We start from the raw sequence: 57,671 nt of genomic DNA, 5'->3' as shown, positions 1-57,671 counted from the left end.
CCGCGCAGGACGCCGAGGACACCGCCGAGCAGGAGGAAGAGGACGCCGAGGACGCCGCCCAGGGCGACGAGGCCGGCGGGTCGACCTCCAGCAGCCGTCGGCGCCGTCGTCGCCGTCGTCGTGCCGGTGACTCCGCAGCCGACAGCGAGCCCGGTGAGGGCGACCCCGAGCGGACCGTCGTCAAGGTGCGCGAGCCGCGCCCGAAGGCCGAGCCGTCCGACGAGGTGCAGTCCATCAAGGGCTCGACGCGTCTGGAGGCCAAGAAGCAGCGCCGCCGCGAGGGCCGCGAGCAGGGCCGCCGACGCGTTCCGATCATCACCGAGGCCGAGTTCCTGGCCCGGCGCGAGGCCGTCGAGCGGGTGATGGTCGTGCGTCAGCACGGCGACCGCACGCAGATCGGCGTCCTTGAGGACAACGTGCTCGTCGAGCACTACGTCAACAAGGAGCAGTCGACCTCGTACGTCGGCAACGTCTACCTGGGCAAGGTCCAGAACGTGCTGCCGTCGATGGAGGCCGCCTTCATCGACATCGGCAAGGGGCGCAACGCCGTCCTGTACGCCGGTGAGGTCAACTTCGAGGCGCTGGGCATGGCCAACGGGCCGCGCCGTATCGAGTCCGCGCTGAAGTCGGGCCAGTCCGTGCTGGTGCAGGTCACCAAGGACCCGATCGGCCACAAGGGCGCCCGACTGACCAGCCAGGTGTCGCTGCCCGGCCGCTACCTGGTCTACGTGCCCGAGGGCTCGATGACCGGCATCAGCCGCAAGCTGCCCGACACCGAGCGCGCGCGTCTGAAGACGATCCTCAAGAAGATCGTCCCCGAGGACGCGGGCGTCATCGTGCGCACCGCCGCCGAGGGCGCCAGCGAGGACGAGCTGCGCCGTGACGTCGAGCGGCTCCAGGCGCAGTGGGAGGACATCCAGAAGAAGGCGAAGAGCGGCAACGCTCCGACCCTGCTGTACGGCGAGCCGGACATGACCGTCCGGGTCGTCCGCGACATCTTCAACGAGGACTTCTCCCAGGTCGTCGTCAGTGGTGACGAGGCGTGGTCGACCATCCACGGGTACGTCTCGCACGTCGCGCCGGACCTCGCCGAGCGGCTGCAGAGGTGGACCAGTGAGGTCGACGTCTTCGCCACCTACCGGATCGACGAGCAGCTGGCCAAGGCGCTGGACCGCAAGGTCTGGCTGCCCAGCGGCGGTTCGCTGGTGATCGACCGGACCGAGGCGATGGTCGTCGTCGACGTCAACACCGGCAAGTTCACCGGCCAGGGCGGCAACCTGGAGGAGACGGTCACCAGGAACAACCTGGAGGCGGCCGAGGAGATCGTGCGCCAGCTCCGGCTGCGCGACCTCGGCGGCATCATCGTGATCGACTTCATCGACATGGTGCTGGAGTCCAACCGGGACCTGGTGCTGCGCCGCCTGCTGGAGTGCCTGGGCCGCGACCGTACGAAGCACCAGGTCGCCGAGGTCACCTCGCTGGGGCTCGTGCAGATGACCCGTAAGCGGGTCGGCCAGGGCCTGCTGGAGTCGTTCTCCGAGACCTGCGTCCACTGCAACGGCCGCGGTGTCATCGTGCACATGGAGCAGCCGACCTCCGCCGGAGGCGGCGGCAAGCGCAAGAAGCGCGGGCGCGGCGGCGACGTGCACGTGCACGAGCACGAGGCCGCGGTGACCGCCGTGGAGACCGCCGAGCCGGTCGAGCCGGAGGTGCGCGAGGCCGAGACGCCCGCCGAGGTCGCGGCCGAGGTCGCCGAGCCGGTGGCGCTGCCCGCGCCCGAGTTCGCGCCGGACGAGGAGCTGTACAGCAGCATCGCCGAGGCGGAGGCCGCGGCCGGACGAGGCCGTTCGCGGCGCCGGGCGAGCCGGCGTGCGTCTGCTCCGGCGGGTGCGCCGAGGCGGGAGAAGGCCGAGAGGGCCGAGAAGGTTCCTACGGCTCAGGACGTGACGGTCCAGCAGGAGATCGAGCGTCCGGTGCAGCCGGAGTCGGCGGCCGTGGCGCACGCCGAGCCCGCCGCCGTGGAGGACGTGGTCGTCGAGGCCCCGCCCGCCCTGCCCGTCGAGGAGGCCGCGCCCAAGGGACGTACGCGTCGGCGTGCGACCCGTAAGGCGACGGCGCCCGCTGGTTCGCCCGCGGGGGCCGAGGCCGCCGTGGTGACCGTGAGCAGTGAGGCGGAGGTCGAGAAGGCGGCCGCTCCCGCTGAGCCGGTCGTCGCCGAGCCGGTCGCCGAGCCGGTCGCCGAGAGCGCCGCTCCGGCCCGTCCGCGTCGCCGTGCGGTGCGCAAGGCCACCGCGCCCACCGCGTCCGAGGAGACGGCCGTCGTGGTCGTCCCGTCGGCCACGGAGACGTCGGCCACGGAGACGCCGGTCACGGAGGCGCCGGCCGAGCAGGCTCCCGCGGTCGAGGCGGCCGAGGTTGCCGAGACGGCCGCTCCGGCCAAGAAGGCGGCGGCCCGCAAGACGGCCAAGAAGGCCACGGCGAAGAAGGCCGCCACCAAGAAGACGACGGCCACCAAGACGGCCGCCAAGAAGACGACGGCCAAGAAGGCGGCGAAGACCGCCAAGACGGCCGCCAAGAAGTCGACGTCGAAGAAGACCGCGGCGGCGGCGCAGCAGACGCTGCCCTCCGTCTCGGCCTCCACCGACGAGGGCTGACGCAACACCGGGGCGTGCGGCCGGTCCGACGTGATCGGCCGCACACCCCAGGGGCCCGGCCCGGTTTGACCCGTTCGGCCGCAGCCCCGTAACCTTGACCGTCGGCATGTCCACTGACATGCCACATCCCCGTAAACCTTTCTTCCTTCCGGGCACGGAGTGGCCGGGAGAGGCTGTTCGCTCGTGTGCGGGCGGCTGGACTGCGGGGGTGCCGTTCCCGAGCGAGAGAGTGAGATCCGCGTGTACGCCATCGTGCGCAGCGGTGGTCGCCAGCACAAGGTTGCTGTCGGCGACATCGTTGAGGTTGACAAGATTTCCACTGCCAAGGTTGGCGACACGGTCGAGCTCTCGACCCTGCTCGTTGTCGACGGCGACGCTGTGACCAGCGACCCGTGGGTGCTGGCCGGCATCAAGGTCCAGGCCGAGGTCGTGGACCACCACAAGGGCCAGAAGATCGACATTCTGCGCTACAAGAACAAGACCGGCTACCGCCGTCGTCAGGGCCACCGCCAGCAGTACACGGCGATCAAGGTCACTGAGATCCCCGCGGCTGCGAAGTAAGGGACTGAGGAGAGATGGCACACAAGAAGGGCGCATCGTCCACCCGTAACGGTCGTGACTCCAACGCTCAGCGCCTCGGCGTGAAGCGCTTCGGTGGTCAGGTCGTCAACGCGGGCGAGATCCTGGTCCGCCAGCGCGGCACCCACTTCCACCCGGGTGCGGGCGTCGGCCGCGGCGGCGACGACACGCTGTTCGCGCTGAACGCCGGTGCGGTGCAGTTCGGCACCCACCGTGGCCGCAAGGTCGTGAACATCGTTCCGGTCGCCTGACACAAGGCTTAGACCGAACGCTTCGCGAGGCGGACCTCACTTCCCTGACGGGAAGGCGGGTCCGCCTTTCGCGTGTTAACCAAGAGACATACGCGTACGTAACTGGAGGCACATCCCATGACCACCTTCGTGGACCGCGTCGAACTGCACGTCGCCGCGGGTAGCGGAGGTCACGGCTGTGCCTCCGTCCACCGTGAGAAGTTCAAGCCGCTCGGCGGCCCGGACGGCGGCAACGGCGGACGCGGCGGCGACGTCATCCTGACCGTCGACCAGTCCGTGACCACGCTGCTCGACTACCACCACTCCCCGCACCGCAAGGCCACCAACGGCAAGCCCGGCGAGGGCGGCAACCGCTCCGGCAAGGACGGCCAGGACCTGATCCTGCCGGTGCCGGACGGCACCGTGGTGCTGGACAAGGCGGGCAACGTCCTCGCCGACCTGGTCGGCCACGGCACCTCCTACGTCGCCGCACAGGGCGGCCGCGGCGGCCTCGGCAACGCGGCGCTGGCCTCGGCCCGGCGCAAGGCGCCCGGCTTCGCGCTGCTCGGTGTGCCCGGCGACCTCCAGGACATCGTCCTGGAGCTGAAGACCGTCGCCGATGTGGCACTGGTGGGCTACCCGAGCGCGGGCAAGTCCTCGCTGATCTCCGTGCTCTCCGCGGCCAAGCCGAAGATCGCCGACTACCCCTTCACCACGCTCGTCCCGAACCTGGGCGTCGTGACGGCCGGCGCGACCGTGTACACCATCGCCGATGTGCCGGGCCTGATCCCGGGCGCCAGCCAGGGCCGCGGCCTGGGTCTTGAGTTCCTGCGGCACGTGGAGCGGTGCAGTGTGCTCGTGCACGTACTGGACACGGCGACGCTGGAGTCGGACCGCGACCCGGTCTCCGATCTCGATGTCATCGAGGCGGAGCTCAGGGAGTACGGCGGCCTCGACAACCGGCCGCGGATCGTCGTCCTGAACAAGATCGACGTACCGGACGGCAAGGACCTCGCCGAGATGGTGCGGCCGGACCTGGAGGCGCGGGGCTACCGCGTCTTCGAGGTGTCCGCGGTCGCGCACCAGGGGCTGAAGGAACTGTCGTTCGCGCTCGCCGACCTGGTCGCCCGGGCGCGGGCCGCGAAGCCGAAGGAGGAGGCGACGCGGATCGTCATCCGGCCCAAGGCCGTGGACGACGCGGGCTTCACCGTCGTGCAGGAGGAGGACGGGCTGTTCCGGGTGCGCGGCGAGAAGCCGGAGCGCTGGGTGCGGCAGACCGACTTCAACAACGACGAGGCCGTCGGCTACCTCGCCGACCGGCTCAACCGCCTCGGTGTCGAGGAGGAGTTGATGAAGGCGGGCGCCCGGGCCGGCGACGGTGTCGCCATCGGACCCGAGGACAACGCGGTCGTCTTCGACTGGGAGCCGACGATGATGTCCGGGGCCGAGATGCTCGGACGCCGTGGTGAGGACCACCGGTTCGAGGCGCCGCGGCCCGCGGCCCAGCGCCGCAGGGACCGGCAGGCCGAACGGGACGAGGTCCAGCAGGAGTTCGACGACTTCGAGCCGTTCGAGGGTTAACTCTCGGAAGACTCCGGTATACGGCAGGACAACCAACCGTCACTCCGGTGAGTCGTACTGGGCACGTGGATGAGGATCTTGGTCCTTCCCGCGGTCAACTGCCCAGCCGATTCCCGGAGTCGACGTGCCCGAGCCCGTTTCGCGCAGAATGCGGCGGACCGTTGTGGTCGCCATCGCCCTGCTGGCGGGGGGCGTGACCGCGCTGCCGGTCGCCAACGCCACCACCACGACGCCGAGCGTGCGGCAGGACTTCAACGGGGACGGGTACGAGGACCTGGCCACGGGTGTTCCGTGGGGCCGGGTGAACGGCCTGAGGTCGGCCGGGTACGTCGCCGTCGTCTACGGCTCCGCGAACGGTCTCACCTCCGGCACCAAGAAGGTGTACACGCAGGAGTCCCCCGGCATCCCGGGCACCGTCGAGGCACACGACATGTTCGGCGCCCACCTCACCGTGGGCGACCTCGACGCGGACGGGTACGCCGATCTGGTCGTCGAGACCGACAACGAGCAGTGGGTGCACGACGGCATCGCCCGGGACGGGAACCGGATCGTGCTGTGGGGCGGCAAGGGCGGGCTCACCTCCGGCACGGTGCTGCCGGTGCTCTCGACCGCTCCGGGGCAGGGCGGCACGTCCCTCACCGGGGACTTCAACGGCGACGGGCACCTGGACCTGGCCCGGCGCGACGACGTGCGGTTCGGGCCCTTCGGGCGGGACGGCGCCGCCGCCTCCGTCCAGAAGGGTGTCCGGTTCGCCGAGAGCGGCCAGGTGACGGCTCTCGCGGCCGGCGACACGGACGGCGACGGGATCTCCGACATCGTTTCGGTGGCGTTCTCCGGCTCGGACTCCGAGTACCGCCTGATTCACCACATGAGCGTCCTGCGGGGCAGCCGCGACGGCCTGCTCCCGCCGGCCACCCTGGAGGGCGGCGAGTCCCGCTCGAAGCAGTGGAACCAGTCCCTGGCGATCGGCGACCTCGACGGCGACGGCCGCGCGGAGGTCGTCAGCAGCAGCGGCAACGCCCTGCGGATCTTCCGCGGCACCGAAGGCGGCCCCGCCACCACCCCGCAGGTCATCACCCAGGACACTCCCGGAGTCCCGGGCGCCCACGAGGAAGAGGACAGCTTCGGCTACAACGTCTCGGTGGGCGACGTCGACGGCGACGGCTACGGCGACATCCTGGCGGGCAACTGGACCGAGAGCTTCGGCGGGCTGACGTACGCAGGCAACTTCGCTGTCGTTCCGGGCGGACCGGCCGGGCCGACCGGGGCCGGCACAAAGGTGTTCAGCCAGGCCAGTGCCTCAGTGCCCGGCACCGCCGAGGCGCGCGACCACTTCGGCGGCGACACCCACCTCCTCGACTCCGACGGCGACGGCCGCGCCGAGCCGATCGTGGCCGCGCCCGGGGAGAACAACTGGAACGGCGGCCTCTGGGCCTTCCGCTCCACCTCCGCCGGGGCCACGGCCAAGGGCTCCGTCTCCTTCGGAGCCCGGTCCTTCGGCATGACCGTGAACGGCGACCGGTTCGGCGACCACCTCCCGGACTGACCTGATCTCTCCCACCACCCGCTCTACGTCAGGACTCCCATGCCTTCTCGCTCTCTCAGCCGGTTCGCCGTCGCGACCGCCGTCGCTCTGGCCGCCGTCTCCCTGCCCACCGCCGAGGCCTTCGCCGAGACCCCGCCGACGAAGATCCAGGACGACTTCAACGGCGACGGATACGAGGACCTCGCCGTCGCCGCGCCGCTGGCGACCGTCGGGGACAAGACCCAGGCCGGTTACGTCGCCGTGCTGTACGGCACGGCGAGCGGGCTGAACACTGCGGCCAGGCAGGTGTACACGCAGGCCTCGCCCGGTGTGCCCGGGGCCCCCGAGAAGTACGACTACTTCGGGTCCGGCCTGGACTCCGCCGACCTGGACGGGGACGGATTCACCGACCTGCTGGTGACGGCCTCCGGTGAGGACTGGAAGCGTGACGACAAGGAGTACCGGTTCAGGGTGACCGTGCTGTGGGGCGGCCGGGATGGCTTCGCCTCCGGGGTGGCCCTGTCGGCCGTGGGGAACGGCGTGGACCAGGACAGCGACCTGGCCTCCGGTGACTTCAACGGTGACGGGCACCAGGATCTGATCCGCAGGGACCGGGTGGAGTTCGGCCCCCTCGGGCGGGACGGCAGCCCCGCGTCCGTCCAGGAGCCCGGGCTGGTCGGCGCGGAGAACGAGACCGCGCACGAGATCGTGGCCGGTGACGTCGACGGTGACGGCATCACCGACGTCGTCGAGCGCCACATCGTGTCCCACTTGGACGACACGGCCCCGCAGTACTCCCTGCGCTACTTCCGCGGCAGCAAGGGGGGTCTGGAGCCGCACACGGTCCTGAAGGACGCGCAGGGCGAGCCCGTGGACGCCCAGGGCTTCGATCTGGCGCTCGGTGATCTCAACGGCGACGGCCGGGCCGACCTCGTCAACGGCGACTACACGGTCGAGATCTCCTTCGGCACCGAGAACGGCCCGGACACCACCAGGACCCGGGTGATCGACCAGGACACCCCCGGCGTGCCCGGCACCCAGGAGCCGGAGGACAGCTTCGGCAACGAGCTGACCGTCGGGGACGTGGACGGCGACGGCTACGGCGACATCCTGGTGGGCAACCCGTTCGAGCGGGTCGGCACGGTGAGCGAGGCGGGCTCCGTCGCCGTCGTCCCCGGCGGGGCGGACGGGCCGACGGGCGCCGGCACCCGGGTCCTGAGCCAGCAGACCGCCGGCGTACCGGGTGTCGCCGAGGCGGGGGACCGGTTCGGCTGGGCCTTCGACCTCGTGGACGGCGACGGTGACGGCCGGGCGGAACCGGTCGTGGGGGCCTTCCGCGAGAACGGCGGGAGGGGTGCCGTGTGGGTGTTCCCCACGACGTCGTCCGGCGTCACGGCCGAGGGGTCCTTCGTCTTCGGCGCGGGCACGCTCGGCACGGTCGACAGCAAGGGACGGCTCGGCAAGGTCTTCCCCAACTGACCCCAGGCGACTGAGCGGTCCCCAGGACCCGTTGCGGCAAGAACGCGTTCGTCGTGTTGTTCCCGTGCCGCAACGGGTCTCCTGTTGTCTGCCTGCTTGTCATGCACGCGAACCCTGGGGTTCAGCGCGCGGACCCGCCGGAAGCGTGAGCTTCCAGGTGTCCAAAGGGCCCGCGACGTAAGGGAGTTCGCCAGATGACCGGTGCAGGATCGCCCGACCGACGCCGCTTTCTGACCGCCGGTGCCGCCGTGCTCGGCGCCGCCGCCTCCGCCCAGCTGTGGCTGCCCGCCTCCGCGCGGGCCGCCGAGAACACCCTGCCCGAGGGCGTGTTCAGCCTCGGCGTGGCCTCCGGCGACCCGCTGCCGGACGGCATCGTGCTGTGGACCCGGCTCGCCCCCGACCCCCTGGGCGGCGGTGGCATGCCCGACAGCGTCGTGCCGGTGCAGTGGGAACTCGCGGAGGACGAGCGCTTCCGCAGGGTCGTGCGCCGGGGCACCGCGCAGGCCCGCCCCGAGTTCGGGCACAGCGTCCACGTCGATGTGCGGGGGCTGGGTCCGGGCCGTACGTACTGGTACCGCTTCCGGGCCGGCGGCCGTATCTCGCCGGTCGGCCGCACCCGTACCGCGCCCCATCCGCTCAAGTCCGACGGCGACCTGCGCATCGCGCTCGCCTCCTGCCAGAACTGGCAGCACGGCTACTTCACGCCCTACGCCGACATGCTGGCCCAGGACCCCGACGTCGTGCTGTTTGTCGGCGACTACATCTACGAGTCGGTGCCCTCGGCGACGGCGCTGCGCCGGCACGAGGGGACGGGGGAGCCGTACAGCCTGGTGCAGTACCGCAACCGGTACGCCCAGTACCGCACCGATCCCGACCTCGCCGCGATGCACGCGAACGCGCCCTTCGTGGTCACCTTCGACGACCACGAGATCGACAACGACTTCGCGGGTGAGATCCCGCAGGACCCGGACAAGCAGTCGCACGACGCGTTCGTGGCCCGGCTGACCGCCGCCTACCAGGCGTACTACGAGTACATGCCGGTGCGTGCGAGCGCCGTACCGAACGGGCCGCACATCCGGATGCACCGCCGTCTGGAGTTCGGCCGGCTCGCCCGTCTCAACGTCCTCGACACCCGGCAGTACCGCAGCGACCAGGCGACCAGCCAGGCCGGCGCCCAGGACCCCTCGCTCACCATGCTCGGCGCCGAGCAGAAGCAGTGGCTGCTGGACGGCCTGCGCGACTCCCCGGCCCGCTGGAACCTGATCGCCTCGCAGATCATGATGGCCGAGACGGACCTGCTGGTCGGCGAGGGCAAGCAGTGGTTCTACGACGCCTGGGACGGCTACCAGGTCGAACGCAACGCGTTCCTGCGGGAGTTCAGGAACGTGCGCAACCCGGTCGTGCTCACCGGCGACCGGCACCTGACGATGATCAGCGATCTGAAGGAGGACTTCGCCGACCCGGGCTCCGCCGTCGTCGGCGCCGAGTTCGTCGGCACCTCCATCTCCAGCAACGGCGACCAGGACCAGGCCGCCTTCCACGCCCAGTGGGATCCGCGGCTGCCCGACAACCCGCACTGGAAGCTGATCGACGCCCACCGCGGCTACCACCTCCTCGACATCCGCGGCGACGGCATCGACGCCTCCGTCAGGATCGTGGACACGGTCCGGCAGCCGGTCGCGACGCCGAGCACGCTGGCGCGACTGCGGGTGGAGGACGGCCGGCCGGGGGTGGAACTCGTGTGACGGATGTGGCGCTCGTCACTGTCGCGACCCGCTCTTAGGTCTCCCTCAGGAACAGGTCTTACCGTCCCATGACTATGGAGACGGACTGTACGAGAGATGAAGTCCCGGCCAACGGCGGCGTCACCCCGCTGCCGGCCGGGACCCGCCTGTTGCACATCGGCCCGCACAAAACCGGGACCACCTCGATTCAGGGTGCGCTGTTCGGCGCCAAGGAGGCGATGACCGAGCACGGTGTCGCGTTCCCGGCCACCAGCAGGCACCCCATGCAGGCCGCCCTGGCGGTCTGCACCCGCCCCGGGATGATCGGCAACCAGAAGCCCAAGGAGCAGCACTGGGCGACGCTGGTCAAGCAGGTCGCCGCCACCGGTGAGCGCACCTCCGTGGTCAGCAGCGAGTTCTTCGCCGACGCCCCCGACGACGAGACGATCGAGCGGATCGTCCGAGAGCTCGGCGGGGACCGGGTGCACATTCTGGTCACCCTGCGCCCGCTGGCGAAGATCATGCCCTCGCAGTGGCAGCAGTACGTGCAGAACGGCCTGCGCATGGACTACGAGAGCTGGCTGAAGCACAAGCTCAAGAAGGCGCCGTACGAGAAGCCCAACCCCAGTTTCTGGCGGCGGCACCGGCACGACCGGCTCGTCGAGCGCTGGGTCCGGGTCGTGGGCGCGGACCGGGTCACCGTCGTCGTGGTCGACGACCGGGACCGGGGCGGGCTGATGCGCACCTTCGAGGGGCTGCTCGGGCTGCCCGAGAATCTCCTTCAGCCCGTTCCGGACACGGCGAACCGGTCTCTCACCCTCGCCGAGACCGAAATGCTGCGAAACCTTAATACGGAATTCCGCGGGAATGAGCTGCCGGACGAGCTCTATTCGAAGCTCATCCGGTACGGCGCCGTCATCCATATGAAGAATGCGTGCGCGCCGGGTCCGGACGACGTGAAGATCAGCACCCCGCAGTGGGCCGTCGAGGCCGCCGCCGAGATCGGCGCCGAGATGACGGAGCGGATCGTCGCGATGGGCGTACGGGTGCTCGGCGACCCGGCGCTGCTGTCCGCCGTGCCGAAGGCCAAGGGGCAGGCCGCGACCAAGCCGCGCATGGATCCGGAGGTGGCCGCCCAGGCCCTGTACGGAGCCCTCGCCGCGGTCGCCGCCGAAACGGTGCCGAACGTCGCGCCGCCCGTGCAGCCGCGGACCGTTCACCAGACGTCTTCCAAGGAACTCGTGAAGGTGCTCGGCCATCGCGCGCTGAAGAAGCTGCGACGCCGCTGAACCTGTGCGGTTACTCACAGCAATTGAAACGGCGTCCCCGGAACCGCTCCGCCTATCACCAGGAGTGCAAGGTGAATGACAGGTTGCGCGCACATATGCGGTGGAGGTCGCTCACCTTGCACTGCGGTAACCGGAAGTGGGACCATTTCCAAGTTCCCTGTCGCCCCAAGGTAGGTCACCTGTGTCACAGCACATAGCCAAGCCCCGTACCACCGCAGTGATCCTGGCCGGTGGCACCGGCCAGCGCGTGGGTCTGTCGATCCCCAAGCAGCTGCTGAAGATCGCCGGCAAGGCAGTCATCGAGCACACCCTGACCACCTTCGAGAACGCCGACTCGATCGACGACGTCATCGTGCTGATGGCTCCGGGCTATGTCCCCGACATCGAGAAGATCGTCGCCAAGGCCGGGTTCACGAAGGTCAAGAAGATCATCGAGGGCGGCTCCACCCGGAACGAGACCACCGAGCGCGCCATCGAGGCGCTCGGCGAGGGCCTGGCCGAGGGCGAGGACCTCAACGTCCTCTTCCACGACGCCGTACGCCCGCTGCTGTCACAGCGTGTGATCGACGACTGTGTCGTGGCGCTGGAGCGCTTCCAGGCCGTCGACGTCGCCATCCCGTCCGCGGACACCATCATCGTGACCCGCACGCACGGCGAGGACGGCGAGTTCATCACCGAGATCCCGGACCGCTCCCGCCTGCGCCGCGGCCAGACCCCGCAGGCCTTCAAGCTGTCCACGATTCGGCGGGCCTACGAGGTCGCCGCCAGTGACCCCAACTTCCAGGCCACGGACGACTGCTCCGTCGTGCTCAAGTACCTGCCGGACGTGCCGATCCACGTCGTCGCGGGCGACGAGTACAACATGAAGGTCACTCAGCCGGTCGACGTCTTCATCGCCGACAAGCTCTTCCAGCTGGCCTCCACCGCCGCGCCCGAGCAGGTCTCCGAGGAGGCCTACCGCGAGCTGCTGACCGGCAAGACCGTCGTCGTCTTCGGCGGTTCGTACGGCATCGGCAAGGACATCGCCGAACTCGCCGAGTCCTACGGCTCCAAGGTGTACGCGCTGGGCCGCTCCACCACCGGCACCCACGTGGAGAACCCGGAGGAGGTCGACGACGCGCTGTCCAAGGCGTACGCCGAGACCGGGCGCATCGACTACGTCGTGAACACCGCCGGCGTGCTGCGCATCGGCAAGCTCGCCGAGACCGACAACGCCACCATCGAGGAGGCGCTGAAGGTCAACTACCTGGCCCCGGTGCAGATCGCCCGCTCGTCCTACAAGTACCTGGCCGAGTCCAAGGGCCAGCTGCTGCTGTACACCTCCAGCAGCTACACCCGCGGCCGCGCCGAGTACAGCCTGTACTCCTCGACCAAGGCCGCCATGGTGAACCTGACCCAGGCGCTGTCCGACGAGTGGGCCGGCGACGGCATCCGGGTGAACTGCATCAACCCGGAGCGCACCGCCACGCCGATGCGCACCAAGGCCTTCGGCCAGGAGCCTGCGGGCAGCCTGCTCTCCTCCGAGGCCGTCGCGCGTACCTCGCTGGACGTGCTGCTGTCCGAGCTGACGGGCCATGTCATCGACGTCCGCCAGCAGGACCCGACGGCCGGTGCGGCAAAGGCCTCCGGATTCGAGGCGGCGCTGGCCACGGTGCTCGACCGCCAGGACGGCGTGTAATAATCAAGCGTATATAGCTTTGAGGAATTCAGGCCTCTGTGGGTGCCCGTTAAAGGAGCGTTCGCAGAGGCCTGAATCCGTACCGACCATAAATTCAGAACAAAACCGGCACTCCCCCTCCAAGAGCAGGTTTCTCCGTGATTTCCACCGCTATACGCGTCGCCCGGGTGGGCAGCGCGGCCGAGCTGGCCGCGGCGGTCCTCATGATGCTGGGCTTCCCCTGCCTCATGGTGGCCGCGCTCGTCCCGAGCGTTCCCGCCTTCGCGGCCGCGGCCGCCGTGACGTACCTGGCGGACCACTATCTGCACCGCAAGGGCAGCTACCTGATCAACCGCCTGAGCAAGGTGCGGGCAGGCCTGTCGATCCGCTTCCTGATCCGGCAGCTGCTCCTGGTCCTCCTGCTGGCCCGGCTGGACCTCTCGGACAACCTGGTCTTCTACGCCGCGGTCGCCGGTTTCATCGCCTTCTACGGCCTCCAGGCCCCGCACGGCGCGCTGGTCACCCTGATCCGCAACCGCCGCCGTATGCCGGTCGCCACCCGCAATGTCGACCTGGCCTCGCGTATCCGCATCCCGGACGCCCCGCCGCGCGGGCTGCTGAACCGCTCCGCCGAGAAGATGCTCCACCTCGACGTGATCGCCGTCGTCGGCATACTCGTCTCGGCGCTCACGGACGAGCCCGTGGCCGGGTTCGTCGGCATCGGCGTCACGCTGTTCCTGGGCTGCCTGTACGTCCTCGCGCTCATGCCGTACGTCCGGGGCCGCAAGACCCCGCCGAACGCGGACACCGTGCTGGCCGCCGTCGACGACTGGCTGGCCGAGTACCGCCCCGAGACGGTGCTGTACTTCTCCGGCTCCAAGGACTCCGCCTACCAGGTCAACATGTGGCTGGAGACGATGGAGCAGCTCGACTCCAAGCCGCTGATCCTGCTGCGTGAGCGCGTCATCCTGAACAACCTGGCGCCCACCACGGTCCCCGTCATCTGCGTGCCCGGAGGGGTGCACCTGATGAACATGGACCTGTCCACGGTGCGCGTCGCGCTGTACGCCGCGAACGTCGGCAAGAACATCCACATGCTGCGCGTGCCCACCATGAAGCACGTCTTCATCGGCCACGGCGACAGCGACAAGCTGGCCAGCGTCAACCCGTTCAGCAAGGTGTACGACGAGGTGTGGACCGCCGGACGCGCGGGCCGCGACCGGTACGCCATAGCGGACGTCGGCGTCCGTGACGACGACATCGTCGAGGTCGGCCGCCCGCAGCTGGCGCCCATCCAGAGTTGGCAGGGTGTGCCGGACGGCCGTGTCCCGACGGTCCTCTACGCCCCCACCTGGGAGGGCTGGGACGGCAACCCCGGCAACACCTCGATCGTGCTGGCCGGCGAGAACATCGTGAACCAGCTGGTCAAGGCCGACCCGCCGGTCCGCGTCCTGTACAAGCCGCACCCGTTCACCGGCACCGTCAGCGCCGAGGCCAAGACCGCCCACCAGCGGATCACCGCCCTGGTGGAGAAGGCCGCGGTGGAGCGTGCCACCGACGCCCGCTTCACCGCCGACGAAGCCGCCCGGACGGCTGCCAAGGCCGAGCTGGCCCGGATCGAGGCCCGCCTTGCCGAGCTGTCCGGCAACGGCAAGGAGCGCGGCGACGAGGCCGAGGCCACCCGCGACGGCCTGGTGGACGTCGCCCGGCACGAGGAGATCGCCCGGCTGCGCGCCGAGTGGAACGACGCGTACTGGCGTTCCTTCGGCAGCCACGAGCACCGGGTGATCACGGGCGCCGAGCCGCGCCTGTACGACTGCTTCAACGTCTCCGACGCGATGGTCTCCGACATCTCCAGCGTGGTCTCCGACTTCATCGCCAGCGGCAAGCCGTACGCGGTCACCGACTCCGGCGAGCTGGGCGTGGAGGAGTTCAAGCGGCAGAACACCGCGGTGCGCGCCGCGACGATCCTGTCCAACAGCGCGGCCGAGCTGGGCGGTCTGCTGGACGCCGTCCGCGCCCCCGCCGCCGACCCGCTGGCCGAGGACCGCGGCGAGCTGAAGCGGTATCTGCTGGGCCCGGACGAGCCGGCGTCCATCGACCAGTTCAACACCGCGGTGGCGAACCTGTCGCTGAAGGCCGAGACCCGCAACCTCGGCCAGGAGTCACGGATCGCGACCACGGAGGAGGCGGAACTGGCGGGCTGACCCGCCGGTCCACCGACCGGGTTTTCCCTTCGGCCCCCGAGGAGTTCGGCTCCTCGGGGGCCGAACCCTTTTCACACCTCGTACGTACTGTGACGTGAGTCACCAAACGGCTGGGCCGGGGCAACCGCTTCCTGCGGCGAACCGTCTAGTAGGTAGCGAAAAGAGAAACGGGGGACAATCTTCCGTTTATTGGGGGGAAACGTGACCGTGACGCAACCTGATGTCAGTGTGATCATCGGGGCGTACGAAGCGATGCCGTACCTGGTCGAATGCCTGGCGTCCGTCCAGGCGCAGACCCTGGACCCGGCGCGCATCGAGGTCATCGCCGTGGACGACGGCTCGACCGACGGCACGGGGGAGTACCTGGAGGAGTTCGCGGCCCGCGCCCCCATGCCGGTCACGGTGATCCGGCAGGAGAACTCCGGCGGCCCCAGCGGCCCGCGCAACGTCGGCCTCGACAAGGCCACCGGGCGCTACGTCTTCTTCCTGGACGCCGACGACCGGCTCGGCCCCGAGGCCCTTCAGCGGATGGTCGCCATGGCCGACCGGCACGGCACGGACGTCGTCCTCGGCAAGGTCGAGGGCGTCAACCGCAAGCCCCCGCAGTCGATGTGGGGCCGTACCCTGAACCGCACCGACGTCTGGTCCTCCAACATCAAGTTCACCCTCAGCGCGCAGAAGCTGTTCCGCCGCGCGCTGCTGGACCGGCACGGCATGCGGTTCGACGAGTCCCTGTGGACCGGCGAGGACGCCCTGTTCACGATGGAGGCCTATCTGCGGGCCGACGGGGTCTCCGTGATCGCCGACTACACCTGCTACTACCTGGTGGGCCGCGAGGACGGCAAGCATGTGACGAAGAGCGGCAGTTACACCCTGCGCTTCGACTCCGCGCGCGCCCTGATGAACCTGATCGCGGACATGGTCCCGCCGGGCCCCAAACGCGATGTGCTCATGGTCCGCCCCTTCCTCGTCACCCTGCTGCCGCAGTTCGGCCCCAAGTACCTCAAGGACGGCCAGAAGATCCGGCGGCACAAGTTCGAACTGGCGGCGCCGCTGATGGCCGCGTACTGGAACGAGGACGTCGCCCGCCGCCTCCGGGTCGACGAGCGGCTGCGCCTGCACCTGGTGGCCGGCCGGCAGCCCGAACGGCTGCTGGAGGTCCTGAAGTTCACCAAGGCCAAGAAGCAGCCGGCGGCCCTCCTGGAGAAGAAGGGCCGCCGTCTGTACCTCGCCTACCCGTACTTCCGCGACGCCGAGGCGGGCATACCCGACTCCGTCTACCTCGCCGAACCCCGCGAGGCCCGCGGCTTCGAGGGCTACCGGGAGGGCGGCGTCGACACCTTCGTGCGGCGGGCGCTGGGCAAGGCGCGCCGGATGGCTCGCTCGGGGGTCCGTCACTGAGGGGTGCGGATGTCCTCCCGGCGCTGCCCCGGGATCTCCGCGGCCAGCCGCTCGGCCATCCGCACCCGGTGCTCCCGCGCGGCCGAACCCAGCTCCCGCACGGCCGTGTTGAAACGCTCCTGGGACGTCGGCTCGGCCGGGCCCAGCAGATGGCACTTCAACTCGGCCCGCGCGGCTGCCAGTTCGTCCTTCTCCGGGTCCCGGACCGCCGCCAGCAGCGCCGGCACCCCGGCCGCGTCCGGCGTCAGCACGGTCGCCGCCCGCACGGTCGGGAAGGCCTTGCGGAACACGTCCTCCGCGAGCCCGCTGGTGTTGGCCACCGCGTAGGGCTTCTCGCTCGCCAGGAAGTCGCTGATGACGCTCGACACATCGCTGATCAGCAGGTCGGCCCGGTCGAAGCAGGAGAACAGCGTGGGCCGGGCCTCCGTGACGACCTGGTGCTCCCCCTCCGGCAGAGCGGCCCAGTAGGCCTCCTCCCAGGCGGCCGTGGCCCGCGCCACCGCCTCCGCGCGCCCCGCCTCGGGCGCCGACTGTGCCAGCATCCGCTCGATCTGGTCGGCACCGGCCCGGAAGTCGGACGTGGTCAGCCGGTCCAACTCCCGGGTCAGCCCGGCAAGTTCACCGTCGTCCGCGGGCCGCGCCGCCGACCGCTCCCGGTTCGCCGCCCGGACCATCTCCCGGATCCGCAGATCGGCCGCCCCGGCCCGCGGATCGACCGAGCCGGTCAGCGGATGCGGCTTGTACAGCAGCCGTACCCCCGGATCCGCCAGCAGCGCCCGCACCAGGTTCTCGCCGGCCTCGACCACCGAGGTGTTGCCCGGGTTCCCGTCCCAGCCCTCCCAGGTCGGCGCGTACAGCACGGTCGTGTACGGCCCCGTCGGCGGGCCCGCGTACGGCCGTACCGCGTCCAGCTGCGGGCGGCCGATCTCCACCACGTCCTTGTCCTCGACACCGACCTCGGCCAGCGCATACCGCTCACGCGCCGCGGGCCCGGCCACCCACACCTCGTCGTAGGCCTTCGCGTACGGGTTGCAGGAGGACAGCTTGTCGCTCTCGCCGTGGTTGACGAAGGTGTGCTTGATCGTCGGGATGCGCAGCATCTGGGAGGTCTTGCCGGAGTTCGACGGGTGGATGAGGACCTGGAGCGTGGACTGCTCCAGGTGCATCAGCGTGGAGACCTTGGGCAGACAGACGATCGGGATGTCGGTCGGCGCGATCTTCTGCACCATGAAGCGCTCGCGCAGCACGATCAGCGGACGCCCGTCCAGCTTCGCGAGCGGCTCCAGCCACATGTTCGCCTGGTACGCCGAGGACGTCCCGCCGGAGAAGTACAGAGCGGCCGTCGGCCGGTACACCGCCAGCCACGCGTCCAGCCACTCCAGCACCTCCTGCTCGCCCGCCGGACGGCGGCTCGGCAGCAGCCTCAGCAGCAGGCCGGAAAGGCCCACCACGGACAGTCCCAGGGACAGCGCGATACCGAGGGCCGCCCAGCGCGGTTCGGCGGTGGCCGCCGTGGCCAGCAGACCGGCCGTCGAGGGCAGGCCGTAGGCCAGCAGACGGTGGCCGGGGCGGCGCAGCAGGACCGGCGGGGCGGGGGACAGGCGCAGGGCGGAGGCGTCGATGTTCCGGGTCACCACCGGCAGGGTGCGGCTGCGCCGGACCAGGACGGAGAGGGCCTGGATCGCGCAGTGCAGCGCGTAGCAGGCCAGCAGGCCGGCGACGAGCGGCGCGTACGCCGTCTCCCGCTCCTGCCCGCCCAGCCGCAGCAGGCCCACCACCAGCAGCAGATCCCGCAGTACATGCCGCACGGTGACGTCCGCGTGCGACTTGGCGAACACCGACAGCATGCCGCGCTGCCACCGGTACAGGACGCCCTCGACGGCGAGCGCCAGGGCGGTGGCCGCGAGCAGCAGCGGAAGGTGTGGAAGCAGCGCGGCCACGGCCTGGGCGCAGAAGGCGGCACCCAGGCCGGCCGCCACCAGCGGTCTCACCGGGAGCCGGGGACGGAGCGGGCGGAGGAGGGATAGAGGCACGGCGATCACTCCAAGGTCGGCGCAGAACGTGCGTCCGGGTTAACGCGCGCCTGCCTCCGGACGACACGCGGGTGTCCGGAGGCCTTGGAGTGACGCCTGAGTGTTAACGCCCCGTCTGGAGCGCCTTGCCCATCGCGCGCCGCGCCCGCCGGTAGACGGACGACGGCTGGGCCGGGATGGTGACCGTGGCGGGCTTCTGCGCCAGCTGCTTCTTCAGCTTGGCGTTGTCCGAGGACAGCTGGCCGATGCGCTTCTGCAGCCAGCCGAACCGGGCGGCGAGCGCGGCGGGGTCGTTGTCGATCCAGGGGCCGATACCGGCCGGGAAGGACAGCGCACGCATCCGCTTCTCGAACGCCGCACCGCCGTCGCCGTGCGTGAACGTGTTGCGCAGGCCGTTGCGGTCCAGGAAGCCGGTGAACCGCTCGAAGCGCTCGTGGTGGCCGCCGACCAGCGAGGTGAAGTCGGCCTCCTCGTACAGCCGCGCCGGGTCGACGTCCTCGCCCGGGGCCAGCTGGTCCATCCGGCGGTGCGGGATGCCGAAGTAGCGGCACAGCTCCAGCGTGCGCGAGTCGCTGCACAGCACGGTCGCGGGCGTGCCCGCCAGCAGCGCCGCGATGTTGCCGTGGATGCGGGAGCCGAACGAGTAGTCGAACTCGCGCAGGTCGTCGATCCAGGTGATCGGGTCGATGTAGACGCGCGCCTTGTCCTCCCGGTACATCGGGTGGTCCGGGTGCGTCGGCATCGCCGTGATCCTGCCGTTGGGGTGGGACAGGTCCCGCCAGTGCAGCTGCTGGGCGTCACTGAGGTTCTGGCCGATGTACCGCAGGTGCGGGTAGCGCTCGTGCGCGGCCGCGATGACCCGGTCCAGGCCCTGCGACTGCACCGCGCTGTGCGAGCCGTTGATGGCGACCCGGGACTCGGCGGTGAGCGTGGGCGCGTCCTTCTGTACGGCGAGGTCCTTGCCGTACATGAACAGCGACGGGCAGCCGATGACCTCGACGTCCCGGAAACCCATGTCCTTGAGGTACTGCTCGGTGAACTCGCCGCGCACGCCGATGGAGGCGCTGCGGTCGAGCACCGCCGAGACGAACGCGCGTACCGCCGGCTCCATGGGCTTCAGGCGCGCCGGGTCGTAGTTGAGGCCGGTCTGGGCGCCGACGCCGACCACGACCACCGGAATCCGCAGCTTGCTGATGAGCTGCGTCATCCGCCTGAGGGACGGCTCGAAGGACGGCCGGAAGGCGTTGGCGAGCGGTACGACGAAGGCGTCGTACTGGTCGTTGATCCTTCCCGCGGCGTTGACATCTGACTTGATGCCGTTCGAGACGACCTCGGTGCCGGGCGTCTCAAGAATCTTGTGAGTGGCGTCGCTGAAGATCAGGTTGCCGGAGTTGGTGGCGATCACGTCACGGTGGAGGGCTTCCTCCACAGGGACGACGTCGTAAGGGCTCTTCCCCGATCGGAGGAGGATGCGCTGCGCGGGGGGAACATTCGATGACACAAAGTCCAGATTAAGTTTGACCAGTCTTTCATTTCTATATGCAACCCGTACAACCTTTTTGCCGTATGCAATACGTGAGCAAACGATTACTCGCGGCCTGTCCGGGAGCTGGACCGATGCGCGCACCCCGGCCCCCTTCGCGTAGATTGCGTGGCAGTCGAGCTGTGAGGGGACGGAACCGCAGGTGGAAGGCGCAAGGCAGGCTGTGACCGAGGCCCGCAGGATCGTCGTCAAGGTGGGTTCCTCCTCGCTGACCACCGCCTCCGGCGGGCTCGACGCGGACCGTGTCGACGCCCTTGTCGACGTCCTCGCGAAGAGCCGAAGCGGGGGAGAACGTGAGATTGTTCTCGTTTCCTCCGGCGCCATCGCGGCCGGTCTCGCCCCGCTGGGGCTGCGCCGGCGGCCCAAGGACCTCGCCCGCCAGCAGGCCGCGGCCAGCGTCGGCCAGGGCCTGCTCGTCGCCCGCTACACCGCCTCCTTCGCCCGCTACGGCGTCCGCGTCGGCCAGGTGCTGCTCACCTCCGACGACATGAGCCGCCGCGCCCACCACCGCAACGCCTCCCGCACCCTCGACAAGCTGCTTGCGATGGGCGCCCTCCCGGTCGTCAACGAGAACGACACCGTCGCCACCGACGAGATCCGCTTCGGCGACAACGACCGGCTCGCCGCGCTCGTGGCCCACCTGGCGCGGGCCGACCTGCTGGTCCTCCTGTCCGACGTGGACGGCGTGTACGACGGCGACCCCAGTAGGCCGGGAACCTCGCGGATAGCTCAGGTACGGGGGCCCGAGGACCTCGCGCACGTGGAGATCGGCAGCGCCGGGAAGGCCGGCGTCGGCACCGGTGGCATGGTCACCAAGGTCGAGGCCGCCCGGATCGCGGCCGCCGCCGGCATCCCCGTGGTGCTGACCAGCGCGGTCCACGCCGCCGACGCGCTCTCCGGCGGCGACACCGGCACCTACTTCCACGCCACCGGCAAGCGGTCCGCCGACCGGCTGCTGTGGCTCCAGCACGCCTCCACCCCGCAGGGCTCGCTCACCCTGGACGACGGGGCCGTGCGCGCGGTCGTCGAGCGGCGCAAGTCGCTGCTGCCGGCCGGGATCGCGGCCGTGGAGGGCGACTTCAGCGCGGGTGACCCGGTCGAGCTGCGCGACAGCACCGGACGCGCCGTCGCACGCGGGCTGGTCAGCTTCGACGCCAAGGAGATCCCCCAGCTGATCGGCCGTTCCACCCGGGAACTGGCGCGCGAGCTGGGACCGGCGTACGAACGCGAGGTCGTCCACCGGGACGACCTGGTTGTCCTGCACCCCTGACGGGCGTCATCCGTCCGAAAACAGGGTGAACGCCCCGGCGAAGCGGTCGCCCTGAGGTGGACGTTCCGAAAAAGCGCCACAGAACGGCTTGCGGCCTGCTCAACTTTGTCTCAGGGACACATTCCGCACGAGCGCTGCTCGACCGTTGGACGAAGGAGGCCGTCGTGAGACGAGTGCGCCCTGGGGCGGCGGCCTCCGGCGGTGGAATCGGCGGGTCCCCGAACCGTGCGGCCCCGGAGGAGCGCGCCCTGACGAGCGTCGCGACCGGCGAACGGGCCGCCGCCGGCCAACCCGAGGACCTGCCCCGGCTGTGGCACGTCACCCTCAGCGTCTCCGGCGCCGAGGCCCCGCTGAAGGAGGTGCGGCGCGCCCTCGAACAGCTCGCCCACGACCACCCCTTCCTGCTGACCAGCAGATACGCGAACGACCACGCGGAGATCCGGTACTGGGAGGAGGCCCGCGACCTGCACGACGCGGCCGCCGTCGCCCTGCGCCTGTGGGGCGAGCACCGCCAGACCGCCGGGCTTCCGCCCTGGGAGATCGTCGGCCTTGAGGTCATCGACCGCGAGACCTACCACCAGCGCATCGCGGAGGGATACGGGCCGCCGCCGGCCAGCCCGGTGGGCGTGCACCCGTACTGAGCCCGTCGGGAAGAGCTTGAGGATCCCTTTTGCGTGACCTTCGCCGGGCTTGTCTCGCGGTGTGGAACAGCCGGTGAACCGGCCCGTCCGGCGCACTACCCTTCCCTCATGACCACGCTCTCGCCGTACGACTCGATGCCCCCGGTCACCCAGGCCGCCTACCGCGCCAAGGCCGCCGCGGCCGACCTCGCCCCGCTCCCGCGGGCCGTCAAGGACGACGCGCTGCTCGCCATCGCGGACGCGCTGGAGGTCCGTACGAGCGAAATCGTCGAGGCCAACGCCAAGGACATCGCCGCCGCCCGCGAGGCCGGGACCGCCGAGTCGATCATCGACCGGCTGACCCTGACCCCGGAGCGCGTGCGCGCCATCGCCTCCGACGTACGGGACGTCGTCGCGCTGCCCGACCCGGTCGGCGAGGTCGTCCGCGGCTCGACCCTGCCCAACGGCATCGACCTGCGCCAGGTCCGTGTTCCCCTCGGCGTCGTCGGCATCATCTACGAGGCCCGCCCGAACGTCACCGTGGACGCCGCCGCCCTCTGCCTGAAGTCCGGCAACGCCGTCCTGCTGCGCGGCTCCGCCTCCGCCTACGAGTCCAACACCGCTCTCGTCCGGGTGATCCGGGACGCCGTCGGCGGCGCCGGGCTGCCCGCCGACGCCGTGCAGCTCGTGCCCGGCCAGAGCCGGGAGAGCGTGCGCGAGCTGATGCGCGCCCGCGGCCTGGTCGACGTACTGATCCCGCGCGGCGGCGCCTCCCTGATCCGGACGGTCGTCAGCGAGTCCACGGTCCCGGTGATCGAGACCGGCACGGGCAACGTGCATGTCTACGTCGACGCCCAGGCCGACCTCGACATGGCCGTCGAGATCCTGATCAACTCCAAGGCCCACCGGGTGAGCGTCTGCAACGCCGCCGAGACCCTGCTGGTCCACCAGGACATCGCCCCCGAGTTCCTGCCCCGCGCCCTGGACGCGCTCGCCGAGGCCGGCGTCACCGTCCACGCCGACGAGCGGGTGATGGCCTACGCCAAGGACTCCCGGGCGACGGTCGTGGAGGCCACCCCGGAGGACTGGGAGACGGAGTACCTCTCCTACGACATCGCCGCCGCCGTCGTCGACTCGCTCGACAAGGCCGTCGAGCACATCCGGCTGTGGACCTCCGGCCACACCGAGGCCATCGTGACCACCTCCCAGCAGGCCGCCCGCCGCTTCACCCAGCTGGTCGACTCCACCACGGTCGCGGTCAACGCCTCGACCCGCTTCACGGACGGCGGCCAGTTCGGCTTCGGCGCGGAGATCGGCATCTCCACGCAGAAGCTGCACGCCCGCGGCCCGATGGGCCTGCCGGAGCTGACCAGCACGAAGTACATCGTGACCGGCGACGGGCACGTACGGCGCTGACCGCCGGGCGGCGCATATGCGCGCGGCAGGCGCCCCCGCCGCGCCCGTGCGCCGCTCGAAAGCCGCATGAGCGGCGTCTCACCGGGCGGATGAATTTCCATACCGTCTGCCCAAATTGACCCCCCAGGACTACTCTGGATCCGTGCCGGAGGACGTGGGGGGTACGCCGTTCCCTGACGGCTGGGAGCCCGACGACGACCACGACCGCGGGGTGTCGGACGAAGAGTTCGCCTCCGTGGTCTTCGACGAGGCCTTCGTACGGGCGGCCACGTTCCACGAGCCGACCGCCGTCGAGCGCCTGCTGGCCGCCGCCCAGGCGAGAGCGGAGGCCTCCGAGGCGGAGGCCCGCCGGGCACACGGCCGGGGCGAGCGGTACGAGGACGGATACGGCCCCGACGGCCGCGGTGGTTTCGGCCATGATCCGGACTTCGACGACCTGGACGACACCGACGTCCTCGACAGCCGCTACGGCGCCCCGGGCACCTACGGCAAACAGGTCCGCTGGCACCGTCCCGTCGCCTGGATGCTCGCCCTGGTGATGGGCATCGGCATGGTCGCCCTGGCCTTCACGGCCGTCTACCGGGGCGCGTCCTCGGGCAACCGGGAACAGGTTCCGCCGCCCCCGGCCTCCACGGGCCTGGAACAGGGCGGCGCGGTGGTGCCCTCCGCCTCCGCCGACTACTCCCAGCCGGCTGCCTCGGCGATCCCCCGCACCCCCTGAACCCACCCGGCCGGAACCGGCGCTTTCTGGTGAGAACCTGTCAGAACTTGTCGCGTAGCAGGGCGTTTACCGGGGCCCCGCGAGACCTACTCTGAAGGTATGGGAGGGCCTGGAGACCCACCTGAGGGGACACCCGAGGGCGGCCCCGGAGGTGGCGAGGAGGAGTACCGATCCGTCGTCTTCGACGAGTCGTTCGTCCGTGCTGCCCGGCTCCAGGAGTTCTCCGCCCAGGAGCGCCTGACCGACCACGCGCCCGCCGTCCGCCGCCGCCCGCCCATGCGCCGCGGCCTGTCCCGGCAGGCGCTGATCCTCGTCCTGCTGATCGCCGTAGCCTTCGGCACCGCGATCTACATGGGCGTCCGGCACCCCTACCAGACCCCGGCCGCCCAGCAGCCCGTCGAACCCCTGCGGATGACCGTCATACCGCTGGCCCCCCAGGGCAAGGTGCCCGGCTCCACCGACATCGACGCGCTGTACGCACAGAGCCCCGCCGCCCAGTACCGGATCGGCGCCGAGGGCGTCCCGCTGCCCGCCTCCCGGCGCACCGCGCACTTCTCGGACAGCCAGGTCGTGGGCGCCCTGACCGTGGTCAAGGACTACATCGTCCGGTCGGCGCTCCACCCCGAAGTGGTCGTCGGGGACCAGATCCGGCCGGTGCGCGTCCTCCTCGACCCGGACCAACTCGACCAGTTCGACCAGAGTTTCGACCACCCGACTGCCGACGGCCGGCACGCGCCCACCGGCTGGCTGGTTCGGTTCGATCCGGACCAGGTCGAGCTCGCCGACCGCAAGATCCGGGTCCAGGGCAGTCTCCAGGCCGCCGAGGTCGACTCCTCCACGCTGGAGGTCACCGCCGACCACACCTTCGTGTACGCGCTGCGGCCGGCCGGCGGCGGCGAGCAGGCCGAGGCGTCCCTGTTCACCGTGCGGCGCGAGCTGCACTTCCGCTTCGACCGCGACGACCTGCGCATGCGCCAGGCCCAGCTGATCGTCTCCTACGTCCAGGCGGGCCCGCTGTCCTGCGCCGACGACTCCGCGAACCGGCTGCACCCGCTGCTCGCCGGCCAGACCGCCAAGGCGGGCGGCCCGGCCGGCACCGACCCGTACGCGACGGGCAGCGCGACGGCCCTGTGCGGCTCACTGGCCCAGAGCGCACAGCCCAGGGTGTGAGCCCCGGTCGCTGAAGAGCCGCTCAGTCCTCGTCCCGCGGCGGCGTGTCCGTGGGCGGCTGGTCCTGCGGCGCGGAACCGGCCGAACCACTGGCCGAGCCGCCGCCGCTCGCGAAGCCCCCGAAGCCCCGCCGCACCCGGCCGCCCAGGTCGCCGGCCCCGCCCGCGATGTCGGTGACCAGCTTCATCAGCGGGTCCTTGGACGACTTCACATGCGTGGCGTAGTGGGCCGCCGACTCACGGAACGAGTCCGTCACCGACGTGTCCTTGTCCTCCGAGCGCCGCGGGTAGTGACCGTCCATGATCCGCTGGTAGTCCCGCGACTCCGCCCACTTCTTCAGCTCGGCGGCCCGCACCGTGGTGAAGGGGTGGGAACGCGGCAGCACGTTGAGGATCTTCAGCACGGAGTCGCGCAGGTCGCCGCCGGCCTCGTACTCCTCGGCCTGCGCGAGAAACGCGTCCACGTTCATCTCGTGCAGATGGTTGCCGCCGGCGATCTTCATCAGGCCGCGCATGGAGGCCGTCAGGTCCTGCCCGACCAGCAGGCCCGCACGGTCCGCGGACAGCTCCGACTTGCGGAACCACTCGCGCAGCGCGGTCACGATCGCCATGATCGCGACATTGCCCAGCGGGATCCAGGCGACCCGGATGGCGAGGTTGGTCAGGAACAGCAGGATGGTCCGGTAGACGGAGTGCCCGGACAGGGCGTGACCCACCTCGTGCCCGACGACCGCCCGCATCTCCTCCTCGTCGAGCAGCTCGACGAGCCCCGTGGTGACGACGATGATCGGCTCGTCCAGCCCGATGCACATCGCGTTCGGCTGCGGGTCCTGATTGACGTACATCGGCGGGACCTTCTCCAGGTCCAGGATGTAACAGGCGTCCCGCAGCATGTCGTTGAGATGCGAGAACTGCTGGTCCGAGACCCGCACCGAGTCGGACAGGAACAGCAGCCTGAGGCTCCGCTCCGGCAGCAGACCGCTCAGGGCCTTGAAGACGGTGTCGAAACCGCTCAGCTTCCGCAGCGCCACCAGGGCGGAGCGGTCGGCCGGATGCTCGTACGCACGCGAGGAGATTCCGGGAAAGCGCCTGCGCTGCCTGCTCGGCACGTTCTCGTGCCCGTTGTGCTGGTGGCCGTCGTCGGACATGTGGTCCCCCATGTGCGTCTGTGTGGCCGTGTACGGCCCTTCGGGCCCCCTGGGCAGTCCAGCGTAGGCGGAGTTCCGGTGGACGGGCAGTAGGGAAGGAGCTGCCGCGGGGTACACGCGGAAGGACGACTGGGACTCGGGGAAAGTTGCCTCGGCGGCGGCGCAAGGAGGCGAGCCCCCTCCCCAACGGCGGAGTCGGCGTGATCGGCGCGGAGCCGCCCGCTTACGATGGGCCGACATCTTTATCCCGCCCACACCCGATAGGTTCTGCCGAAGATGAGCTTCCACAGCACCGCTGCCCAGTTGGTCACCCTCGCCTCTGAGGGCGGAGAGCACGGCGGCAACCACGAGAGCCTCAACCCGCTGGTGACCGGCGGCGGCGCATTCGTCATCCTCATGCTGCTGCTGTGGGTCACCACCCGCTTCAACCGCGACCGCTGATCCCCGGCCGAGCCCGTCCGGGGACGTCCCCGAGGGGTCTGGCGACCGTGGCCCACGGGTCGGGCCGGTAGGGTCTGCACGCATGGGAGAGCAGGACATGCCTACCGGCCCGGGCAACGGCCCGACGAACCGCGGCAAGCGCCGCCTCGGCGTCATGGGCGGAACGTTCGACCCGATCCACCACGGGCACCTCGTGGCGGCCAGTGAGGTCGCCGCGCAGTTCCACCTGGACGAGGTGGTGTTCGTCCCGACCGGGCAGCCATGGCAGAAGACCCACCGCGATGTCTCCCCGGCCGAGGACCGCTATCTGATGACGGTCATCGCGACCGCGGAGAACCCACAGTTCTCGGTGAGCCGTATCGACATCGACCGCGGCGGACCGACCTACACGGTGGACACCCTGCGTGACCTGCGCGCGCTCAACCCCGACACCGACCTGTTCTTCATCACCGGCGCCGACGCTCTCGACCAGATCCTGACCTGGCGGGACACGGAAGAGCTGTTCTCCCTCGCGCACTTCATCGGAGTCACCCGGCCGGGTCACCACCTGGCCAACCCGGGGCTCCCGGAGGGCGGAGTCTCGCTCGTCGAGGTTCCCGCCCTCGCCATCTCCTCCACAGACTGCCGTGCGAGAGTCGCCAACGGCGACCCCGTCTGGTATCTGGTGCCGGACGGGGTCGTGCGCTACATCGACAAGCGCGAGCTGTACCGCGGCGAGTGAGCCGAGAGGGGCACCACCGGTGAACGACCGATACGACGCGGGACACGGGGCCGACCAGTACGAACTCGTCGGCTACGACGAGTACGGGCAGCCTGTGTACCGACAGGTCCCGCCGCAGCAGCCCCCTCAGCAGCCGTACGACCCTTACGCTCAGCAGGGTTACGGTTACGACCCGTACGCGACGGGCCAGCAGCAGCCGGTCCCGCCGTACGACCCCTACGACACCGGTCGCCAGGACCCCGTCCCCACCTACGACACCGGCCGGCAGCCGCCCGTCCCCACCTACGACCCCTACGGCGCCGGCGGGCAGCCCGGTGGCGGTGCCGCGACCTCGTACGACCCCTACGGCCGGGCCGCGGCCAGTGGGCAGCAGCCGCGGGTGGCCGAGCAGACCGCCTACATCCCGCAGCAGGCCGGCCCGGCGGAGGACACCGAGGAGCCGGACGCCCGCGGCCAACGGGACTACCGCACCGAGCAGTTCGCCTTCGTCGAGGAGCCCGACGGTGACTCCGAGGACGTCATCGACTGGCTGAAGTTCACCGAGAACCGCACCGAACGCCGCGAGGAGGCCCGGCGCCGCGCCCGCAGCCGGATCGTCGCCCTCGTCGTCGTCCTGGCGCTGTGCGCGGTCGGCGGCGTCGGCTACCTCTGGTACGCCGGGAAGCTGCCCGGCCTGTCCTCCTCCGACGACAAGACCGGCGGCACCACGGCCGTCGGCGCCCAGAACCGCGACGTGGTCGTCGTCCACCTGCACGACACCAAGAGCGGCGACACCGCCACGGCCCTGCTCGTCGACAACACCACCACCGGGCAGGGCACCACCGTGCTGCTGCCCAACTCCCTCGCCCTCGCCGACGACAGCGGCAGCACGACCACGCTCGCCAAGTCGGTCGAGGACGACGGCTCCTCCGGGACGCGCGAGGCGATCGACACGGTCCTCGGCACCGAGATCCAGGGCACCTGGCGGCTGGACACCCCCTACCTGCAGAACCTTGTCGACCTCGTCGGCAACATCGACGTCGACACCAACACCGACGTGCCCGACCCGAACGCCAAGTCCAAGGGCGCTGCCCCCCTCGTGAACAAGGGCAAGCAGCAGACCCTCAGCGGCAAGATGGCCGTCGCCTATGCCACCTACCGCGCCTCCGGCGAGGCCCAGAACGCGCAGCTGGAGCGGTTCGGGCAGGTCATGCAGGGCGTCCTGCGCAAACTGTCCTCCGACGCGCAGGCCGCGACGGTCACCGTGCAGACGCTCCAGCAGATCCTCGACCCCTCGATGACGGACAAGGACCTCGGCACCTTCCTCGCCAAGCTCGCCGACCTCGCCAAGGGCGGCGACTACAAGACGGCCCTGCTGCCGGTGCAGTCCGACGGCACGCTGACCGCCGCGGCCAGCGACAGCGTGGTCAAGGACGTCCTCGGCGGCACCGCGAAGAGCCCCGACAAGGACGCCGCGGTCCGCGTGTCCGTCCAGAACGCCAGCGGTACGAAGGACAACACCGAGAAGGCCCGCGTGGTGCTCCTCAACGGCGGCTTCACCTTCCTGGAGGGCGGCACCGCGTCCGCCGCCCAGGCCGCGTCGAAGGTGGTCTACACCGACGCCGCCGACAAGGAGAACGCCACCGAGGTCGCCAAGACCCTGGGCCTGCCCACCGGCTCCGTCACCAAGGGCAAGACCTCCTCCAACGCGAACGTCTCGGTGATCCTTGGCCAGGACTACACACCCTCGTCGTCCTAGGGCCCGGGACGGGCGGCACCCCTGGTGAGCCGACAATCACGTGGGGTGCCGTCACCGGTCGTGAGACCCTTGAGGTCAAGTGACCGCCGACGGAAAGCCTTGTAGTGACCGCCACCGACCGATCCCTTGAGCTCGTCAACACCGCCGCTCAGGCGGCCGCCGACAAGCTCGCGCACGACATCATCGCCTACGACGTCAGCGACGTGCTGTCGATCACCGACGCCTTCCTGCTCGCCTCCGCGCCCAACGACCGCCAGGTCAAGTCGATCGTCGACGAGATCGAGGAGCGGCTGCAGAAGGAGCTCGGCGCCAAGCCGGTGCGCCGCGAGGGCGACCGCGAGGCCCGTTGGGTCCTCCTCGACTACGTCGACATCGTCGTCCACGTGCAGCACAGCGAGGAGCGTGTCTTCTACGCCCTGGAGCGGCTGTGGAAGGACTGCCCCGAGCTCGAACTGCCCGCCGACGCCAAGGCCACCCGGGGCAAGGCCGCGGAGCACGCCAAGCTTCAGGCCGCCGAGGAGGCGGCCGAGCCGGACGGTGAGTGGCGATGAGCGCCACCGGCGAGGTCACCGGCGGCAAGCCGGGCCGGGGCCGCCGCGTCATCCTGTGGCGGCACGGCCAGACCTCCTGGAACGTGGAACGCCGCTTCCAGGGCACCACCGACGTCGCCCTCACCGAGGCCGGGACCGCCCAGGCCCGCCGCGCCGCCCGGCTGCTCGTCTCGCTGCAGCCGGACGCGATCGTCGCCTCCGACCTCCAGCGTGCCGCGAACACGGCCGCCGAGCTGGCCCTGCTCACCGGCCTGGAGGTCGCCCACGACGAGGGACTGCGCGAGACCTACGCGGGCGTCTGGCAGGGTCTGACGCACGAGGAGATCATCGCCCGGTACGGCGACGAGTACGCCGCGTGGAAGCGCGGCGAGGCGATCCGTCGCGGCGGCGGCGAGCTGGAGACCGAGGTCGCCGACCGCGCCGCCCCCGTCGTGCTCCGGCACGCCGAGAAGCTGCCCGACGACGGCACCCTCGTCGTCGTCAGCCACGGCGGCACGATCCGCACCACCATCGGCCGTCTCCTCGGCCTTGAGCCGCACCACTGGGAGAGCCTCGGCGGCCTCTCCAACTGCTGCTGGTCCGTCCTCGGCGAGGGCGCCCGCGGCTGGCGCCTGCTGGAGCACAACGCCGGCACCCTGCCGGAGCCGGTGCTCGGCGACGACGACTGACCGCCCCGACCGCTCCCGGCGGCGGGCCCGGGACCCGGATTTCACTTTCCGGCAGGTCGCAGGCTAAAGTTCTTCTTGTTCGGCCCGCCAAGCGGGAAGAACACGAAGAACACAAGGGGCTATAGCTCAGTTGGTAGAGCGCCTGCATGGCATGCAGGAGGTCAGGAGTTCAATTCTCCTTAGCTCCACAGATCGACACTCTTGAGTTGTCAAAGATCAGCGGATCAGAATCCCGTCCCCTCCAGGGGGCGGGATTTTTCGTGCAGCCAGGCCGCCTTGCGTTCCGTCTCCTCGTCGTCCGGCGTGTAGACGACGATCCGGCACTCCGGCATGCCGTTGATCGACAGGGACACCGACGTCATCCGCAGCTCGCCCGCCTCCGCGTGCCGGAAGACCTTCACCCGCCGTCCGGGCTGCGCCACGTCGCCGCTCTCCCACAGCCGGGCGAACAGCGGGCTCGCCGCGGACAGCCTGCGTATGAAGTCCTCCCAGACGGGCTCGCCGGTATGGAGGCCGTAGGAGGCGCGCATGGTCGCCACCATGACCGGCAGCTCGTCGTCCCGGAAGACCAGCGGGCAGTCCTCCTCGGGTGTCGTGAACAGCGTCCACAGGGCGTTGTGCACCCGCTCGGCGCGCTCAAGGTCCGGGTAGGCGAACACGTCGCGATAGGAGCCGTTGGTGGCGAGGATGTCGTAGCGCGCGTTGTAGACCACGGCCGGACGCGGGTCGAGGGCGTCGAGGATGCCCTGGATCTCCGGGCCCACGCTCTGCACGGCGGCCTGCGGTGACGGAGGGCACGGCACCTCGGCCAGGTGGTACAGATGCTCCCGCTCCGGCGGATCGAGCCGCAGCGTGCGGGCCACGGCGTCCAGGACCTGCGCGGAGGCGTTGATCGGCCGGCCCTGTTCCAGCCAGGTGTACCAGGTGACGCCCACGCCCGAGAGCTGGGCGACCTCCTCCCGGCGCAGGCCCGGTGTGCGGCGTCGTAAGCCCGGTGGCATACCGACGTCCTGCGGTGTCACCCGGGCCCGCCGGGTGCGCAGAAAGGCAGCGAGCTCGGGCCTGCGGCGCTGTGCGGTCTCCATCGTCACGTCCCCCATCGTCGACGTCGGACCTGTCCCCTGCCAGGTGCTGTCGGTACCAGCATCAGCGGGCACTCGGCACCCGTACCGGAGCGCCGTCAGGCTCGACGGCATGACGACAACCTCCAAGACGGGACCGGGTCCTGCACCCGTTTCAAGTCCTGCGATCAGTGAAGCACCCGCCACTGACAACCGGCCCCGGCCGCTGCTCGCGGTGGTGCTCGCCGCCCAGTTCATGGCGCTGCTCGACGTGTTCATCGTGAACGTCGCGGCCCCCACCATCGGCACCGAACTCCACGCGTCCGGCGCCGATCTGCAGCTGGTCATCGCCGGATACGCCATTACCTACTCGGTGTTGCTGATCACCGGCGCCCGGCTCGGCGAGCGGCTCGGCCACCGCCGGGTCCATCTCGCCGGCCTCGCCCTGTTCACCGCGGCCTCGCTCGCCTGCGGTCTGGCGCAGGGTGCCACCGAGCTGATCGTGTTCCGGCTGGTGCAGGGCGCCGGTTCGGCGCTGATGATCCCGCAGGTGCTCAGCCTGATCCAGCGCACGTTCTCCGGCGAGGCCCGCGTCCGTGCGCTCGGCGCGTACACCGCCGTCCTCGCCACCGGCGCCGCGGCCGGGCAGGTGCTCGGCGGCGTGCTGGTCAGCGCCGACCTGTTCGGTACCGGCTGGCGGCCGGTCTTCCTGGTCAACGTGCCGGTGGGCGCTGTCCTGTTGGCCGTCGGCCGGCGCGTCCTGCCGCCGGACCCGGCCGTGGAGCGGGGACAGCGGCGCGGCCTCGACCTGCCGGGCCTGGTGCTGCTCGGGGCGGCCGTGTCGCTGTTCACGGTGCCGCTGGTGCTCGGGCAGGAGCAGGACTGGCCGCTGTGGTCGTGGCTGTCGCTGACGGCGTCCGTGGCGGTTTTCGCGCTGTTCTGCGGATACGAGTCCCGGCTGGCCCGGCACGGCGGCACGCCGCTGATCGCGCCCCGCGTGCTGCGCCACCCCGGCATGGGCCTGGCCGTGTTCCGCATCCTGGCGGTGATGGCCGTCAACGGCGGCTTCCTCTTCGCGCTCACCCTGCACGTCCAGGGCGGCCTCGGTCACAGCGCGCTGCGGGCGGGGCTCACCTTCGCGCCGACCGCCGTGGTCTTCGGCCTGGTCGGTCTGACCTGGCGCAGGTGGCCGGCGCCCTGGCAGCGCGGGCTGGCCGCTGCCGGGTTCTGGCTCACCGCGCTGTCCGTGGCGGGCGTGGGCCTGACGCTGGACGGCGGAGGCGACGGGGGAGTACTGGTCTACGTCGCGTACGCCGGAGTGGGGGCCGGTCTCGCGCTCGGCTTCAGTCCGACGCTGACGGGCGCGCTCGCCGGCGTACGGCCCGAGGACGCGGCGGACGCCAGCGGGCTGCTCGCCACGGTCACCCAGCTCGGGCAGCTGACCGGCGTCGCGGTGTTCGGCACACTGTTCCTGAACCGGCTTGAGTCACTTGGGGCCTCCGGGGCGTATACCTCTGCGGAGGCGCTCTTGGCGTGCATGTTCGCGCTGGCCGGGACGGCCACGGCGGCTGCCGTGTCCGGACTGGTACTGAGGCGTCGCTGACCGTATTGGTCCGGCCGTGGCAGAATCAAACGGCCGGAAGGGGGCGCGACCCGACGGGAGGGAGCAGTGATGCCTGCGAGCATCCTCGAAGAGGTCGGTCACCTCTTCGACGCGGCGTTGACACGGGATACGGTCACTCGCCTCAGCTGCCCTTCCTGCGGATCCGCCCATGTGGCCCAGGTCCTTGGCGACAACGGCGGAATTTCCTACGTGTGCACGGCCTGCGGCCACAGCTGGAGCTGATCGATGGGTGCACACAGGCGGAAGTGCGACTGGTGCGGCAGCGGAACGCCGATCGTCCGTGACATGGAGCCGGTCAATCCGGACTACCAGTACTGGTGCGAGGAATGCGCACGGGCGCTGATCATAAAAGGCGACCCGATCGAGACGTACCGCGAACTGGAAGGCGAGCCGATCTACGGCCGGCTTCTCGAAGAGCACTGCACGCTCAAGCGTTTCTATTCCTTCGTCACGGCGTGACCGTCACCAAATCGGACATTTGCCCCGTCTCCGGGCGGAACGGAAACGATTTGGTGGTGCACCGGGTGGACCGTGTAATGTTGGCGTCGCCGCCGGGGAAACCGGGCGGACCAAAGCAAGGGGCTATAGCTCAGTTGGTAGAGCGCCTGCATGGCATGCAGGAGGTCAGGAGTTCAATTCTCCTTAGCTCCACAGCAGGATCCCGCCGGATCGATTCGATCCGGCGGGATCTTTTTGTGTGCCCGATCCTCCTGCTTTCAGGGGCAGTTGGATCTGTTGGATCTGTGGGTGTGGGTTCAGCGGCCCAGGGCGCGGCGGCCGCGGCCCTGGGACAGGACCGGCAGGTTGCTGCGGGACGGGGCCCGCTCCGCCTGGTCCTCGATGCGCAGGGCGAGCGCGGGGCAGCGGCGGACCGCGCGCAGCGCCTTCGCCTCCGCATAGCGCGGCACCTGGGCCTGGGCGACGGTCGGGAAGCCGTCGGCGCCCAGTTCGAAGACCTCCGGAAGGATGTCCGCGCACAGGCCGTGGCCCCGGCACAGCGTCCAGTCGACGTAGATCTTCTGGCGGCTGGGGCCGTTCTCCTCGGACTCGCCGCCGCCCGGGATGCCCGTCGGGCCCCTGCCGCCCTCGAAGAGCGGCAGAACGCCCTCCACGGGTCGTCCGCAGCCGTTTCCGAGGACGTGCGCGGCGAGGTCGTCGGTGAACGCCTTGATGGTCGATTCCAGGAACATCGCGGAACCGTCGGGGTGTGAGCACGCGCCGCGCCGCTTCACGTTCTTGGCGACCTGCTTGAGCGCCTCAAGGGCGGCCGGTCCGCCGCCGTTGAGGATGTCCTCCAGGCCGCGCGCGGCGGCCGGCAGGCCGAGGTAGCAGGGGCCGCACTGGCCCGCGCTCTCCTCGGCCAGCCACTGCGCCACGCGCAGCGACTCGCCCAGCGGGCAGGTGTTCTGGCTGATCGGCAGGATGGCGCCCGCGCCGAGCGAACCGCCCACGGCGTCCAGGGAGTTGCGCGAGACGATCGCCTCGTTCACCGTCGCCGCGTCGATCCACTTGCCGTGGTAGCCGCCGGTCAGCACGCCCTGCGGGACCGGCGGGGCGCCGGCGAGCTGAAGGACGTAGCGCAGGGGGACGCCGGTCGGGACCTCGATCACCATGGGGCGGGCGACCGCGCCGGAGACGGTGAGCATGACGGTGCCGGGCTCGTCGTACAGGCCGGTGTTGCCGTAGCGCTCCGGGCCGATGCGGGCGGCGATCGCCAGTTGGGCGAACGTCTCGGCGTTGGACAGCAGGGTGGGCGCGCCGCCGACGCCGCTCTTGGAGGCGCTGATCTTGCGGCCGGGCGGGATCGCCGGGCCGCCGTCGATGGACCGGATGAGCGAGGCCGCCGCTCCGGTGACCATGCGGACCGGATTGCGCTGCACGCGCGCGCGTAGAGCCGAGCGGCGGCCGTTGCTGAGGCCGCGCTCGGCGAGCGCGGCCTCCATGGAGCGTTGTGTGGACTCACGGGTGACCCCCACCACGAGCGTGCGGGCACCCAGGGCCTCGGCGCACAGCAGTGCGCCGTCCAGGATGAGGTGCGGGGCGCGGTTGATGAGCACCGTGTCCTTGCGGCAGGCCGGTTCGTCCTCGCTGCCGTTGACGACGACGACCGGCCGTACGCCGCGCTTGATCGCCGATTCGGCGACCGAGCGCAGCTTCTTGTGGAAGGGGAAGCCTGCGCCGCCGCGGCCCTTCAGGCTGATGCGTTCGGCGAGTTGCGCGAGCTGCTCGCCGCCCATCGGTTCGAGCGGCCCGTGCACCTTCAGGTGCATGGGCAGATCGAGTCTTTCGACAAGGTCGAAGCCCGACGTGAGCTGAGGAAGACCGACCACGCGGACTTCGGGTACGTCGGGCAGGGCCTCGTTCACTTAAAGCCTCCGGAAGGCGTGTTCCAAGGTTCGCCCGAACCCGGCGCCTCGAAGTCGTAGGAGGAGCCGGGCAGTGTTTCAGTGGCGGGACCGCTGTTGTACGTGTCGTTGGGGTTGTACGTGCCGTAGAGGGTGTTCGACTCACCGGTGTCGTACACATCACTCCCGCCGTACCCGCCGACGCCTGAATTGTCATAGGTGGGGATGTTGTATCCGGTGTCGTTGAGGGGGTCGTAGGCGGACGGGGGCGCCTCTCCGACGGGCGGGGGCGACGGGATCGGCCAGCTGCCCGAGGTGCTGCCGTCGATGCGCGGGATGGCCTCCGTGGGCTGCATGTCCAGCGGCAGGTCCATGCGGGCCGTCTGGTCGGCGGCGAAGGACTGCTCGGGGCGCTGCGGCGTGGAGACGGCGCGGTAGGCGGCCGCGAAACCGTTCGCAGGCTCGGCGGCGGGCGGCGCGGGGGCGTCGTAGGAGGGCGCCGTGCGCCCGCTCTCGTAGCCGGGGAGCGCGGATTCGGTCACCCGCGCGCGGCTCGCGTCCAGCTCCTCGCGGCCTGGCCGCTCCTCGGGCCCGAGGAGCGCCGCGATCTTGTCGGCGACTCGGCGCTTGACCGGGCGGGGCGCCGCGCGCAGCGCCAGGGCGGCGGTGACGCCGGCCAGGGAGAGGCCGTAGAGGATGACGAAGATCGGCTTCGCCTCGCGGCCCGCGTACAGGCCGTGGACGAGTGCGGCGCACCAGGCCGGGTAGGCCAGCATGTGCATGGCGCGCCAGCGGGCCGCGACGGGGGCGGGGGAGGCGAAGGCGCCGCGCAGGGCGCCGGTGATGCCCACGAAGATCATGAGCAGGCCGGCCAGGGAGCCGAGCCCGATCAGCCCCGCGCTGCCGGTGAAGCCGAGTGAGAAGGGGATCACCGCGGCGATCAGCTCGGTGTGGTCGAGCGCGAGTTTGGTCGTGATGTGCAACAGGAGGAACGCGATCGAGGCGACCGCCGTCGTGCGGTGCACCGCCTGTCCGATGATCCGCTGCCGGGTGTTGAGGAAGATCCGGTCCTGGGCCAGGAGGCCCCAGATCACCGAGCAGCTGAGCGATACGAGGGACAGGACGCCCGCGCCGAAGTTCAGGAAGTCGCGGACTCTGTCACCTCCGACCAGCACCGTCACGGGTATGAGGAGCAGAACGACAGCCGTCGCCGCCCCATAGGCCGAGCGGCCTGGCCTGGGGAGCGAGCTGGTACTGCGACGAGGGTTCATGGGGGCAACTCCGAGCGGTTCGGTAAAGCGGTCCCGCTGCCGCACTCTAAGTGGCTCCAAACTGAGCAGTAGGCCGTTTGAGTTATTGCGTTGTTATCTACGGGCCTTGCGGGGCCGGTGTTGTCCCGCTAGGGACCCTTACGCCGGGTAATAATTGAACGCTGTTCAAGTTTTCTGAATCTTCACAAGTGGCTCGGCGGTGTCCGGTGCGCCCGTGGAACGTCGTCGCGGCCCCCTCGACGGCTGCGGTACCCTGACGCCATGCGTGCCGTACGCCTTCTGCTTAGCGAGCCGCGCTGATCAGCACCGACCACCGTCGGAACGAGTGGTCGGAATCGGCGCGGCGTCCCCTCCTGTGCGAGGGGATTTTTCGTTTCTTGAAAGTCGCAGCCGCTGGCAGAGACGATCGATGGAGCTTTGAGGATCATGAGCGAGACGAACCCCGCTGTCACCACCGAGGTGGCCGCGCCGCACCGCTACACGGCCACCATGGCGGCCGACATCGAGGCACGCTGGCAGGACTTCTGGGACGCCGACGGCACCTACGCGGCGCCGAACCCGAGCGGTGACCTGGCGGGCGATCCCGAGCTGGTCGCCAAGCCCAAGAAGTTCATCATGGACATGTTCCCGTACCCCTCCGGCGCGGGCCTGCACGTCGGCCACCCTCTGGGCTACATCGCCACCGATGTATTCGCCCGGTTCCAGCGGATGACCGGCCACAACGTCCTGCACACCCTGGGCTTCGACGCCTTCGGCCTGCCCGCCGAGCAGTACGCCGTGCAGACCGGCACGCACCCGCGTGTCTCCACCGAGGCCAACATCGAGAACATGAAGGTCCAGCTGCGCCGGCTGGGTCTGGGCCACGACAAGCGCCGGTCGTTCGCCACGATCGACCCGGAGTACTACAAGTGGACCCAGTGGATCTTCCTGCAGATCTTCAACTCCTGGTACGACGACGAGGCGAAGAAGGCCCGCCCGATCTCCGAGCTGGTCGCGCAGTTCGAGAGCGGTGAGCGCGGGGTTCCCGGCGGGCGCTCCTGGAACGAGCTGACCGCCGCCGAGCGCGCCGACGTGCTGGGCGAGTACCGCCTGGCGTACGCCTCCGACGCGCCGGTCAACTGGTGCCCCGGCCTGGGCACCGTGCTGGCCAACGAGGAGGTCACCGCCGAGGGCCGCTCCGAGCGCGGCAACTTCCCGGTCTTCAAGGCCAAGCTGCGCCAGTGGAACATGCGCATCACCGCCTACGCCGACCGGCTGCTGGACGACCTGAACGAGCTGGACTGGCCCGAGGCCATCAAGCTGCAGCAGCGCAACTGGATCGGCCGCTCCGAGGGCGCCCGCGTCGACTTCCCGATCGACGGCGAGCGCATCACGGTCTTCACCACGCGCCCCGACACCCTGTTCGGCGCGAGCTACATGGTGCTGGCCCCCGAGCACCCGCTGGTCGAGAAGTTCACGGCCCAGGAATGGCCCGAGGGCACGCACGACGTCTGGACCGGCGGCCACGCCAGCCCCGCCGAGGCCGTCGCCGCCTACCGCGCGCAGGCAGCCTCCAAGTCGGACGTCGAGCGCCAGGCCGAGGCCAAGGACAAGACCGGCGTCTTCATCGGTGCGTACGCGACCAACCCGGTCAACGGCGAGCAGGTCCCCGTCTTCATCGCCGACTACGTCCTGATGGGCTACGGCACCGGCGCGATCATGGCCGTCCCCGCGGGCGACCAGCGCGACTTCGAGTTCGCGCGCGCCTTCGAGCTGCCGATCGTCTGCATCGTCGAGCCGACCGACGGCCGGGGCACGGACACCTCGACGTGGGAGGACGCCTTCGGGTCGTACGACGCGAAGATCATCAACTCCACCGGTGAGGGTGTCTCCCTGGACGGTCTGGGCGTCGCCGAGGCCAAGGCCCGTATCACCGAGTGGCTGGAGCGGACCGGCACCGGCGAGGGCACCGTCAACTTCCGGCTGCGCGACTGGCTGTTCAGCCGCCAGCGCTACTGGGGCGAGCCCTTCCCGATCGTCTACGACGAGGACGGCATCGCCCACGCGCTGCCCGAGTCGATGCTGCCGCTGGAGCTGCCCGAGGTCGAGGACTACAGCCCGCGCACCTTCGACCCGGACGACGCCGACACCCAGCCCGAGACGCCGCTGTCGCGCAACGAGGACTGGGTCAACGTCACGCTGGACCTGGGCGACGGCCCGAAGAAGTACCGCCGCGAGACCAACACCATGCCCAACTGGGCCGGTTCCTGCTGGTACGAGCTGCGCTACCTGGACCCGCACAACAGCGAGAAGCTGGTCGACCCCGAGATCGAGCAGTACTGGATGGGCCCGCGCGCGGGGCAGCCGCACGGCGGTGTCGACCTGTACGTCGGCGGCGCCGAGCACGCCGTGCTGCACCTGCTGTACGCGCGCTTCTGGTCCAAGGTCCTGTTCGACCTGGGGCACGTCTCGTCGGCCGAGCCGTTCCACAAGCTGTTCAACCAGGGCATGATCCAGGCCTACGTCTACCGCGACAGCCGTGGCATCGCGGTGCCGGCCGCCGAGGTGGAGGAGCGCGACGGCGCCTACTACTACGAGGGCGAGCAGGTCAGCCGTCTGCTGGGCAAGATGGGCAAGTCCCTGAAGAACGCCGTCACTCCGGACGAGATCGCCGCCGAGTACGGCGCGGACACGCTGCGTCTGTACGAGATGGCGATGGGCCCGCTGGACGTGTCGCGGCCGTGGGACACGCGCGCGGTGGTCGGCCAGTTCCGGCTGCTGCAGCGGCTGTGGCGCAACGTCGTCGACGAGACGACCGGTGAGGTCACCGTCGTCGACGCCGAGCCGGACGAGGAGACGCTGCGCGCCCTGCACAAGGCCATCGACGGGGTGCGCGGGGACCTGGAGGGCATGCGGTTCAACACTGCCATCGCCAAGGTCACCGAGCTGAACAACCACCTGACCAAGGCGGGCGGCGCCGTGTCGCGCCCGGTCGCCGAGTCGCTGGTGCTGATGGTCGCGCCGCTGGCCCCGCACATCGCCGAGGAGCTGTGGCGCAAGCTGGGCCACACCGACTCGGTCGTCCACCGGGACTTCCCCGTCGCCGACCCGGCCTACGTCGTGGACGAGACGGTGACCTGCGTGGTCCAGATCAAGGGCAAGGTCAAGGCCCGCCTGGAGGTCGCGCCGTCCATCTCCGAGGAGGAGCTGGAGAAGGTCGCGCTGGCCGACGAGAAGGTCGTGGCGGCGCTGGACGGCGCGGGCATCCGCAAGGTGATCGTGCGGGCGCCGAAGCTGGTGAACATCGTTCCGGCGTAAGGCCCCCTAAGGGTTCCGTGCGGGCAGGTTCGGGGTTCTCCTGGAACTCCGGGCCTGCCCGCTGCGTTTACCGTGGAAGAGCGGCGCGGCGAGTGTCGCCGTGGATCCGAGGAGGAGCGTCGTGGAAGCAGTGTTCGCCGTCGTTGCCCTGCTCTTCGTCCTCTTCCTGGTGCTCGGCGCCTATGTCACGGTGAAGGTGGTCGGCGCCGCCAAGCGCGGGGTGGACCGCACCCTCACCCAGGCCCGCCGCACGGTCGAGGACCACACCCTGCGGGCCAAGTCCTTCGCCCAGCCCGGCGCCGCCGGCGAGCTGGCCCAGCTGCGGCTGAAGCTGCGCACGTCGATGCGCGCCACCCAGGACGCGCTGCACGCGGGCGTGGCCGAGGACGAGTCGCTGAAGGAGTCCATCGGCCTGTTCGAGCGGCTCAGCGCACACGGTCACGAACTGGACGACGAGCTCAAGCGACTGGAGGCCGAGCCGGACCGGGCGACGCTCGCCGAGCGGCTGCCCGGACTGCGCGAGCGCACCGAGCAGATCATCCGGTCCGCGGACTCGCTGCGCTGGGCGGCCCGGGACCGCGCCCGCCGCTTCGCGGACGACGACCTGGACTCCCTGAGCGCGCAGATCGACGTGGAGGCCGGCGCCCTGCGGCACTGGACGACGGAGGAGCCGCCGGCTTCCGCCCCGCCGCCGTGGCCCGAGGCCCCGGTTTCCGAGGCACCCGCCGCCCGGCAGACCTGGCCCGACAGCCCCTCACCGGCGGCCGAGGAACCGACGCGCCCCGCCATCACCCCGCCGGACCCGCGTCCCGCCTACCCCTGGCAGAAGAACCGCCGCCCCGAGAGCACGACTTGATTCGGCCACGGCCGTACAGCTGAGAGGGGCCGGGCTGCCGCCCGGGCGCTACGCCAGGTAACCTCCAGCTCATGTCCCGCCATGTCGCGATCGTCACCGATTCAACGGCCTACCTGCCGCCGCGGACGATGGAGCGCCACGGCATCACCGCGGTGCCCCTGACCGTGGTTCTCGGCGACCAGGCCCTGGAAGAGGGCACCGAGATCTCGACCCGTTCCCTGGCCCAGGCCCTGCAGAAGCGGCGCCCGGTCACGACGTCGCGCCCGAGCCCTCAGCAGTTCGCGGAGACGTACCGCAGGGTGGCTGAATCCGGGGCCACCGGCATCGTCTCCCTGCATCTGTCCGCCGAGCTGTCCGGCACATACGACGCCGCGGTTCTGGCGGCCCGCGAGGCGCCGGTGCCGGTGCGGGTGGTGGACACCGGAATGATCGCGATGGCGCTCGGGTTCTGTGCGCTGGCCGCGGCCGAGGTGGCGGAGTCGGGCGGCACGGTGGACGAGGCCGTGACCGCCGCGGAGAAGCGCGCCGCGAGCACGTCCGCCTACTTCTACGTCGACACCCTCGACTATCTGCGCCGCGGCGGCCGGATCGGCGCCGCCCAGGCCCTGCTCGGCTCCGCACTCGCGGTGAAGCCGCTGCTCCAGCTGAACGGTGGCCGAATCGAACCGCTGGAGAAGGTCCGGACGGCGTCGAAGGCGATCGCCCGCCTGGAGGAGATCGCCGCGGACCGGGCCGGCAGCGCACAGGTCGACATCGCCGTGCACCATCTCGCCGCCCCCGACCGGGCGTCGGCACTGGCGGACCGGCTGCGGGCGCGGGTGCGGGGACTGGCGGACCTGCATGTGAGCGAGGTGGGGGCGGTGATCGGGGCGCACACCGGGCCCGGGCTGCTGGGGGTTGTGGTGTCGCCGCGGTGAACTCCGCCGGCCATGCCTCCCACCCGTGTGGGTGACCGAGTTATCCACAACCGGGCGGCGATCCCCGGAAATTGAGCAAGATCATCGCGAATCGTCGAGATGTCCCATCCTCGTCGCATGGCACTTCGATCACGCTCACGCACAGCGACCGCGACCAGCGGCCCGGGCCGCGGACCCCGCTCCGACGTCCGCACCCGACACCACCGTTCCGCACCGCGCGGCCGGGCCCGGCACCGGTACATGCAGGCCGAGGAACTCCACCGACGCGCGCAGGTGCTCTTCGGCGAACGGGCCGGGGAGGAGAGGGAGTCGGGCAAAGGACCGCCGCAGCCGGCCGCCGGCGCCGCCCACCCGACCGCCGGTGGAGTGGAGCCGGCGGACACCGACCTGGTCGTGGAAGACCGCACCGACGAGCGTCCGGCCTTTACGCCTGCTGACCGGGCGATGGACTCCTTCGCACCCGCTGACCCGGCGAACGACTGGAGGGGGCGGGCCGGGCTCGCGCTGCGGGAGCGGATGCCGTTGTGGATGCAGACGAGGTGCGGGCTGGAGCGGCGCAGCGTGGTCGCGCTCACGGTGCTGCTCGTCGCCGCCGCGGGCCTCGCCGTTCAGCACTTCTGGACCGGCCGGACGCAGGACGTGCGGCCGCCGGAGCTGGTGCGGGCGGCTCCGTACCCAGAGGGGACACAGAGTCAGGAGGCCGAGCCGGGAGTCACGGCGGCCGCCGCGGGGACGGCCGGGGCCGAGATCGTGGTGGACGTCAGCGGCAAGGTGCGCGAACCGGGGATCCAGCGGCTGCCCGCGGGCTCCCGCGTCGCCGACGCACTGCGCGCGGCCGGCGGGGTGCGGTCCGGCGCCAGTACGGAGGGGCTCAACCGGGCACGCTTCCTCGTCGACGGTGAGCAGGTCGTGGTCGGCGCCCCGGCCCCGGCCCAGGTACCGGCGCAGAGCGGTACGGGCGTGGCGGGAGCGGCACCCGCGGCGCCCGTCTCCCTCAACACGGCCACGGCGGAGCAGCTCGACACCCTGCCGGGCGTCGGACCGGTCCTGGCCCAGCACATCATCGACCACCGCACCCGGCACGGCGGCTTCCGCTCCGTGGACGAGCTGCGCGAGGTCAACGGCATCGGCGACCGACGCTTCGCCGACCTGCGGAATCTCGTACGGCCATGACGGGCGGTCCTCCGGCCTCGGCCGTGCGCAGCCGGACAGCGGTCCACGCAGCCTCCGGAAAGCGCCTCGGCGCCTCTCACCCGCGACAGGAAGGACCGACGGACCTGCGGCTCGTGCCGCCGGCGCTAGCCGCCTGGGCGACGGCGGCGCTGATGTTGGACGCAGCGCCCGGCTGGGGCGTCGGTGTCGTGGTCGGGTGCCTCGTTGCGGCGGCGGCCCTGTTGGTGGCTGGGCGGCGCGCAACCCGACTCGGGTGGCCGCGGGTGTCGGTCGCCGCCGTCCTGCTGTGTGTCGCGGCGGCCGCCGCCTCGGCAGGGCTGCACGGCGCCGATCTGCGCCGCGGACCGGTCCCCGGGCTGGCCAGGCAGTACGCCACCGTGACCGCGGAGGTCGAGGTCACCTCCGATCCGAGGCTCACCCGGCCCCGCGTCAGCGGGGACCGCGCGGCCCCGGCCGCCGTGCTGATCAAGGCGGACGTGCGCCGGGTCGAGGCCGTCGACGGTACGGCGGCGGTGACCCGGACGCCGGTGCTGATGATCGTGGACGTGGGCTCGCGGCCTCCGGGACCCGGTGCCGACGAGGCGTCCGGCGGGTCGCCCTGGCTCGGTCTGCTGCCGTCGACACGGCTGCGGGTGACCGCGCGGGCGGCACCCGCGACAACGGGCGGTGACCGGATCGCCGCCGTGCTGCGCGTGCGAGGCAGGGCGACACCCGAGGTGGTGGCTCCGGCGTCGGCCGCGCAGCGGTTCGCCGGCCGGCTGCGCGCCGGGCTGCGGGAGGCGACCGACGGACTGCCGGCGGACGCACGGGCGCTGCTGCCGGGGCTGGTCGTCGGGGACACCTCGCGGATCACACCGGAGCTGGACGAGGCGTTCAAGGAGACCGACCTCGCCCATACGCTTGCCGTCTCGGGCAGCAACCTCACGATCATCCTCGTGCTGCTCATCGGACCGCCGGGGACGGCCCGGCTCGTCGAACGCCGTGGTCTGGCGCCGCGGATCGGGCTCTCCCTGCGCACCACGGCGTTGGCCGGCGGAGCGCTGACGCTTGCGTTCGTCGTCGTGTGCAGACCGGATCCGAGTGTGCTGCGGGCCGCGGCCTGCGGGGCCGTCGCGCTGCTCGCGCTCGCGACCGGGCGGCGCCGGTCCCTCGTCCCGGCACTGGCGACGGCCGTTCTGCTGCTCGTACTGGTCGACCCGTGGCTGGCCCGCAGCTACGGATTCCTGCTCTCCGTCCTGGCCACCGGAGCCCTCCTCACGCTCGCGCCCCGCTGGAGTGCGGCCCTGCAGCGGCGCGGACTCGGGCCCCGGTGGGCCGAGGCGGTGGCCGCGGCGGCAGCCGCGCAGGCCCTGTGCGCACCGGTGGTGGCCGTGCTGTCGGCGCGGGTGAGTCTCGTGGCCGTGCCGTGCAATCTGCTGGCGGAGTTCGCGATCGCGCCGGCCACAGTGCTGGGGTTCGCCGCGCTGGCGACTGCGCCGGTGGCGATGCCGGTGGCCAAGGCGCTGGCCTGGTGCGCGAGTTGGCCCACGGGATGGATCGCGGACACCGCCCGGACCGGGGCGGCGCTGCCCGGTGCCGGGGTCGACTGGCCGGGCAGCTGGGCCGGGGCGGCGCTGCTCGCCCTCGTCACGGTGGCCGTGCTGCTGGTGGGCCGGCGGCTGCTCAGGCACCCGTGGTGGTGCGGGGGCTGCGCGGCGCTGTTGGTGCTGGCGGTGGTGCAGCCGCCGCCGCTGGTCAGGGTGGTCACGGGCTGGCCTCCGCCGGGGTGGCGGCTGGCCATGTGCGACGTGGGCCAGGGGGATGCGGTGGTGCTCGCGGCGGGTGAGGGCACCGGTGTGGTCGTGGACGCCGGGCCCGATCCGACGCTCGTCGACCACTGCCTGCACACCCTCGGCATCACGCGGATCCCCCTCGTCGTCCTGACCCATTTCCACGCCGACCATGTGGCGGGCCTGCCCGGGGTGCTGCGGGGGCGTGCCGTGGGAGCGATCGGCACGACGGGGCACGAAGAGCCCGAGGACCAGGCCGATTTCGTGCGCAGGCAGGCGGCCGCCCGTGGCGTTCCCGTGATGCGCGCCGCCGCTGGAGAGCAGCGGCGGGCCGGGGCGCTGACCTGGCAGGTGCTGTGGCCGCCGGCGCATCCGGTGCCGGAGCCGGAGGGGCCGAACGACGCCAGCGTCACGCTGCTCGCGAAGGTGGCCGGGCTGCGGTTCCTGCTGCTCGGGGATCTGGAACCCCCAGCCCAGCGGGCCCTGTTGAGATCACCGGCCGGTGCGCTGATCGGTGAGGTGGACGTGCTCAAGGTCGCCCACCACGGGTCGGCCTACCAGGATCCGGACCTCATACGCGCGGCGGCACCGCGGCTGGCGCTGATCTCCGCCGGTGCGGACAACCCGTACGGGCATCCGGCTCCCGGCACGGTCGCGGCGCTGCGGGCCCAGGGGGCGATGGTGCTGAGGACGGACGTGGACGGGGCGTTGGCCGTCATGGGTGAGGGCGGGGAGCTGCGAGTGGCGCGAGACTGAGGTCATGAATTCCGCACAGGTTGATGCCTATCTGAGCCGTCTGGGAGTCGAGCACCCGGCGTGGCCGACGGTCGACGTGCTGCGCGAACTGCATGTGCGCCACCTGCAGACCGTGCCCTTCGAGAATCTGTCGATCCACCTCGGCGAGGAGATCGTGCTGGAGGAGAAGCGGTTGGTGGACAAGCTGGTGGGGGCGCGGAGGGGAGGGTTCTGTTACGAACTGAACGGAGCGTTCGGGGCGTTGCTCGCGGCGCTCGGCTACGAGGTCGCGCTGCTGGCGGCACGGGTGTACGTCGAGGAGGGGCGGCTGGGGATTCCGTACGACCATCTCGCGCTGCGGGTGCGGACGGTGGACGGGGGTGAGTGGCTGGCCGACGTCGGGTTCGGCGCCCACAGTCACTACCCGCTGGCGCTGGAGGCGCGGGGCGAGCAGGTGGATCCCGGGGGCACGTTCCGGATCGTGGAGGCGGGGCCGGACGCGGCCGGGGTGCGGGGCGGACATCGTGCGCCGGAGGCGGCGGACCTGGACGTCATCAGGGACGGCAGACCGCAGTACCGGCTGGAGACGCGGCCCCGGGTGCTCGGTGACTTCGTCGCCGGGGCCTGGTGGCACAGCACGTCGCCGAACTCGCACTTCACGCGGTCACTGGTCTGTTCGCGGGTGACGGAGGACGGAGGGAGGATCACGCTCAGCGGGCGCACGTTCAAGGCGACGGCGGCCGACGGGGCGCGGGAGGAGCGGGAACTGGGGACGGACGAGGAGGTACTGGCGGTGTACCGGGAGCGGTTCGGCGTTGAGCTCGATCGGGTTCCGGTGGTGAGGAGCGCCGACCGAGCGAGCTGAGGGGCTGAGGGGGAGGCGAGACGGGCCCGCAGGTGCATAGCGGGCAGATCGGGTTACTCGTACGTAGTCCCAGCACATCTGCTGGTTTCCCGTGATGTGGGCCCGTGTTGCCTCGAAAGCCTCAACAGTGATCGAATGCATCTTCGGCAACAGATGAAATGTCGATTCGTGCAGAGGTGTCGAAGATGATCGGCCGCTGGCTGGGAAACCGAACGAACCGGGTCAACCGGACGAGTCCCCTGGCGGCGGTGCCGACGCCGCCGAGTGCCGGGGTGCTGAGCTGCCGGGTGCTCGATCCTGCCAACGAGCCGGTGCGGCATGCCGAGTTCGCGGTCAGTGACGCCATGGGGCGCAAGGTGGTCAGCGGGGGTACGGATCCCTTCGGCTCGTTCGTGACGACGGTGCCCGCGGGCGAGTACCGGCTCGCGGTGTCGGCCGAGGGCTACACGCCGTACCGGGCGACGGCGATGGTCGCGGAGGACTCACTCGCCTCGCTGGGGGACGTGACGCTTCAGGTCGCGCAGCTGCCGGAGTTGCCGGCGCCGGGGGACTGGGAGATCGAGCCGATGCATTCCTCGATCGGGTTCACCGCGCGGCACATCGGGTTGGCGCGGATTCACGGGCGGTTCAACTCCTTCGCCGGGGCGGTGCGGATCGCGGACCGGGTGGAGCAGTCGGCGATGCATGTGGTGATCGACGCGGCGTCCATCGACACGGGTGTGCGGATGCGGGACGACCATCTGCGGTCGGGGGACTTTCTGGACGTCGCCCACTTCCCGACGCTGGAGTTCTACAGCGAACGGTTCGTGCACAAGGGCGGCAACCGGTGGGCCGTGACCGGGGCGCTGTCGCTGCACGGGGTGACGCGGACGGTCACGCTCGACACGGAGTACCTCGGGCTCGGCAACGGGATGGAGGGGGAGGTGCGGGCGGCGTGCCGGGCGCGGACGGAGCTGCATCGTGACGACTTCACCGTGAGCTGGCAGACGATGCTGGCGCGGGGGATCGCGGTGGTGGGGCCGAGTATTGGGGTCGACCTCGATGTGCAGCTCGTGCCGAAGGGCTGACCTGCGCGTTCGGCGGGGGTCGGGGTACCGGAAAATGGCTCCGTGAGCGATGTGAGACATGTGCTGGTGCTGCCCGACCGTGATGCCGCGGAGGAGGTGGCCGAGGCGCTCGGGGAGCGGTTCGGGTTGGCCGAGGAGCCGCAGCTGGTGCGGGACGCGTTGGCCGGGGAGGACGACGCGGAGGACGCGCAGTGGCTGGTGGTGGTGCGGGACGACGAGGGGCGGCTCGATCCTGCCGAGCTGGACGCGTTCGCGGGGGAGTGGGACGGCTGGCGGGAGGAGCCGTAGGGCCGGTCGCCGGGTGGGGCGGCGTTGTCGGTGGGGCGTGCCATGCTTGTCGGGATGGCCAGGAAGAGTGCGAATGAGGATCTGCTTGCCCCGGTGACGGTTGCCGTGGGGCAGGAGGAGTTGCTGCTTGATCGGGCCGTGCAGGAGGTGGTGGCCGCCGCGAAGGCCGCCGACGCCGATACGGATGTGCGGGATCTGACCCCGGACCAGTTGCAGCCGGGGACGCTTGCCGAGCTGACCAGCCCGTCGTTGTTCGCGGAGCGCAAGGTCGTCGTCGTACGCAATGCGCAGGATCTGTCGGCCGACACCGTCAAGGACGTGCAGGCGTATCTGGGGTCGCCCGCAGAGGAGATCACCCTGGTGCTGCTGCATGCCGGTGGGGTCAAGGGCAAGAAGCTCCTTGACGCCGCGCGGAAGGTGGGGGCCCGGGAGGTCGCCTGCCCGAAGATGACGAAGCCGGCGGATCGGCTGGCCTTTGTGCGGCAGGAGTTCCGGGCCGCCGGGAGGTCCGCCACCCCTGAGGCCTGCCAGGCGCTCGTCGATGCCATCGGCAGCGATCTGCGCGAGCTGGCCTCCGCCGTGTCGCAGCTCGTCGCCGACGTCGAGGGGACCGTCGACGAAGCCGTTGTCGGGCGGTACTACACCGGGCGGGCCGAGGCGTCGAGCTTCACCGTCGCCGACCGTGCCGTCGAGGGGCGGGCCGCGGAGGCGCTGGAGGCGCTGCGGTGGTCGCTGGCCACGGGCGTGGCGCCGGTGATGATCACCAGCGCGCTGGCGCAGGGCGTGCGGGCGATCGGGAAGCTGTCGTCGGCACGGGGCGGCCGGCCGGCCGATCTGGCCCGTGAGCTCGGTATGCCGCCCTGGAAGATCGACCGGGTCCGGCAGCAGATGCGCGGGTGGACCCCGGACGGGGTGGCCGTCGCCCTGCAGGCGGTCGCCGAGGCCGACGCCGGAGTGAAGGGCGGCGGGGACGACCCCGAGTACGCCCTGGAGAAGGCCGTCGTGGCGATCGCGCGGGCGGCCCGGTCGCGCGGGCGCACGTGAATCAGCAGTCCTCCCCCGTGATCCACTAGCCCTTCACCCCCGAAGCAGTCCTCCCCCCGTGATCCACTAGCCCCTTCACCCCCGCAGAGGACAATCGGAACTACCAGCCACATATCGCCAAGCAACGGAAAGGCGGCGATGGTCATGGCTGAACACCCGCACGCGCAGCTCGTCCGCAAGGGGTACGAGGCCTTCATACGGGGTGACATGGACACCCTGCGCGGGCTGATGTCGGCGGACTGTACGCAACATGTGCCCGGTAGCCACCCGCTCTCGGGGGACTACAAGGGGCAGGACGCGATCATCGAGATGTACGGTCGGCTGGCCGCGGAGACGGGCGGGACCATGCAGGTCGACCTGCGGAACATCCTCGTCGACGGCCGGGGGCACGCCGTCGCCGTGCATCACTTCACGGCCGATCGCAACGGCAAGCACATCGACGAGACCGGATGCATCGTCTTCCGGATCGTCGGGGACAAGGCCACCGATCTCGACGAGTGCGTCGAGAGCATCGACAGGGCCAACGACTTCTGGTCGTGAGCGACAACGACAAGAGACAACCGGCAAGCCGAAGGCCCCGGCCCCGCCCTGGGGAAGGGCGAGGGGCCGGGGCCTTCGGGTTCAAGCTGCTGGATCCGCGCCCGCGTGGCGAACGCAGGCCGCGCGCGGATCCGTGGGTGCCGGACGGGAGCGGATGAGAGAGGGCCCGCTCTGGGTCCCTCCGGCGGTCGGTCCCGCAGGACCGGTCAGATCAAAGAAGAGGTTCAGCCCTTGAGGGACGCGACCTTGGAAGCCAGCGCCGACTTCTTGTTGGCGGCCTGGTTCTTGTGGATGACGCCCTTCGAGACGGCCTTGTCGAGCTGACGCGCGGCAGCGCGCTGGTACTCGGTGGCCTTCTCGACGTCACCCGCGGCAGCAGCCTCACGGGCCTTGCGGATCGCGGTCTTCAGGGAGGACTTGACGGCCTTGTTGCGCAGCCGCGCCTTCTCGTTGGTCTTGATCCGCTTGATCTGGGACTTGATGTTCGCCACGAATGAGCCTTTTCAGGTTCAGGCGCGGGGCCAGGAGGAATCCCGGGTCCCGTGCCAGGTGATTTCTTGGAGTCGTGCCTCGCGCTGAGAGGGCATGAGACACAGCCCCCCACACTACCAGCGGCCCGCCAGCTGGCCCAAACCGGCCGCCGGTCCCCGGCCGTGGGACCATGGAGGCTACGTATCGATCCGACCCGAGGCACAAGGCGCCTCAAGAGACAGGACCCTGCGTGCCCGCGACCCCTAACAATGTGCCCGAGCCGAGCCGTACCGACCCGGCTCTGATCCGCAATTTCTGCATCATCGCGCACATCGACCACGGCAAGTCCACACTCGCCGACCGGATGCTCCAGCTGACCGGCGTGGTCGAGCAGCGGCAGATGCGCGCTCAGTACCTCGACCGCATGGACATCGAGCGCGAGCGCGGTATCACGATCAAGTCCCAGGCCGTGCGTCTGCCCTGGGCCCCCACCACGGACCCGGGCAACACGCACATCCTCAACATGATCGACACCCCGGGGCACGTCGACTTCACCTACGAGGTCTCCCGGTCGCTCGCCGCCTGCGAGGGGACGGTCCTCCTCGTTGACGCGGCCCAGGGCATCGAGGCCCAGACCCTCGCCAACCTGTACCTGGCGATGGAGAACGACCTCACGATCATCCCCGTACTGAACAAGATCGACCTGCCGGCGGCGCAGCCCGAGAAGTTCGCCGAGGAGCTCGCCAACCTGGTCGGCTGCGACCCGTCCGATGTGCTCCGGGTCTCCGCGAAGACCGGTGTGGGCGTCGACGCGCTGCTCGACAAGGTCGTCGCCGAGGTCCCCGCGCCGGTCGGCGTCAAGGACGCGCCCGCGCGCGCCATGATCTTCGACTCGGTCTACGACTCCTACCGCGGTGTCGTGACGTACGTCCGTGTCATCGACGGCCAGCTCAACAAGCGCGAGCGCATCAGGATGATGTCGACGGGCGCCACCCACGAGCTGCTGGAGATCGGGACGAACTCGCCCGAGATGCTGGGCGCCGACGGTCTCGGCGTCGGCGAGGTGGGCTACCTGATCACCGGTGTGAAGGACGTCCGCCAGTCCAAGGTCGGTGACACCGTCACCAGCCAGCACAAGGGCGCGACGGAAGCCCTCGGCGGCTACAAGGACCCGAAGCCGATGGTCTTCTCCGGTCTGTATCCGCTGGACGGCTCCGACTACCCCGAGCTGCGCGAGGCCCTGGACAAGCTCCAGCTCAACGACGCCGCCCTCGTCTACGAGCCGGAGACCTCCGCGGCCCTCGGCTTCGGCTTCCGCGTCGGCTTCCTCGGCCTGCTGCACCTGGACGTGATCCGGGAGCGGCTGGAGCGCGAGTTCGGTCTCGACCTGATCGCCACCGCGCCGAACGTGGTCTACCGGGTGGTGATGGAGGACGGCAGCGAGCACACCGTCACCAACCCGAGCGAGTTCCCCGAGGGCAAGATCAACGAGGTGTACGAGCCGGTCGTGCGCGCCACGATCCTCGCGCCCACCGAGTTCATCGGCTCGATCATGGAGCTGTGCCAGACCCGGCGCGGCACCCTCCTCGGCATGGACTACCTCTCCGAGGACCGGGTCGAGATCCGCTACACCCTGCCGCTCGCCGAGATCGTCTTCGACTTCTTCGACCAGCTGAAGTCGAAGACGCGTGGCTACGCGTCGCTGGACTACGAGCCCACCGGCGAGCAGACCTCCAGCCTGGTGAAGGTCGACATCCTGCTGCACGGCGACAAGGTCGACGCCTTCTCCGCGATCACGCACAAGGACGCGGCGTACGCCTACGGCGTGCGGCTCGTCGCCAAGCTGCGCGAGCTCATCCCGCGGCAGGCCTTCGAGGTGCCCATCCAGGCCGCCATCGGCTCCCGGGTCATCGCCCGCGAGACCATCCGCGCCATCCGCAAGGACGTCCTCGCCAAGTGCTACGGCGGTGACATCTCGCGTAAGCGGAAGCTGCTGGAGAAGCAGAAGGAGGGCAAGAAGCGGATGAAGATGGTGGGTTCCGTGGAAGTTCCGCAGGAAGCCTTCATCGCCGTACTGAGCAGTGATGACAGCGCGGGATCGGCGAAGGGCAAGAAGTAACCGCGGGTTACCTCAGGTCGCTCCGGCAAAACGGTCATCGAGGGGTCCGTCGTACGAAAGTGCGGCGGGCCTCTGCGCATGTACGGGGTAGCTCTCTGTACGAAGTGACAGGGCGCGGGCTCTTACGCCGAGGCCGGTCGCGCCTTACCCTGATCCCTGCTCGATAGTTACTCGCGAGTTAAACAACGGCGCGCGAGTGGAACCAGCCGCACCCTGAGCCAGCCGCATCGTCGCGGGCCCCGGAGGATGTCGTGAGCGACACACAGACTTTGATCGAGAACCGTCCGCCGAGCGTGGCGGCCCTCTTCCTGGAGCGCGTGGCGGCTACGCCGGACGCCGAGGCCTACCGCTACCCCGTAGCACCGACCTCGGGGGAGGGCCCCGACGACTGGAAGTCGCTGAGCTGGGCCCAGGCCGCCGAGCGGGTCTACGCCATCGCGGCCGGCCTCATCGAACTGGGGGTCCAGCCCGAGCAGCGGGTGGCGCTGGCCTCCTCGACCCGGTTCGAGTGGATCCTCGCCGACCTCGGCATCATGTGCGCCGGCGCGGCCACCACGACCGTGTACCCGCAGACCAACGCGGACGAGTCGGCGTTCATCCTGGCCGACTCCGACAGCCGGGTGCTGATCGCCGAGGACGCCGCCCAGCTGGCCAAGGCGGTCGAGAAGCGCGCCGAGCTGCCCGACCTCACGCATGTCGTGGTGATCGACCCGGCCGGCGTCGAGACCGCCGACTGGATCCTCACCCTGGACGAGCTGGAGAAGCGCGGCGCCGCCCGGCTGGAGAAGGACCCCGACCTGATCAAGGAGCGGGTCGGCGCGATCACCAAGGACCAGCTCGCCACGCTGATCTACACCTCCGGCACCACCGGCCGCCCCAAGGGCGTGCGCCTGCCGCACGACAACTGGGCGTACATGGCGAAGGCGATCGCGGCGACCGGGCTGGTCGGCCCGGACGACATCCAGTACCTGTGGCTGCCGCTCGCGCACGTCTTCGGCAAGGTGCTCACCTCCGGCCAGATCGAGGTCGGGCACGTCACCGCCGTCGACGGCCGCGTCGACAAGATCATCGAGAACCTGCCGGTCGTCCAGCCGACGTACATGGCTGCCGTGCCGCGCATCTTCGAGAAGGTCTACAACGGGGTCGCCGCCAAGGCCCGTGCGGGCGGCGGCGCCAAGTACAAGATCTTCCAGTGGGCCGCCGGACTCTCCCGCGAGTACGCCAAGGTCAGCCAGGACAACTTCCGGCGCACCGGCACGGCCTCCGTCCCCTTCGGGCTCGGCGCCAAGCACAAGGTCGCCGACGCGCTCGTCTACGCCAAGATCCGCGAGGCCTTCGGCGGCAACCTGCGGGCGTGCGTCTCGGGCAGCGCGGCACTCGCGCCGGAGATCGGCTACTTCTTCGCCGGCGCCGGGATTCACATCCTGGAGGGCTACGGCCTGACCGAGTCCTCCGCGGCCTCCTTCGTGAACCCCGGTGAGGCCTACCGCACCGGCACGGTCGGCAAGCCGCTGCCCGGCACCGAGGTGCGCATCGCGGACGACGGCGAGATCCTGCTGCGCGGTCCCGGGATCATGGAGGGCTATCACGGGCTGCCCGAGAAGACCGCCGAGGTGCTGGAGGCCGACGGCTGGTTCCACACCGGGGACATCGGGGAGCTCTCCCCGGACGGGTACCTGCGGATCACCGACCGCAAGAAGGACCTGATCAAGACCTCCGGCGGCAAGTACATCGCGCCCGCCGAGGTCGAGGGACAATTCAAGGCGGTGTGCCCGTACGTCTCCAACATCCTGGTCCACGGCGCCGACCGGAACTTCTGCACGGCGCTCATCGCGCTCGACGAGGTGTCCATCCTGGCGTGGGCCGAGGAGAACGGGCTCGGCGGCAAGCCGTACGCCGAGATCGTCGCGGCGCCGGCCACGGTGGAGATGGTCGACGGCTACGTCCAGCAGCTCAACTCCGGGCTCCAGAAGTGGCAGACCATCAAGAAGTTCCGGCTGCTGCCGCGGGACCTCGACGTGGAGCACGGGGAGATCACGCCGAGCCTGAAGCTGAAGCGGCCGGTTGTGGAGCGGGAGTACAAGCACCTCATCGACGAGATGTACGAGGGGTCGCGCGAGGCGTAGGGGGTGGGCGCGGGGGACTGCGCAGTCCCCCGCGCCCCTAAGAGGCCGTCCCCTTGCCCACCTGTGCCCGGAGTTCTTGTACTTCGGCTCTCAACGCCTCCAACTGGAGCTGCTTGCGGTGCAGCTCCAAGAACACCCGCACCTTCGCCCGCAGCACCCACGGGTCGAACGGCTTGGTCAGATAGTCGGCCGCGCCTGTCGCATAGCCGCGGAAGGCGTAGCCGGAGTCGTCCTCCGCGCCGGTCAGGAAGATGATCGGCACGTCCTTGGTCTGGTCGAGCCGTTTGATGTTGGCGGCGGTCTCGAAGCCGTCCATGCCCGGCATACGGATGTCGAGCAGGATGAGGGCGAACCGCCGGCGCAGCAGCGCCTTCATCGCCTCCTCGCCCGAACGGGCCCGCACCAGCGGCTCGTTGAGGGACGCGAGAACGGCCTCCAGTGCGATCAGGTTGTCCTCCATGTCGTCGACCAGGAGGATGCCGGGGCGTTCTGCGGTCGTTGTCTCGGCGATCACGACGGGGCCTCCTCCTCCGAGGCGTCGGTCTTGTCCTCGGCGTCGGGGTCGAGGAGTGCGCAGACGACGGTCAGCAGCTGGTCGACGTCCACCGGTTTGGGCACGTACTCGTTGGCGCCGCGCGCAATGGATTTCTCACGGTCGCCGGGCATGGCCTTGGCGGTCAGCGCGATGATGGGCAGCCCTGTCCAGCGGGGGGTGCGGCGGATGGCGGCGATGGTCTCGTAGCCGTCCATCTCCGGCATCATGATGTCCATCAGGACGAGTTCGACGTCCGGGTTGCGCTCCAGGGTCTCGATGCCCTCGCGGCCGTTCTCCGCGTACAGGACCGGCATGCCGACGCGGCCGAGGACATGGGTGAGCGCGAAGACATTGCGGATGTCGTCGTCGACGATCAGCACCCGCCGTCCGGGCAGCACCTGGCCGGCGCGTCCGGACTGCCAGGTCTCCAGCTTGGTCAGCGTGGGCCAGGAGTCGTCCATGTCGTGCGCGCTGGGGAAGGGCTCGGTCGACAGCTGGTCCGGGATCGGCAGATGCCGGTCCTCGGGGGTGGGGCCCGTCGCCGTGTGGCCGGGGCTGACGACGGGGACGTAGAGGGTGAACGTGGAGCCCTTGCCGGGTTCGCTCTCGGCGATGATGCGGCCGCCGAGCAGGCCCGCGATCTCCCGGCTGATGGACAGACCGAGGCCGGTGCCGCCGTACTTGCGGTTGGTGGTGCCGTCGGCCTGCTGGAACGCCTCGAAAATCACCGGGAGTTTCTCCCGCGCGATGCCGATGCCGGTGTCGGAGACCGCGAAGGCGATCACCTCGTCGCTCTCGCGTACGTAGACGTGCTCGGGGTCCTTGACCCGGCTGACCCGCAGTTCGACCCGGCCCGAGGCGGTGAACTTGATCGCGTTGGACAGCAGGTTGCGCAGGATCTGCTGGAGGCGCTGTTCGTCCGAGTACATCTCGCGCGGCACGTCCTCGCCGACCGACACCTCGAAGGCGAGACCCCGGTCGAGGGTGAGCGGGCGGAAGGTGGCGTGCACGTAGTCCAGCAGCTTGATGAGGGGCAGGCGCTTGGGGCGTACGTCCATCCGGCCCGCCTCGATCTTCGACAGGTCGAGGATGTCGTTGATCAGCTGGAGCAGGTCGGAGCCCGAGCGGTGGATCGTCGTCGCGAACTGGACCTCCTGGTCGGAGAGATGGCCGTCCGGGTTGTCCGAGAGCAGGCGGGCCAGGATGAGCAGGGAGTTCAGCGGGGTGCGCAGCTCGTGCGACATGTTCGCCAGGAACTCCGACTTGTACTGGGAGGAGGTGGCCAGCAGGGCGGCCTTCTCCTCCAGTTCGGCGTTGGAGCGCTGCAACTCCGCCTGCTGCTCCTGGAGTTCGTCCGAGCGCTCCTGGAGCTGCATGGCCAGGCGCTGGGACTCGCCGAGGAGCGATTCGGTACGGGAGTTGGCGATGATGGTGTTGATCGCGACGCCGATGGTGTTCACGAACTGGTCGAAGAACGCCAGGTGGACGTCGGAGAAGCGGGAGAAGGAGGCCAGCTCGATCACGCCGAGGAGCTTGTCCTCGAACAGGATCGGGATGATGACGATCGTCGTGGGCGCCGCCTCGCCGAGCCCGCTGCTGATGGTGATGTAGTCCGGCGGGGCCTCCTCCACCAGGATGCGCTTCTTCTCGCGGGCGGCCTGCCGGACCAGGCCGTGCACGGGCAGGCCGCCGGTCTCGACGGTAGCGCCCTGAGCTGCGCCGTAGCCGGCGATGAACGCAAGACCTTTCGCAGGAACGGTTGTGCGGAGAGAGGCACTGTCCTCGTCGGGGTCGGCCAGGAAGAACGCGCCGTACTGGGCGTTCACCAACGGGGTCAGCTCGCGCAGGATCAGGTCGGCGACCTCCATCAGATCGCGGTGGCCCTGCATCAGCGCGGCCAGCCGGGCCAGGTTGGACTCCAGCCAGTCCTTGGCGCGGGTCGTCTCGCGCAGATTGGCCACCATCAGGTTGATGTTGTCCTTCAGCTCGGCCACCTCGCCGCGCGCCTCCACCGTGATGGAGCGGGACATGTCGCCCTGGGCCACCGCGGAGGCGACCTCGGCGATGGCGCGGACCTGCGTGGTCAGGTTCAGGGCGAGCTCGTTCACGTTCGTCGTCAGGCGCTTCCAGGTGCCGTAGACGCCCTCGACCCGGGCCTGGCCGCCGAGTTGGCCCTCGGAGCCGACCTCGCGGGCCACCCGGGTGACCTCGGAGGAGAAGGAGGACAGGGTGTCGACCATGGTGTTGATGGCGGTCTTCAGCTCCAGGATCTCGCCGCGCGCGTCCACGTCGATCTTCTTCGACAGGTCGCCGTTGGCGACGGCCGTCGTCACCTGGGCGATGTTCCGTACCTGGGAAGTGAGGTTGTCGGCCATGTAGTTGACGTTGTCGGTCAGGTCCCGCCAGACGCCCGAGACGCCCAGCACCTGGGCCCGGCCGCCCAGCCGGCCGTCGGTGCCGACCTCGCGGGCCACGCGGGTCACCTCGTCGGCGAAGGCGCGCAGCTGCTCCACCATCGTGTTGACGGTGTCCTTCAGTTCGAGGATCTCGCCGCGCGCGTCGACGGTGATCTTCTTCGACAGGTCGCCGTTGGCGACGGCCGTGGTCACCTGGGCGATGTTCCGTACCTGGGAAGTGAGGTTCAGCGCCATGAAGTTGACGTTGTCGGTGAGGTCCTTCCAGACGCCGGACACGCCCCGCACCTGGGCCTGACCGCCGAGGTTGCCCTCGGTGCCGACCTCGCGGGCGACGCGGGTGACCTCGTCGGCGAAGGCGGAGAGCTGGTCGACCATGGTGTTGATGGTGGACTTCAGCTCCAGGATCTCGCCCTTCGCCTCCACCGTGATCTTCTTGCCGAGGTCGCCCTGGGCCACGGCCGTGGACACCAGGGCGATGTTCCGCACCTGGGAAGTGAGGTTGTCGGCCATGAAGTTGACGTTGTCGGTGAGGTCCTTCCAGACGCCCGACACACCGCGCACCTGAGCCCGGCCGCCGAGGTTGCCTTCGGTGCCGACCTCGCGGGCGACGCGGGTGACCTCGTCGGCGAAGGCGGAGAGCTGGTCGACCATGGTGTTGATGGTGGACTTCAGCTCCAGGATCTCGCCCTGCGCGTCGACGGTGATCTTCTGCGACAGGTCGCCGTTGGCGACGGCCGTGGTGACCTGGGCGATGTTGCGGACCTGCGAGGTCAGGTTCGAGGCCAT

44 protein-coding genes and 2 tRNA genes (2 of these 46 only partly in view) are annotated in these 57,671 nt (G+C 70.4%); 37 read left to right on the top strand and 9 right to left on the bottom strand.

The genetic code is table 11. The features are described from left to right. From AB0Q90_RS19320 to AB0Q90_RS19270, 11 genes are all read left to right on the top strand, one after another. Nucleotides 1-2,654 carry the 3' portion of an Rne/Rng family ribonuclease gene (locus tag AB0Q90_RS19320; protein ID WP_363160218.1) on the top strand. It extends 1,459 nt beyond the left edge of the window, so the window shows 2,654 of its 4,113 coding nt (coding positions 1,460-4,113); the start codon falls outside the window, past its left edge; its stop codon occupies nt 2,652-2,654. 240 nt (nt 2,655-2,894) lie between these two features. Next, nucleotides 2,895-3,215 carry a 50S ribosomal protein L21 gene (gene rplU / locus AB0Q90_RS19315; protein WP_004931419.1) on the top strand — a complete coding sequence of 107 codons (321 nt, stop codon included), beginning with the start codon at nt 2,895-2,897 and terminating at the stop codon, nt 3,213-3,215. A 14-nt stretch (nt 3,216-3,229) separates the two neighbouring features. Next, nucleotides 3,230-3,484, top strand: coding sequence for a 50S ribosomal protein L27 (gene rpmA / locus AB0Q90_RS19310; RefSeq protein ID WP_030961848.1), 255 nt, complete (start codon nt 3,230-3,232; stop codon nt 3,482-3,484). A 117-nt stretch (nt 3,485-3,601) separates the two neighbouring features. Then, complete coding sequence (obgE, locus tag AB0Q90_RS19305) at nt 3,602-5,044, top strand: GTPase ObgE (protein ID WP_363160217.1); 1,443 nt, start codon at nt 3,602-3,604, stop codon at nt 5,042-5,044. Nucleotides 5,045-5,168: 124 nt separating this feature from the next. Beyond that, nucleotides 5,169-6,590 carry a VCBS repeat-containing protein gene (locus AB0Q90_RS19300; protein WP_363160216.1) on the top strand — a complete coding sequence of 474 codons (1,422 nt, stop codon included), beginning with the start codon at nt 5,169-5,171 and terminating at the stop codon, nt 6,588-6,590. A gap of 39 nt (nt 6,591-6,629) precedes the next feature. After that, nucleotides 6,630-8,048 (top strand): FG-GAP and VCBS repeat-containing protein, encoded by a 1,419-nt coding sequence (locus AB0Q90_RS19295; protein WP_363160215.1) that lies wholly within the window; start codon nt 6,630-6,632, stop codon nt 8,046-8,048. Between the two features lie 194 nt (nt 8,049-8,242). Then, nucleotides 8,243-9,793: an alkaline phosphatase D family protein gene (locus AB0Q90_RS19290; protein ID WP_363160214.1), complete on the top strand. Its 1,551-nt coding sequence runs from the start codon at nt 8,243-8,245 to the stop codon at nt 9,791-9,793. Nucleotides 9,794-9,867: 74 nt separating this feature from the next. Then, nucleotides 9,868-11,061, top strand: coding sequence for a hypothetical protein (locus AB0Q90_RS19285; protein ID WP_363160367.1), 1,194 nt, complete (start codon nt 9,868-9,870; stop codon nt 11,059-11,061). 181 nt (nt 11,062-11,242) lie between these two features. After that, nucleotides 11,243-12,739: a bifunctional cytidylyltransferase/SDR family oxidoreductase gene (locus AB0Q90_RS19280; protein WP_363160213.1), complete on the top strand. Its 1,497-nt coding sequence runs from the start codon at nt 11,243-11,245 to the stop codon at nt 12,737-12,739. A gap of 137 nt (nt 12,740-12,876) precedes the next feature. Continuing rightward, entirely contained in the window at nt 12,877-14,925 is a 2,049-nt protein-coding gene (locus AB0Q90_RS19275) for a hypothetical protein (protein ID WP_363160212.1), read from the top strand. Between the two features lie 201 nt (nt 14,926-15,126). Beyond that, the gene (locus AB0Q90_RS19270) at nt 15,127-16,326 is read left to right on the top strand and encodes a glycosyltransferase family 2 protein (RefSeq protein WP_363160211.1); all 1,200 of its coding nucleotides are present in this window, start codon (nt 15,127-15,129) and stop codon (nt 16,324-16,326) included. Here the strand turns inward: AB0Q90_RS19270 and AB0Q90_RS19265 are convergent. Then, nucleotides 16,320-18,317 (bottom strand): hypothetical protein, encoded by a 1,998-nt coding sequence (locus AB0Q90_RS19265; protein ID WP_363160210.1) that lies wholly within the window; start codon nt 18,315-18,317, stop codon nt 16,320-16,322. The two genes, AB0Q90_RS19270 and AB0Q90_RS19265, sit on opposite strands and share 7 nt — an antisense overlap. A gap of 145 nt (nt 18,318-18,462) precedes the next feature. Beyond that, nucleotides 18,463-19,860 carry a polysaccharide pyruvyl transferase family protein gene (locus AB0Q90_RS19260; protein ID WP_363160209.1) on the bottom strand — a complete coding sequence of 466 codons (1,398 nt, stop codon included), beginning with the start codon at nt 19,858-19,860 and terminating at the stop codon, nt 18,463-18,465. A 205-nt stretch (nt 19,861-20,065) separates the two neighbouring features. Here AB0Q90_RS19260 and proB point away from each other — a divergent pair, with 205 nt between their 5' ends. The 5 genes from proB to AB0Q90_RS19235 all read left to right on the top strand — a co-directional run bounded on the left by proB (nt 20,066) and on the right by AB0Q90_RS19235 (nt 25,099). Further along, nucleotides 20,066-21,172 carry a glutamate 5-kinase gene (proB, locus tag AB0Q90_RS19255; protein WP_363160208.1) on the top strand — a complete coding sequence of 369 codons (1,107 nt, stop codon included), beginning with the start codon at nt 20,066-20,068 and terminating at the stop codon, nt 21,170-21,172. A gap of 173 nt (nt 21,173-21,345) precedes the next feature. Next, the gene (locus AB0Q90_RS19250) at nt 21,346-21,813 is read left to right on the top strand and encodes a hypothetical protein (protein ID WP_363160366.1); all 468 of its coding nucleotides are present in this window, start codon (nt 21,346-21,348) and stop codon (nt 21,811-21,813) included. Nucleotides 21,814-21,921: 108 nt separating this feature from the next. Further along, the gene (locus AB0Q90_RS19245) at nt 21,922-23,208 is read left to right on the top strand and encodes a glutamate-5-semialdehyde dehydrogenase (RefSeq protein WP_363160207.1); all 1,287 of its coding nucleotides are present in this window, start codon (nt 21,922-21,924) and stop codon (nt 23,206-23,208) included. A 115-nt stretch (nt 23,209-23,323) separates the two neighbouring features. Further along, nucleotides 23,324-23,929, top strand: coding sequence for a hypothetical protein (locus AB0Q90_RS19240; protein ID WP_363160206.1), 606 nt, complete (start codon nt 23,324-23,326; stop codon nt 23,927-23,929). A 99-nt stretch (nt 23,930-24,028) separates the two neighbouring features. Beyond that, on the top strand, nt 24,029-25,099 hold the full coding sequence (locus AB0Q90_RS19235; RefSeq protein ID WP_363160205.1) for a hypothetical protein: 1,071 nt from the start codon (nt 24,029-24,031) through the stop codon (nt 25,097-25,099). 22 nt (nt 25,100-25,121) lie between these two features. On the opposite strand, the gene AB0Q90_RS19230 is transcribed toward AB0Q90_RS19235, so the two are convergent. Next, on the bottom strand, nt 25,122-26,246 hold the full coding sequence (locus AB0Q90_RS19230; protein WP_363160365.1) for a M48 family metallopeptidase: 1,125 nt from the start codon (nt 26,244-26,246) through the stop codon (nt 25,122-25,124). A 276-nt stretch (nt 26,247-26,522) separates the two neighbouring features. Between AB0Q90_RS19230 and AB0Q90_RS19225 the strand changes: the two genes are divergently transcribed. The 6 genes from AB0Q90_RS19225 to AB0Q90_RS19200 all read left to right on the top strand — a co-directional run bounded on the left by AB0Q90_RS19225 (nt 26,523) and on the right by AB0Q90_RS19200 (nt 30,553). Continuing rightward, nucleotides 26,523-26,687: a hypothetical protein gene (locus AB0Q90_RS19225; RefSeq protein ID WP_015660428.1), complete on the top strand. Its 165-nt coding sequence runs from the start codon at nt 26,523-26,525 to the stop codon at nt 26,685-26,687. Between the two features lie 82 nt (nt 26,688-26,769). Beyond that, entirely contained in the window at nt 26,770-27,408 is a 639-nt protein-coding gene (nadD, locus tag AB0Q90_RS19220) for a nicotinate-nucleotide adenylyltransferase (RefSeq protein WP_363160204.1), read from the top strand. Nucleotides 27,409-27,427: 19 nt separating this feature from the next. After that, a complete protein-coding gene (locus tag AB0Q90_RS19215) occupies nt 27,428-29,146 on the top strand; it encodes an LCP family protein (RefSeq protein ID WP_363160203.1) in 1,719 nt (572 codons plus the stop codon). A 104-nt stretch (nt 29,147-29,250) separates the two neighbouring features. After that, the gene (gene rsfS / locus AB0Q90_RS19210) at nt 29,251-29,697 is read left to right on the top strand and encodes a ribosome silencing factor (RefSeq protein WP_363160202.1); all 447 of its coding nucleotides are present in this window, start codon (nt 29,251-29,253) and stop codon (nt 29,695-29,697) included. Further along, on the top strand, nt 29,694-30,365 hold the full coding sequence (locus AB0Q90_RS19205; protein WP_363160201.1) for a histidine phosphatase family protein: 672 nt from the start codon (nt 29,694-29,696) through the stop codon (nt 30,363-30,365). Before rsfS ends, AB0Q90_RS19205 begins: the two co-directional genes overlap by 4 nt. Before the next feature lie 115 nt (nt 30,366-30,480). Next, nucleotides 30,481-30,553, top strand: a tRNA-Ala gene (locus AB0Q90_RS19200). A gap of 36 nt (nt 30,554-30,589) precedes the next feature. On the opposite strand, the gene AB0Q90_RS19195 is transcribed toward AB0Q90_RS19200, so the two are convergent. Continuing rightward, nucleotides 30,590-31,450 carry a helix-turn-helix transcriptional regulator gene (locus AB0Q90_RS19195; protein ID WP_363160364.1) on the bottom strand — a complete coding sequence of 287 codons (861 nt, stop codon included), beginning with the start codon at nt 31,448-31,450 and terminating at the stop codon, nt 30,590-30,592. A gap of 214 nt (nt 31,451-31,664) precedes the next feature. On the opposite strand from AB0Q90_RS19195, the gene AB0Q90_RS19190 reads away from it, so the two are divergent. The 3 genes from AB0Q90_RS19190 to AB0Q90_RS19180 all read left to right on the top strand — a co-directional run bounded on the left by AB0Q90_RS19190 (nt 31,665) and on the right by AB0Q90_RS19180 (nt 33,701). Then, nucleotides 31,665-33,029, top strand: coding sequence for an MFS transporter (locus tag AB0Q90_RS19190; RefSeq protein ID WP_363160363.1), 1,365 nt, complete (start codon nt 31,665-31,667; stop codon nt 33,027-33,029). A 246-nt stretch (nt 33,030-33,275) separates the two neighbouring features. After that, nucleotides 33,276-33,509, top strand: a complete 234-nt coding sequence (locus AB0Q90_RS19185) for a hypothetical protein (RefSeq protein ID WP_003976229.1) — start codon at nt 33,276-33,278, stop codon at nt 33,507-33,509. A gap of 119 nt (nt 33,510-33,628) precedes the next feature. Next, nucleotides 33,629-33,701: transfer RNA gene (locus AB0Q90_RS19180), tRNA-Ala, on the top strand. Nucleotides 33,702-33,805: 104 nt separating this feature from the next. Here AB0Q90_RS19180 and AB0Q90_RS19175 read toward each other — a convergent pair. Together AB0Q90_RS19175 and AB0Q90_RS19170 are read right to left on the bottom strand one after the other, a co-directional pair. Further along, nucleotides 33,806-35,416, bottom strand: coding sequence for an NADH-ubiquinone oxidoreductase-F iron-sulfur binding region domain-containing protein (locus AB0Q90_RS19175; protein ID WP_363160200.1), 1,611 nt, complete (start codon nt 35,414-35,416; stop codon nt 33,806-33,808). Beyond that, nucleotides 35,413-36,666: a cytochrome b/b6 domain-containing protein gene (locus AB0Q90_RS19170; protein ID WP_363160199.1), complete on the bottom strand. Its 1,254-nt coding sequence runs from the start codon at nt 36,664-36,666 to the stop codon at nt 35,413-35,415. Before AB0Q90_RS19170 ends, AB0Q90_RS19175 begins: the two co-directional genes overlap by 4 nt. A 426-nt stretch (nt 36,667-37,092) precedes the next feature. Between AB0Q90_RS19170 and leuS the strand changes: the two genes are divergently transcribed. From leuS to AB0Q90_RS19120, 10 genes are all read left to right on the top strand, one after another. Then, on the top strand, nt 37,093-39,963 hold the full coding sequence (gene leuS / locus AB0Q90_RS19165) for a leucine--tRNA ligase (RefSeq protein ID WP_363160198.1): 2,871 nt from the start codon (nt 37,093-37,095) through the stop codon (nt 39,961-39,963). Nucleotides 39,964-40,084: 121 nt separating this feature from the next. Beyond that, nucleotides 40,085-40,819, top strand: coding sequence for a hypothetical protein (locus AB0Q90_RS19160; protein ID WP_363160197.1), 735 nt, complete (start codon nt 40,085-40,087; stop codon nt 40,817-40,819). 71 nt (nt 40,820-40,890) lie between these two features. Next, nucleotides 40,891-41,736, top strand: a complete 846-nt coding sequence (locus AB0Q90_RS19155; protein WP_363160196.1) for a DegV family protein — start codon at nt 40,891-40,893, stop codon at nt 41,734-41,736. Nucleotides 41,737-41,853: 117 nt separating this feature from the next. After that, complete coding sequence (locus AB0Q90_RS19150) at nt 41,854-42,909, top strand: ComEA family DNA-binding protein (protein ID WP_363160195.1); 1,056 nt, start codon at nt 41,854-41,856, stop codon at nt 42,907-42,909. Beyond that, nucleotides 42,906-45,434, top strand: a complete 2,529-nt coding sequence (locus tag AB0Q90_RS19145; protein WP_363160194.1) for a ComEC/Rec2 family competence protein — start codon at nt 42,906-42,908, stop codon at nt 45,432-45,434. The genes AB0Q90_RS19150 and AB0Q90_RS19145 overlap by 4 nt, the downstream gene beginning before the upstream one ends. Nucleotides 45,435-45,438: 4 nt before the next feature. Further along, nucleotides 45,439-46,278 (top strand): arylamine N-acetyltransferase, encoded by an 840-nt coding sequence (locus AB0Q90_RS19140; RefSeq protein ID WP_363160193.1) that lies wholly within the window; start codon nt 45,439-45,441, stop codon nt 46,276-46,278. Nucleotides 46,279-46,463: 185 nt separating this feature from the next. Continuing rightward, the gene (locus AB0Q90_RS19135; protein WP_363160362.1) at nt 46,464-47,345 is read left to right on the top strand and encodes a YceI family protein; all 882 of its coding nucleotides are present in this window, start codon (nt 46,464-46,466) and stop codon (nt 47,343-47,345) included. A 42-nt stretch (nt 47,346-47,387) separates the two neighbouring features. Beyond that, nucleotides 47,388-47,633 carry a hypothetical protein gene (locus tag AB0Q90_RS19130; protein WP_363160192.1) on the top strand — a complete coding sequence of 82 codons (246 nt, stop codon included), beginning with the start codon at nt 47,388-47,390 and terminating at the stop codon, nt 47,631-47,633. A gap of 54 nt (nt 47,634-47,687) precedes the next feature. Next, nucleotides 47,688-48,677, top strand: a complete 990-nt coding sequence (gene holA / locus AB0Q90_RS19125; protein ID WP_363160191.1) for a DNA polymerase III subunit delta — start codon at nt 47,688-47,690, stop codon at nt 48,675-48,677. Between the two features lie 144 nt (nt 48,678-48,821). Further along, nucleotides 48,822-49,217 (top strand): nuclear transport factor 2 family protein, encoded by a 396-nt coding sequence (locus AB0Q90_RS19120; protein ID WP_363160190.1) that lies wholly within the window; start codon nt 48,822-48,824, stop codon nt 49,215-49,217. 224 nt (nt 49,218-49,441) lie between these two features. Here AB0Q90_RS19120 and rpsT read toward each other — a convergent pair whose 3' ends face one another. Further along, nucleotides 49,442-49,708, bottom strand: a complete 267-nt coding sequence (gene rpsT, locus AB0Q90_RS19115; protein ID WP_015660447.1) for a 30S ribosomal protein S20 — start codon at nt 49,706-49,708, stop codon at nt 49,442-49,444. A 230-nt stretch (nt 49,709-49,938) separates the two neighbouring features. Here rpsT and lepA point away from each other — a divergent pair, with 230 nt between their 5' ends. Together lepA and AB0Q90_RS19105 are read left to right on the top strand one after the other, a co-directional pair. Next, nucleotides 49,939-51,807, top strand: coding sequence for a translation elongation factor 4 (lepA, locus tag AB0Q90_RS19110; RefSeq protein WP_363160189.1), 1,869 nt, complete (start codon nt 49,939-49,941; stop codon nt 51,805-51,807). 251 nt (nt 51,808-52,058) lie between these two features. After that, on the top strand, nt 52,059-53,933 hold the full coding sequence (locus AB0Q90_RS19105) for an AMP-dependent synthetase/ligase (RefSeq protein WP_363160188.1): 1,875 nt from the start codon (nt 52,059-52,061) through the stop codon (nt 53,931-53,933). A 37-nt stretch (nt 53,934-53,970) separates the two neighbouring features. Here the strand turns inward: AB0Q90_RS19105 and AB0Q90_RS19100 are convergent, their stop codons facing one another. Together AB0Q90_RS19100 and AB0Q90_RS19095 are read right to left on the bottom strand one after the other, a co-directional pair. Continuing rightward, nucleotides 53,971-54,447 (bottom strand): response regulator, encoded by a 477-nt coding sequence (locus AB0Q90_RS19100; RefSeq protein WP_363160187.1) that lies wholly within the window; start codon nt 54,445-54,447, stop codon nt 53,971-53,973. Next, nucleotides 54,444-57,671, bottom strand: the 3' portion of a protein-coding gene (locus tag AB0Q90_RS19095) for a HAMP domain-containing protein (protein ID WP_363160186.1). It continues 795 nt past the right edge of the window; the window shows 3,228 of its 4,023 coding nt (coding positions 796-4,023); its start codon lies beyond the right edge, outside the window; the stop codon is at nt 54,444-54,446. The genes AB0Q90_RS19100 and AB0Q90_RS19095 overlap by 4 nt, the downstream gene beginning before the upstream one ends.

Source organism: Streptomyces sp. NPDC079141 (assembly GCF_040686775.1).
In the GTDB taxonomy this organism is placed as follows: Bacteria; Actinomycetota; Actinomycetes; order Streptomycetales; family Streptomycetaceae; genus Streptomyces.
Note: the sequence above shows the minus strand (reverse complement) of the source record. Positions and strands in the feature narration are given on the sequence as shown.

Excerpts from the sequence above, each read along its gene's own strand:
- AB0Q90_RS19185 (WP_003976229.1), top strand. The coding sequence starts at position 33,276 with ATGGGTGCACACAGGCGGAAGTGCGACTGGTGCGGCAGCGGAACGCCG.
- rpmA (WP_030961848.1), top strand. The coding sequence starts at position 3,230 with ATGGCACACAAGAAGGGCGCATCGTCCACCCGTAACGGTCGTGACTCC.
- nadD (WP_363160204.1), top strand. The coding sequence starts at position 26,770 with ATGGGAGAGCAGGACATGCCTACCGGCCCGGGCAACGGCCCGACGAAC.
- AB0Q90_RS19120 (WP_363160190.1), top strand. The coding sequence starts at position 48,822 with ATGGCTGAACACCCGCACGCGCAGCTCGTCCGCAAGGGGTACGAGGCC.
- holA (WP_363160191.1), top strand. The coding sequence starts at position 47,688 with ATGGCCAGGAAGAGTGCGAATGAGGATCTGCTTGCCCCGGTGACGGTT.
- AB0Q90_RS19205 (WP_363160201.1), top strand. The coding sequence starts at position 29,694 with ATGAGCGCCACCGGCGAGGTCACCGGCGGCAAGCCGGGCCGGGGCCGC.
- AB0Q90_RS19145 (WP_363160194.1), top strand. The coding sequence starts at position 42,906 with ATGACGGGCGGTCCTCCGGCCTCGGCCGTGCGCAGCCGGACAGCGGTC.
- AB0Q90_RS19235 (WP_363160205.1), top strand. The coding sequence starts at position 24,029 with ATGGGAGGGCCTGGAGACCCACCTGAGGGGACACCCGAGGGCGGCCCC.
- AB0Q90_RS19230 (WP_363160365.1), bottom strand. The coding sequence starts at position 26,246 with ATGTCCGACGACGGCCACCAGCACAACGGGCACGAGAACGTGCCGAGC.
- AB0Q90_RS19290 (WP_363160214.1), top strand. The coding sequence starts at position 8,243 with ATGACCGGTGCAGGATCGCCCGACCGACGCCGCTTTCTGACCGCCGGT.
- AB0Q90_RS19135 (WP_363160362.1), top strand. The coding sequence starts at position 46,464 with ATGATCGGCCGCTGGCTGGGAAACCGAACGAACCGGGTCAACCGGACG.
- AB0Q90_RS19285 (WP_363160367.1), top strand. The coding sequence starts at position 9,868 with ATGGAGACGGACTGTACGAGAGATGAAGTCCCGGCCAACGGCGGCGTC.
- AB0Q90_RS19225 (WP_015660428.1), top strand. The coding sequence starts at position 26,523 with ATGAGCTTCCACAGCACCGCTGCCCAGTTGGTCACCCTCGCCTCTGAG.
- AB0Q90_RS19155 (WP_363160196.1), top strand. The coding sequence starts at position 40,891 with ATGTCCCGCCATGTCGCGATCGTCACCGATTCAACGGCCTACCTGCCG.
- AB0Q90_RS19245 (WP_363160207.1), top strand. The coding sequence starts at position 21,922 with ATGACCACGCTCTCGCCGTACGACTCGATGCCCCCGGTCACCCAGGCC.
- AB0Q90_RS19195 (WP_363160364.1), bottom strand. The coding sequence starts at position 31,450 with ATGGAGACCGCACAGCGCCGCAGGCCCGAGCTCGCTGCCTTTCTGCGC.
- leuS (WP_363160198.1), top strand. The coding sequence starts at position 37,093 with ATGAGCGAGACGAACCCCGCTGTCACCACCGAGGTGGCCGCGCCGCAC.
- AB0Q90_RS19295 (WP_363160215.1), top strand. The coding sequence starts at position 6,630 with ATGCCTTCTCGCTCTCTCAGCCGGTTCGCCGTCGCGACCGCCGTCGCT.
- AB0Q90_RS19140 (WP_363160193.1), top strand. The coding sequence starts at position 45,439 with ATGAATTCCGCACAGGTTGATGCCTATCTGAGCCGTCTGGGAGTCGAG.
- AB0Q90_RS19170 (WP_363160199.1), bottom strand. The coding sequence starts at position 36,666 with ATGAACCCTCGTCGCAGTACCAGCTCGCTCCCCAGGCCAGGCCGCTCG.
- obgE (WP_363160217.1), top strand. The coding sequence starts at position 3,602 with ATGACCACCTTCGTGGACCGCGTCGAACTGCACGTCGCCGCGGGTAGC.
- AB0Q90_RS19150 (WP_363160195.1), top strand. The coding sequence starts at position 41,854 with ATGGCACTTCGATCACGCTCACGCACAGCGACCGCGACCAGCGGCCCG.